51 protein-coding genes and 1 CRISPR repeat array are annotated in these 56,709 nt (G+C 72.8%); of the genes, 14 read left to right on the top strand and 37 right to left on the bottom strand.

Features of this window, described 5'->3' with window-relative positions; all coding sequences use genetic code 11:
- Positions 1-415: 415 nt before the first annotated feature.
- The 13 genes from SCA03_RS21585 to SCA03_RS21525 all read right to left on the bottom strand — a co-directional run bounded on the left by SCA03_RS21585 (position 416) and on the right by SCA03_RS21525 (position 11,973).
- Entirely contained in the window at positions 416-1,537 is a 1,122-nt protein-coding gene (locus SCA03_RS21585; protein ID WP_086818492.1) for an SDR family NAD(P)-dependent oxidoreductase, read from the bottom strand.
- Between the two features lie 216 nt (positions 1,538-1,753).
- Positions 1,754-2,998, bottom strand: a complete 1,245-nt coding sequence (locus SCA03_RS21580) for a dipeptidase (RefSeq protein WP_051846682.1) — start codon at positions 2,996-2,998, stop codon at positions 1,754-1,756.
- A 3-nt stretch (positions 2,999-3,001) separates the two neighbouring features.
- Positions 3,002-3,544, bottom strand: coding sequence for a 5-(carboxyamino)imidazole ribonucleotide mutase (gene purE / locus SCA03_RS21575; RefSeq protein ID WP_030889052.1), 543 nt, complete (start codon positions 3,542-3,544; stop codon positions 3,002-3,004).
- Between the two features lie 174 nt (positions 3,545-3,718).
- A complete protein-coding gene (locus SCA03_RS21570; protein WP_141275581.1) occupies positions 3,719-4,270 on the bottom strand; it encodes a hypothetical protein in 552 nt (183 codons plus the stop codon).
- A 35-nt stretch (positions 4,271-4,305) separates the two neighbouring features.
- A complete protein-coding gene (locus SCA03_RS21565; RefSeq protein WP_086815278.1) occupies positions 4,306-5,217 on the bottom strand; it encodes an RNase A-like domain-containing protein in 912 nt (303 codons plus the stop codon).
- A gap of 12 nt (positions 5,218-5,229) precedes the next feature.
- Entirely contained in the window at positions 5,230-5,982 is a 753-nt protein-coding gene (locus tag SCA03_RS35195; protein ID WP_086815277.1) for a hypothetical protein, read from the bottom strand.
- Positions 5,982-6,287, bottom strand: coding sequence for a WXG100 family type VII secretion target (locus tag SCA03_RS21555; RefSeq protein WP_268932848.1), 306 nt, complete (start codon positions 6,285-6,287; stop codon positions 5,982-5,984). The genes SCA03_RS35195 and SCA03_RS21555 overlap by 1 nt, the downstream gene beginning before the upstream one ends.
- 10 nt (positions 6,288-6,297) lie before the next feature.
- Complete coding sequence (locus SCA03_RS21550) at positions 6,298-6,702, bottom strand: WXG100 family type VII secretion target (RefSeq protein WP_030889064.1); 405 nt, start codon at positions 6,700-6,702, stop codon at positions 6,298-6,300.
- A gap of 193 nt (positions 6,703-6,895) precedes the next feature.
- Positions 6,896-8,101, bottom strand: a complete 1,206-nt coding sequence (locus SCA03_RS21545) for an agmatine deiminase family protein (protein WP_086815276.1) — start codon at positions 8,099-8,101, stop codon at positions 6,896-6,898.
- Between the two features lie 193 nt (positions 8,102-8,294).
- Positions 8,295-8,954 (bottom strand): VC0807 family protein, encoded by a 660-nt coding sequence (locus SCA03_RS21540; protein ID WP_212767244.1) that lies wholly within the window; start codon positions 8,952-8,954, stop codon positions 8,295-8,297.
- Between the two features lie 287 nt (positions 8,955-9,241).
- Entirely contained in the window at positions 9,242-9,880 is a 639-nt protein-coding gene (locus SCA03_RS21535) for a TetR/AcrR family transcriptional regulator (RefSeq protein WP_030889071.1), read from the bottom strand.
- 135 nt (positions 9,881-10,015) lie between these two features.
- Positions 10,016-10,525: a hypothetical protein gene (locus SCA03_RS21530; RefSeq protein WP_141275579.1), complete on the bottom strand. Its 510-nt coding sequence runs from the start codon at positions 10,523-10,525 to the stop codon at positions 10,016-10,018.
- A 236-nt stretch (positions 10,526-10,761) separates the two neighbouring features.
- Positions 10,762-11,973, bottom strand: a complete 1,212-nt coding sequence (locus tag SCA03_RS21525; RefSeq protein ID WP_107428983.1) for a 5-(carboxyamino)imidazole ribonucleotide synthase — start codon at positions 11,971-11,973, stop codon at positions 10,762-10,764.
- 341 nt (positions 11,974-12,314) lie between these two features.
- Here SCA03_RS21525 and SCA03_RS21520 point away from each other — a divergent pair, with 341 nt between their 5' ends.
- Positions 12,315-12,884 (top strand): GtrA family protein, encoded by a 570-nt coding sequence (locus tag SCA03_RS21520; protein WP_030889077.1) that lies wholly within the window; start codon positions 12,315-12,317, stop codon positions 12,882-12,884.
- Here the strand turns inward: SCA03_RS21520 and SCA03_RS21515 are convergent.
- Together SCA03_RS21515 and SCA03_RS21510 are read right to left on the bottom strand one after the other, a co-directional pair.
- A complete protein-coding gene (locus tag SCA03_RS21515) occupies positions 12,804-14,084 on the bottom strand; it encodes a sensor histidine kinase (protein ID WP_030889080.1) in 1,281 nt (426 codons plus the stop codon). The genes SCA03_RS21520 and SCA03_RS21515 overlap by 81 nt on opposite strands.
- A gap of 9 nt (positions 14,085-14,093) precedes the next feature.
- A complete protein-coding gene (locus tag SCA03_RS21510; protein ID WP_030889083.1) occupies positions 14,094-14,774 on the bottom strand; it encodes a response regulator transcription factor in 681 nt (226 codons plus the stop codon).
- A gap of 332 nt (positions 14,775-15,106) precedes the next feature.
- On the opposite strand from SCA03_RS21510, the gene SCA03_RS21505 reads away from it, so the two are divergent.
- Together SCA03_RS21505 and SCA03_RS21500 are read left to right on the top strand one after the other, a co-directional pair.
- Positions 15,107-16,633, top strand: a complete 1,527-nt coding sequence (locus SCA03_RS21505; protein ID WP_030889086.1) for a peptide MFS transporter — start codon at positions 15,107-15,109, stop codon at positions 16,631-16,633.
- Positions 16,634-16,899: 266 nt separating this feature from the next.
- Positions 16,900-17,865 carry an alpha/beta hydrolase gene (locus SCA03_RS21500; protein ID WP_141275578.1) on the top strand — a complete coding sequence of 322 codons (966 nt, stop codon included), beginning with the start codon at positions 16,900-16,902 and terminating at the stop codon, positions 17,863-17,865.
- 176 nt (positions 17,866-18,041) lie between these two features.
- On the opposite strand, the gene SCA03_RS37310 is transcribed toward SCA03_RS21500, so the two are convergent.
- The 5 genes from SCA03_RS37310 to SCA03_RS21475 form a co-directional block, all read right to left on the bottom strand.
- Positions 18,042-19,931 (bottom strand): hypothetical protein, encoded by a 1,890-nt coding sequence (locus tag SCA03_RS37310; RefSeq protein WP_371863967.1) that lies wholly within the window; start codon positions 19,929-19,931, stop codon positions 18,042-18,044.
- An 850-nt stretch (positions 19,932-20,781) separates the two neighbouring features.
- Positions 20,782-22,041, bottom strand: a complete 1,260-nt coding sequence (locus SCA03_RS21490) for a COG1470 family protein (protein WP_141275577.1) — start codon at positions 22,039-22,041, stop codon at positions 20,782-20,784.
- 655 nt (positions 22,042-22,696) lie between these two features.
- The gene (locus tag SCA03_RS21485; RefSeq protein ID WP_371863966.1) at positions 22,697-23,512 is read right to left on the bottom strand and encodes an LPXTG cell wall anchor domain-containing protein; all 816 of its coding nucleotides are present in this window, start codon (positions 23,510-23,512) and stop codon (positions 22,697-22,699) included.
- A 420-nt stretch (positions 23,513-23,932) separates the two neighbouring features.
- Positions 23,933-24,397 carry an ATP-binding protein gene (locus tag SCA03_RS21480; protein WP_030889101.1) on the bottom strand — a complete coding sequence of 155 codons (465 nt, stop codon included), beginning with the start codon at positions 24,395-24,397 and terminating at the stop codon, positions 23,933-23,935.
- A 467-nt stretch (positions 24,398-24,864) separates the two neighbouring features.
- Positions 24,865-25,245, bottom strand: coding sequence for an STAS domain-containing protein (locus SCA03_RS21475; protein ID WP_030889103.1), 381 nt, complete (start codon positions 25,243-25,245; stop codon positions 24,865-24,867).
- A 259-nt stretch (positions 25,246-25,504) separates the two neighbouring features.
- Here SCA03_RS21475 and SCA03_RS21470 point away from each other — a divergent pair, with 259 nt between their 5' ends.
- Positions 25,505-26,554: an RNA polymerase sigma factor SigF gene (locus SCA03_RS21470; protein WP_107429149.1), complete on the top strand. Its 1,050-nt coding sequence runs from the start codon at positions 25,505-25,507 to the stop codon at positions 26,552-26,554.
- A gap of 568 nt (positions 26,555-27,122) precedes the next feature.
- Here SCA03_RS21470 and SCA03_RS21465 read toward each other — a convergent pair.
- Complete coding sequence (locus tag SCA03_RS21465; protein ID WP_086817994.1) at positions 27,123-28,679, bottom strand: MFS transporter; 1,557 nt, start codon at positions 28,677-28,679, stop codon at positions 27,123-27,125.
- 285 nt (positions 28,680-28,964) lie between these two features.
- On the opposite strand from SCA03_RS21465, the gene SCA03_RS21460 reads away from it, so the two are divergent.
- Positions 28,965-29,771: a class I SAM-dependent methyltransferase gene (locus tag SCA03_RS21460; protein ID WP_086817989.1), complete on the top strand. Its 807-nt coding sequence runs from the start codon at positions 28,965-28,967 to the stop codon at positions 29,769-29,771.
- Between the two features lie 223 nt (positions 29,772-29,994).
- Here SCA03_RS21460 and SCA03_RS21455 read toward each other — a convergent pair whose 3' ends face one another.
- The 7 genes from SCA03_RS21455 to hutU all read right to left on the bottom strand — a co-directional run bounded on the left by SCA03_RS21455 (position 29,995) and on the right by hutU (position 37,844).
- Positions 29,995-30,378, bottom strand: a complete 384-nt coding sequence (locus tag SCA03_RS21455) for a hypothetical protein (RefSeq protein WP_141275576.1) — start codon at positions 30,376-30,378, stop codon at positions 29,995-29,997.
- Between the two features lie 124 nt (positions 30,379-30,502).
- A complete protein-coding gene (locus tag SCA03_RS21450; RefSeq protein ID WP_268932867.1) occupies positions 30,503-30,922 on the bottom strand; it encodes a hypothetical protein in 420 nt (139 codons plus the stop codon).
- Positions 30,923-30,994: 72 nt separating this feature from the next.
- Entirely contained in the window at positions 30,995-31,537 is a 543-nt protein-coding gene (locus SCA03_RS21445; protein ID WP_199812935.1) for a GNAT family N-acetyltransferase, read from the bottom strand.
- Between the two features lie 164 nt (positions 31,538-31,701).
- Positions 31,702-32,871: an imidazolonepropionase gene (hutI, locus tag SCA03_RS21440; protein WP_086817991.1), complete on the bottom strand. Its 1,170-nt coding sequence runs from the start codon at positions 32,869-32,871 to the stop codon at positions 31,702-31,704.
- Between the two features lie 668 nt (positions 32,872-33,539).
- On the bottom strand, positions 33,540-34,925 hold the full coding sequence (locus SCA03_RS21435; RefSeq protein ID WP_141275575.1) for a formimidoylglutamate deiminase: 1,386 nt from the start codon (positions 34,923-34,925) through the stop codon (positions 33,540-33,542).
- Positions 34,907-36,184, bottom strand: a complete 1,278-nt coding sequence (locus tag SCA03_RS21430) for an allantoate amidohydrolase (protein WP_030889128.1) — start codon at positions 36,182-36,184, stop codon at positions 34,907-34,909. Before SCA03_RS21430 ends, SCA03_RS21435 begins: the two co-directional genes overlap by 19 nt.
- Positions 36,177-37,844 (bottom strand): urocanate hydratase, encoded by a 1,668-nt coding sequence (hutU, locus tag SCA03_RS21425; RefSeq protein WP_030889131.1) that lies wholly within the window; start codon positions 37,842-37,844, stop codon positions 36,177-36,179. Before hutU ends, SCA03_RS21430 begins: the two co-directional genes overlap by 8 nt.
- A gap of 243 nt (positions 37,845-38,087) precedes the next feature.
- Here hutU and SCA03_RS21420 point away from each other — a divergent pair, with 243 nt between their 5' ends.
- Positions 38,088-39,431: a type III PLP-dependent enzyme domain-containing protein gene (locus tag SCA03_RS21420; RefSeq protein ID WP_141275574.1), complete on the top strand. Its 1,344-nt coding sequence runs from the start codon at positions 38,088-38,090 to the stop codon at positions 39,429-39,431.
- 110 nt (positions 39,432-39,541) lie between these two features.
- Here the strand turns inward: SCA03_RS21420 and SCA03_RS21415 are convergent, their stop codons facing one another.
- From SCA03_RS21415 to SCA03_RS21395, 5 genes are all read right to left on the bottom strand, one after another.
- On the bottom strand, positions 39,542-39,733 hold the full coding sequence (locus SCA03_RS21415) for a hypothetical protein (protein WP_086815172.1): 192 nt from the start codon (positions 39,731-39,733) through the stop codon (positions 39,542-39,544).
- A gap of 88 nt (positions 39,734-39,821) precedes the next feature.
- A complete protein-coding gene (locus SCA03_RS21410) occupies positions 39,822-40,979 on the bottom strand; it encodes a methyltransferase domain-containing protein (protein WP_086815173.1) in 1,158 nt (385 codons plus the stop codon).
- 236 nt (positions 40,980-41,215) lie between these two features.
- The gene (locus SCA03_RS36845) at positions 41,216-41,338 is read right to left on the bottom strand and encodes a hypothetical protein (RefSeq protein ID WP_268932842.1); all 123 of its coding nucleotides are present in this window, start codon (positions 41,336-41,338) and stop codon (positions 41,216-41,218) included.
- Positions 41,335-41,553: a hypothetical protein gene (locus SCA03_RS21405; protein ID WP_086815174.1), complete on the bottom strand. Its 219-nt coding sequence runs from the start codon at positions 41,551-41,553 to the stop codon at positions 41,335-41,337. Before SCA03_RS21405 ends, SCA03_RS36845 begins: the two co-directional genes overlap by 4 nt.
- Before the next feature lie 733 nt (positions 41,554-42,286).
- A complete protein-coding gene (locus SCA03_RS21395) occupies positions 42,287-43,516 on the bottom strand; it encodes a helix-turn-helix domain-containing protein (RefSeq protein WP_086815175.1) in 1,230 nt (409 codons plus the stop codon).
- 411 nt (positions 43,517-43,927) lie between these two features.
- Between SCA03_RS21395 and SCA03_RS21390 the strand changes: the two genes are divergently transcribed.
- Complete coding sequence (locus SCA03_RS21390) at positions 43,928-44,503, top strand: HD domain-containing protein (RefSeq protein WP_086815176.1); 576 nt, start codon at positions 43,928-43,930, stop codon at positions 44,501-44,503.
- Positions 44,504-45,272: 769 nt separating this feature from the next.
- Positions 45,273-45,680 carry a hypothetical protein gene (locus SCA03_RS37305; protein WP_158102274.1) on the top strand — a complete coding sequence of 136 codons (408 nt, stop codon included), beginning with the start codon at positions 45,273-45,275 and terminating at the stop codon, positions 45,678-45,680.
- A gap of 601 nt (positions 45,681-46,281) precedes the next feature.
- Here the strand turns inward: SCA03_RS37305 and SCA03_RS21370 are convergent.
- A complete protein-coding gene (locus SCA03_RS21370) occupies positions 46,282-46,560 on the bottom strand; it encodes a hypothetical protein (RefSeq protein ID WP_086815178.1) in 279 nt (92 codons plus the stop codon).
- A gap of 458 nt (positions 46,561-47,018) precedes the next feature.
- On the opposite strand from SCA03_RS21370, the gene SCA03_RS21360 reads away from it, so the two are divergent.
- The 4 genes from SCA03_RS21360 to SCA03_RS21345 all read left to right on the top strand — a co-directional run bounded on the left by SCA03_RS21360 (position 47,019) and on the right by SCA03_RS21345 (position 51,421).
- Positions 47,019-47,768, top strand: coding sequence for a DUF6879 family protein (locus tag SCA03_RS21360; RefSeq protein ID WP_086815180.1), 750 nt, complete (start codon positions 47,019-47,021; stop codon positions 47,766-47,768).
- 12 nt (positions 47,769-47,780) lie between these two features.
- Positions 47,781-48,632, top strand: coding sequence for a helix-turn-helix domain-containing protein (locus SCA03_RS21355; RefSeq protein ID WP_086815181.1), 852 nt, complete (start codon positions 47,781-47,783; stop codon positions 48,630-48,632).
- A gap of 281 nt (positions 48,633-48,913) precedes the next feature.
- A CRISPR array of direct repeats spans positions 48,914-49,246; the repeat unit is 28 nt; unit sequence GTGCTCCCCGCACGCGCGGGGATGGTCC.
- An 855-nt stretch (positions 49,247-50,101) separates the two neighbouring features.
- Positions 50,102-50,806, top strand: a complete 705-nt coding sequence (locus SCA03_RS21350; protein ID WP_030889171.1) for a type 1 glutamine amidotransferase domain-containing protein — start codon at positions 50,102-50,104, stop codon at positions 50,804-50,806.
- Between the two features lie 141 nt (positions 50,807-50,947).
- Positions 50,948-51,421: a carboxymuconolactone decarboxylase family protein gene (locus SCA03_RS21345; RefSeq protein ID WP_030889174.1), complete on the top strand. Its 474-nt coding sequence runs from the start codon at positions 50,948-50,950 to the stop codon at positions 51,419-51,421.
- Between the two features lie 91 nt (positions 51,422-51,512).
- On the opposite strand, the gene SCA03_RS21340 is transcribed toward SCA03_RS21345, so the two are convergent.
- Positions 51,513-52,106: a TetR/AcrR family transcriptional regulator gene (locus SCA03_RS21340; RefSeq protein ID WP_030892532.1), complete on the bottom strand. Its 594-nt coding sequence runs from the start codon at positions 52,104-52,106 to the stop codon at positions 51,513-51,515.
- A 104-nt stretch (positions 52,107-52,210) separates the two neighbouring features.
- On the opposite strand from SCA03_RS21340, the gene SCA03_RS21335 reads away from it, so the two are divergent.
- Positions 52,211-52,918 carry a nitroreductase gene (locus SCA03_RS21335; protein WP_086815182.1) on the top strand — a complete coding sequence of 236 codons (708 nt, stop codon included), beginning with the start codon at positions 52,211-52,213 and terminating at the stop codon, positions 52,916-52,918.
- A gap of 46 nt (positions 52,919-52,964) precedes the next feature.
- Here SCA03_RS21335 and SCA03_RS21330 read toward each other — a convergent pair whose 3' ends face one another.
- Positions 52,965-53,363 (bottom strand): VOC family protein, encoded by a 399-nt coding sequence (locus SCA03_RS21330; protein WP_030889181.1) that lies wholly within the window; start codon positions 53,361-53,363, stop codon positions 52,965-52,967.
- Between the two features lie 92 nt (positions 53,364-53,455).
- Between SCA03_RS21330 and SCA03_RS21325 the strand changes: the two genes are divergently transcribed.
- Positions 53,456-54,490: a helix-turn-helix transcriptional regulator gene (locus SCA03_RS21325; protein ID WP_030892526.1), complete on the top strand. Its 1,035-nt coding sequence runs from the start codon at positions 53,456-53,458 to the stop codon at positions 54,488-54,490.
- Positions 54,491-54,521: 31 nt separating this feature from the next.
- On the opposite strand, the gene SCA03_RS21320 is transcribed toward SCA03_RS21325, so the two are convergent.
- Positions 54,522-55,967 (bottom strand): sugar porter family MFS transporter, encoded by a 1,446-nt coding sequence (locus SCA03_RS21320; protein ID WP_030889184.1) that lies wholly within the window; start codon positions 55,965-55,967, stop codon positions 54,522-54,524.
- Positions 55,968-56,709 lie beyond the last annotated feature (742 nt).

Genomic DNA, 56,709 nt, shown 5'->3' with positions numbered 1-56,709 from the left:
CAAAAGGTCCTCCCTGGGCAGAAGCGGCACACGAGATGCTCGTGCGGCACGGGAGCCGGGTCAAGAACGCGCACGAGGGTCGTTCACGCCGTCCCACCGCCGCCGCATTCCCACCGACCGCACCCACGCGTGCCCGGCTGCCCCGGACCGTCCCCGGCCCTTCCTGGGCGGGCTTTGATCAGCTTCGACGCGGGGCCGTGCCGCTCCCGGGCCGGACCCGGCCCTGCCCGGGCGGGCCTTGACCAGCTCCTGCGCACTGGGGGACCGGCCCCCGGACACGGCTGGACGCTTCCGGGCGGGCTGCGGCCGACTCACCGGGAGGGGCACGCCCGTTGCCGCGTTCCGCTGCGACGCGGCGTGGCGCGGCGCGTCCGGGGCGTGCGTCCGGGGCGTGCGCCCGGGCCGACCTCACCCGTCAGCCGAACTCCGGCTCCACACCCGTCAGTTCGACGCTCATCTCCCACAGCCGGTCCGCCGTCCCGCGGTCCACCATGTGCGGACGGGGCCGTTCCAGCCGGGGTTCGCCGCGCAGCCCGAACGCCGCGGGGCCCCACAGCTGTCCCCCGCGTACCTCCTCGTCCAGCACCGCGCGGACCGCGGGCCACGCCCCGGCGTGCTTGCCGTGCAGCAGCAGACCGGCCGGGAGCGTCGCGAGGCGGCTGCCCCGGCCCGGTGTGTGCAGCGGCGGGCGCGCGGGCGTCAGCCCGTCGAGGGCGCCCCCGGGGTGGACGACGACGCTCAGGGTGCCGCTGCCCGCCGCACGCAGCCGGCGGTCGAGGGCGAAGCCGAACAGCATCTGCGCCAGCTTCGAACGGCCGTAGGTGCGCTTGGGCCGGTAGTCGTGCAGCGACTGCGGATCGTCGAGGTCCATCCGCTCGGAGCGGGCCGCGAAGCTGCCCGTCGTCACGATCCGGCTGCCCTCGGTCGCCGCGAGCAGCGGCGCGAGGTGCGCGGTGAGCGCGAAGTGCCCCAGATGGTTCGTGCCGAACATCAGCTCGTGGCCGTCGTGTGTCAGCCGGCGCGGCGGATGATCCAGCGCCACGCCCGCGTTGAGGACGACCGCGTCGAGCCGTCCCCCGCCGGGCCCCGCGTCCCCGGCGAACGTCTCCGCCGCGGTGCGCACGGACGCGAGGTCCGCGAGGTCCAGGGCGAGATGGCGGACGCGGGCCCCCGGGACCCGGGCCCGGATCGATCCCAGCGCGTCCGCCGCCCGGGCCGCGTCCCGGCTTCCGAGGACGACCGTCGCTCCGGTGCCGGCCAGCTGTTCCGCGACGAAGTAGCCGATGCCCGCGTTGCCGCCCGTGACGAGGAACGTCCTGCCCTCGGCCGCGGGCAGCCGCCGGACGTCCCAGGTCGGACGCCGCCGCGCCCCCTCCCTTCGGCCACCCGGAACGGAACCGGGCTCGGCTGCCGGACCGGATCCGGCTGCGGACGCGGAACCGGAGCCGGAACCGGAAGCGGAGACGGAACCGGAGGCGGACTCTGAAGTGTCGGCGTCGGCAGGGGTGGCCGTCGGGCGGGGTTCGGGCACGGGCATACGGATCTCCTCACGCGAGCGACAGGGCGGGCGGTTCGGGCCGTGCCTTCGCCGGAGGACACCGCGCCCGGACCGCCCCGCGGGGCCACCACCCGGGACCCCGCCACGCCACCCTCCCGGTCCCGCCCGACAGCACACCGACAACACCGACACCCCGCCGACCGCACACCGACAGGGGCCGGTCGGCGGGCTGTCGTCATCAGGCGTCGGCAGACCTCACGAGGCGGGCGCCGCGGTGGGGCCGTCCAGTGCGTCGATCGTGGCGACGGACGGGCCGCGCCGCTGCCGCAGATCGCGCGCCACGGCCTCGGCGTCCCGCAGCACCCGCACGGCGTTGCGCCACGTCAGCTTGGCCAGGTCGTCCTCCGTCCAGCCGCGGCCGAGGAGTTCGGCGATCAGATGCGGATAGCCGGCCACGTCGTCGAGCTGGGCGGGGGTGAAGGCAGTGCCGTCGTAGTCACCGCCGATGCCGACGTGGTCGATACCGGCGACCTCGCGCATGTGGTCGAGATGGTCGGCCACGGTCGTCGCGTCCGCCCGGGGGCGCGGATTCCGCTCCTCGAACTCGCGCTGGACCCGCTTGCCCTCCTCGGTGAGGTCCAGCGGATGCAGGCCGTGCGCCCGCATGTTCGCATCGGCCTCCTGCGTCCAGGCCACGGCCGCCGGCAGGATGAACTTCGGGACGAACGTCGCCATCGCCACACCGCCGTTGGCCGGGAGCTGCGCGAGGACGTCGTCGGGAATGTTGCGCGGATGGTCGCACACGGCGCGCGCCGAGGAGTGCGAGAAGAGAACGGGCGCCTCCGTCACCCGCAGCGCGGCGCGCATCGTCTCGGCCGCCACGTGCGAGAGGTCCACGAGCATGCCGAGCCGGTTCATCTCCCGGACGACCTCCTCGCCGAACCGGGACAGCCCGCCCGCACGCGGCTCGTCCGTGGCCGAATCCGCCCAGGCCAGCGAGCTGTTGTGAGTGAGCGTCAGATAGCGCACGCCCAGCTCGTAGAGCGAACGCAGCGTGCCGAGCGAGTTGTTGATCGAGTGGCCGCCCTCGGCGCCCATCAGCGACGCGATGCCGCCGTGCGCCCGGGCCTCCTCCATGCCGTCCGCCGTGTCCACGAACCGCAGGTCGTCGCCGTAGCGCGCACACAGCAGACGGACCACGTCGATCTGCTCCAGGGTGGCGCTGACCGCGTCGTCCCCCGTCAGCTCCGCCGGGACGAAGACGGACCAGAACTGGCCGCCGACGCCGCCGGCCCGCAGCCGCGGGATGTCCGTGTGCAGACGGTCGCCGCAGTCCTGGGAGACATCCAGCGCGTCGAGGTCGTAGCCGCACTGCTCGCGCAGCGCCCACGGCAGGTCGTTGTGCCCGTCCACGACCGGGTGTTCGGCCAGCAGGGCGCGCGCCCGGTCCAGCCGCGGCACCGGGTCCTCGTGCGTGGGGCTCGTCTCGGAAGTGCTCATCGCTCAGTTCCCTCCTGCCTGGCCGAAGCCGAAACCGGTCTCCCCCGCCGCCTTGCTGCGCAGCCGCTTCCCCTTCTCGGTGGCCTGCGCGTTCAGCTCCTGCTGGAAGTCCACGACCTTCTCGCGCAGCTCCTCGTCGTGACCGGCGAGCATCCGCACGGCCAGCAGACCCGCATTGCGCGCGCCGCCCACCGAGACCGTCGCCACGGGCACGCCCGCGGGCATCTGCACGATCGACAGCAACGAGTCCATACCGTCCAGATACTTCAGCGGGACGGGCACACCGATCACCGGCAGCGGGGTGACGGACGCGAGCATGCCGGGCAGGTGCGCGGCGCCGCCCGCACCCGCGATGATCGCCTTCAGCCCGCGGCCCGCGGCGTCCTCGCCGTAGGCCAGCATCTCCTTCGGCATCCGGTGCGCCGAGACGACATCCACCTCGTACGGCACCTCGAACTCGGCCAGCGCCTTCGCTGCGGCCTCCATCACCGGCCAGTCCGAATCGGACCCCATGACGATCCCGACGACGGGCTTTGCGCTGCTCATGTATCTCCCTGTGGGGTGCGGTGGCCGGACGGCTGACGGCCATGATGCCCACGGCCTCCCACCCGGGCAGAAGGCCGACACAACGGCCCCCACGGTATGCGGGCTCCCGCCCGAAGACCGCTGTCGGGTCCCGGGGCCCGCACCCCTGTCGGCCCCACCCCCCAGGAGGGTCGGTCAGTCACCGATGAAGAAGCCCCAGAAAACGCCCACCTCGTCGGGGGAGACGGCGATGACTCCGCAGTCGAGCGGGTAGTCGGTGAAGCATTCGTGGATCTGCTCGCGGTGGAACATGTCCGCTTCCGGATCGTCTCTCGCCGCCGTCGCGTTCGTATAGAACACCGCGTTCTCCCCGAATCGGCCGAGTACCACCTCGGCCCGCTCCATGAGGTCTTCCTTGCGCTCGTCGAAATCCGGCTCGGCCCAGGCGGCGAACCAGTCGGCGTGCAGCAGGGACATGAGCTGGATCGCCGCATTCTTCGGCACCGGGAAGACGGATGTGTCGAACTCGGAAAGAAACGGCGGAATGAACGGGTGCGTCCGGTCGCACCAGGCGTCGGTCTCCGGTGCGTCGTTGACTTCCAGCCAGCCACGCGGATCGCTGGTCCGCAGGTTCATGACGGCCTGGGCGTCGGCTCTCCAGTCCTCGCCGGTCCTGGGGGCGACCATGGCGAAGTCACACAGAAAGCGTGCGGCCTTCTCCCAGTCGTCTCGATATTGTTTGGACATACGGAACACACTTCCATGACGCGGCACGGCTTCCGTCAAGACGGATTCTTGCCTGTCGGCATCGAGGTGAGGACCACGTACGGAGGGTGCCCACCCGGGACCGGGCGCAGGGTCACGATGACGTTCTTGACCGGGTGCGCGCCCGAGTCTCCGCGCTCCCAGCTCCGCCCCACAGGCTCCTGGAAAGTCAGACCGACACTCCTGGTTGATTTCCGCGGGTCAGGGTCGCCCGCGAGCCACTTCGCCACCTTCTTCTGGTTACCGGGATCGTCCAATACGGCCTGCGTGTAGCGTTGGCCGTCTTCCAGCGACGCGAAGGTCGAAGCGGCCAGGGGGCGCACACGCCCGGCCGTCACTTTCTGTTCGTCCCGAAGCCGCTGTTCCAACTGTTCGTCCGTCTTCGCCACATGCTTGTCGATGACGTGCGCCCCGGAGACGCCCTCCTGGTTCGCCAGGTCCACAGGATACTTGTGGTCCGCTTCCTTCTCGCCCGGGACGGTGTAGAGAGGATTTCCCTTGAAGTCCGTCAAGGCGCGGGCGCCGAAGCTGTTGGCGCGGGCCGACTCGGCCTTGAACGTCGGCGCGCTGGTGTATGCCTCGTCGAGCGCCGGCATGAGCTTCTTGAGTTCCGGGACCTGGCGTTCGACACGGTTTTTGTACGCCTCGACGGTGGCGTTCATCGCGTCCTCGTCGATCTCCAGAACGATGCCCTCGCCGAAACTCTTCCCCATGTTGAGGAGACCTTTTCCGAAGCTCTTCAGGTCCTTCATGCCGATGCCGTCGCTCGTGTCGATGTGGGGCAGCGCGTCCCGGACGGCCTGGTAGAAGATGCGCCGCAGATCGTCCCTGGCCGCCTTGGACGCGTGCGACCAGGCCTCCAGCGCAGCGCTGATCTCCTTGCTCGTGTCGTTCAGCACCGCCATGACCGGCTGGCTGACGCTCCGCATCCCCTCCTTTCCCTAGTAGTGGTGCCACTGGTATCCGTCCCGGCGCTTTCCCCAGGCGGTCGTGCCCCAGAGCGAACCGCAGAATTTCCGCATGGCGGTCTGCCATTCGCTGTTGGACTGGTCGGTGATGCGGGCCAGAGAGTTCGTCAGGCCGCCGTCCACCGTGCCGATGGTGGCCATCGGTGAGAGCTGCCAGACCTTCGAGAGGGAGTCGAGCCCCTGGTAGTCGGGCAGTGGAAGGATCTCCGCCGCCTTTCCCCAGCGGCACGCCTCCTCCAGCAGCGGGCGCAGAACGGCCAGCGCCACACCTTCGAGTCCTTCGAGGGCCGCCTGCCACACGCTCTGCCCGTCGTCCCAGTCGCCCCAGGAAAGGTCGGTGACCGCTCGGTAGTCGGGGGCTTTCTCGATGACGGTCGGCGGTGGGCGCTCGCTGGGCGGCGGGCCGGAAGGGTTCGTCGCGGCGTCGGCCTTGGCGAAGTTGTTCGCGGTCACGGTGAAGCCGACAGCGGCTCCGCCGACACCGACGACGCATTTCGCCCACACATCCATGAACCGCTCGCCGACTTCCTTGTAGGCGGCGGCGAACGCCGTGGCACTGCTTCCGTAACCTCCGCAGTCCGGGTACCGGGCCAGCTCGGCGAGAAAACTGTTGCCACCCTTGTGGAATATGCCCTGATAAGCGGCCACCTCGCCGGACACCCCGTACAGGGTGGAAGGGGTGACGTCCAGCTTCCCGTCCGGCGAGGGCGATTGCGGGCCGGACATCAGTCGGCACCCCAGCCGTCCAGGACGGCTCTGTGCGCCGCCGCATAGTTGATGTGCCCGTTGACGACGATGTCGTGCAGCCAGGCCTGGAAGGCGGAAAGGTCCTGGGCGGACCTGTCCCAGGTGTCCAGCGCGTCGATGAAGGCTTCCCTGGCCTCGCCGTCCCACGAGAGAACGACCTTTTCCACGCGGTCGTAAAGGGTGTCCAGCCGTGCGTTGAGTTGTCCGAGGATGTCTTCGAGTTCGCCGGACATCGCCCGCAGCGCGGCGAAGTCCACGGCTACCCGATCGTCGTCCTGTGACACCGCTCCCCCTTCACAGATCGGAGATCCGGCTGTGCGAGGCGGCGGGGTCGGCCTGCCGGTGGTCGCCCCGGGACAGAGCCTCCGCCTCCCCCTCGACGTCGGTGGACTGCTGAATGCGCCGGAACCGCTCCAGTTCGGCCAGTTCGGTCCCGGTGAACCCGCCCTTGCTCGCACGGACTCCCGCTTCCAGCAGACGCAGCACCTCACGGATGCGCACGGCGTCCTCGGCGGCCTCCTGGTGGAGGCGTCGGTAAGTGCGTGCCGCGGGGCCGTCCCACCGTGCCTCGAAGCCGTCGACGATCCCGTCCATGCGCCGCACCTGATTGTTCAAGTGCCGCTGCATGTCCGCCAAGTCGTCGGCCAGATCCGTCAGCTGCTTGCCCGTGAGCCGGACACCTTCGCCCGCCTCCCCCACGCTCCACACCCCTCCCCGTGTCAACTCCCCCTCGTAGGCAGGACGTTACCAAGCGCACGGTGACCGCACCGGGCCCGGACGGCTCGGCTCGGGTTCGGCTCGATGCGACTCCGCCGGGTCGGATGAGCGTTCGCCCGTGGCCGGGGTTCGATCGGAGTGAGCAGGGGGCACCGGTGCGGGCCCGAGGGGAACATCAGTCGCGCCGAGGAGTGGTCGGCCCGGTGGGGTCGGTGCGGCGGATGCGGGACGGGATCTGCTGGGTCGCGCAGTGGATGTTGCCGCCGCCGAGGAGCAGTTCGCGGGTCGGGAGTCCGACCACGGTGTGCCGGGGGAACACCCGGGAGAGCACGGACATGGCCTGGTCGTCGTGGTCCGGGTCGAGCAGCGGGGCGAACAGGTGGTCGGCGGTGACGTAGAAGTTGCAGTACGAGGCGGGCAGCCGGGCGGGGCCGCTGCCCGTACCCCTCGTGCCGTCGGGTCCGCTCCCGGGTCCGCCCCCGACGGCACGGCCGCGAGGGGGGCCGCCGGGGCGGCTGCGGCCGGGCGGGCGGACGGCGTCGATGCCGCTCGCCTCCTCGTCGCTGACCAGCAGCGGCCCCGGCACATGCAGCTTCTCCACCCGCAGCGGGCGGCCCTCGGCGTCGGTCTCGCCCGCCAGTTGCTCCAGTGCGGCGGCGCTGCGCTCGTACTGCGGGTCCCGCTCGTCGTCGGTCCAGGCGAGGCAGACCACGCCCGGGGCGGCGAAGCACGCCATGTTGTCGACGTGGCCCCTGGTCGCGTCGTACGCCAGGCCCCGTTCGAGCCAGATGACCTTGGTGACTCCGAGGTGGTCCCGCAGCAGCGCCGTCATCTCGTCCCGGCACGGGGAGGGGTTGCGCGCGGGATCGAGCAGGGTTTCGGCCGTCACCAGGCAGGTCCCGCGGCCGTCCACATGGAACGCGCCGCCCTCCAGGACGAGCGGCGCCCGGTAGCGCTCGGTGCGGGTCGCGTCCAGCACCTTGCTCGCGTACCGGTCGTCGGTGACCCAGCTCGGGTACTGGCCGCCGTAGCCGTTGAAGGGGAAGTCGACACCGCGGCGCCGTCCCTCGGCGTCCACCACGAAGGTCGGCGCGGCATCGCGTGCCCAGGCCAGCCAGGAGGACATCTCCAGCACCCGGACCCGGCCGTCGAGCAGCGCCCGGGCGTGCGGGTACTGGTCGCCGGCGACGGTGACCGTGACCTGCTCGCCGGTGTCCGCGAGCGCGTTGGCGAGCCGGGCGATGTCACGCTGGGCCGGCCGGGCGCCGTTCCGCCAGACGTAGCCGTTCTGCGGCCAGGCCAGCCAACAGCCGTCGTGCGGCTCCCACTCGGCGGGCATCGCGAAGCCGTCCGCCGCCGGCGTGCTCTCCAGCGTCCTCATACCGTCCGGCCTCCTCGCACCGTCCGACTCCACGTACCGCCCCGCCTCGTCATACCGCCCGGCCGCGTCCCACCGTCCGGCTCCTTCGCGCCGCCCGGCTCCTTCGCGCCGCCCGGCTCTTCCACGGCCCCCGGCGTACTCGGGCCGTCCGGCTCCCTCACGGTCCCCGGGGTCCTCGCGCCGTCCGGCCCCCTCACGCCGTCGGCTCCGTCCGCCGCGGGTTCGGCGGTGCGGCAGCACGACGCCGATGCCAGAACATCCACGCGACCAGGACCGGCAGCACCACGAACTCGATGGCCGGCCCGAGCCCGGCGGCCACGTCCACCGGCAGCACGAACGCCAGCACCATCCGCACCGCCGCCTCGGCGAGGAGCCCGACGCCCAGCACCAGGGACTCGACCACGTGCGCCCGGCGCACGCGGGGGTCGGCCGGCTGCCCGCCGTGCAGCTTGGTGGCGAGATAGGCGGTGGCGGGCTTCGAGGTGGCGCAGCTGCCGAGGAACACCAGTCCGGCGAGGCCGCTGGTGAGCGGGTCGCGGGTGAGCAGCAGCCGCTCGTCGTGGGCCGCGGCGGCGAGCGCGAACATCACCCCGTACATCGCGAGGATGAAGAGCGCCAGGCCATCGACCTTTCCGTCCAGGAGCGCGGTGAGCAGGACCCAGCACGCCGCGACGATCGCCGCGGCCAGGAGCGCGTGCACGGAAGCGACTCCCAGGGCGCTGAGGCCGTAGTAGGCGAGCGGCGACACCCCGAGGTCCAGGGCGAGCCGGCCGACCCTCCGTAGCCGGCCCCGTGCCGCCCGGGCGGGCGGGGGCTTCTCCGTCACAGCGGAAGCTTTTTGTATCACAGCCATGATAAAAAAATAACGTAGCACGCCCGTGATACAAAACGGTGCTGCTGAGCGGCCCTCCGGGAGCGGGCAGGAAGGAGAGAGCGGGCCGCCACAGACGACTCGCCCGACGTACTCGCCCTACGTAGCCGGACTGAGGCAACCGGCCCTAAGCAACCCGCCATACGCAACCGGGCCAACCCGGCCGGACTCACGCGGCCGGACTCACGGGGCCGGGCTTACGCGGGCAGGCTTACGCGAGCTGGGCCTCCGCTGGCCCGGCCCATAGGACGCGGCTCACGTGACCCGCCCTACGCCGCCCGCCGACCGTCCGCGACCAGCAGCTCGGACAGATGCGCATCGAGCGCCGCGGTACACCGCGTCTCGTCGCACAGATCGGGATGGAGGACGGCCGCCAGGCTCAACCCGTCCAGCAGGGACGCCAGCCGCTCGGTCTCGACGTCCGGGTCGCGCCCCGGACGCAGCGCGCCCCCCGCGTCGAGACGGTCGAGGACCCGCCGCACGAGCGCACGCTCGTCGGCCGCCGCCCGGTGGGAGAGCTCGGTGAACGCCGGGTTGGTGCGGGCGGTGACGATGAAGTCGAGGAAGACGGTGACCTCGGCACGGCGCCGCTCGTCGAGCGGGAGCAACTCGCCGAGCAGATCGACCGCGAGACGGCGCTGCTCGTCGCGGCTGTGCCGGCTGAAATCCCCGGCGTCCGCCAGGCGCGCCAGGAGCCGTTCGCCGAGCCGGTCGAGCATCGACCGCATGGCGAAGGTCATCAACTCCTGCTGGCTGTCGAAATAGTGGCGCAGCGACCCGATGTTGAGCCCGGCCTCGTCGGCGACCGCGCGCAGCGAGGCACGTTGCAGCCCTTCCCGGACGGCGACCCGGAAAAGGGCGTCGACAACGGCGTTACGACGGGCAACGGGATCCACGCGTTTCGGCACCGCACGAACATAACCCGCACGTGACGGATGCTCTTCCGCCCCTCACCCGACCCGGCAGCAGCCACCGCCCCCGCCACAGGCGGCTGGACGCACCTCCGGGCTGTCAGGCGCGAACCCCACGCGGTCGGGGACGGCTCACTCGACGTGAAAGCGCCAGAAAACACCGACCTCGTCCGGAGATACCGCGATCACGCCGCAGTCGAACAAGAAGTCAGAGAAGCACTGGTAATAGGTGTCCGCCGTGAAGAAGTCGACATCGGGGTCGTCGAGCGCCGCACCGGAGTTCGTGTAGAAGGCGGCATCGGGACCGAACCGGCTGAGAACCGTTTCCGCCTGCGCGCAGAGCGCTTCCTTCCGCTCGGCGAAATCGGGGATTGTGGCGACGGTGAACCATTCCCCTTGCAGCACAACGATCTGCTGGACTGCGGACGCCCTCGACACCTCGAACACGTCCGTGTCGAAGGACGAGAGGTGCGGCGGAAGAAACGGCCGCGTCACATCGCACCACGTCGAGGGATCGGGCGAGGGCGCCCCGTTGTACTGGAGCCAGCCGCGGGGATCCACGCCTTCGAGAATCATGACCGCCCTGGCATCCCGCCGCCAGTCCTCCCCCGAACGCCCGGTCACCACGGCGAAGTCGAACAACCCGCGCGCCGCATCCTCCCAATCCGACCGAGCGACGTCCTTCGCACTCCCACGTCTCATCGCCGGCAGCCCTTCAGTCGGTCGGCATCGAGGTCGGTACGGGATGCGAAGGTGTTCCGCCGGCAACGGGCGCAGGCCGTCGCCAAGCGCACGGCAACCGCACCGGGCTCACATCTGCTCGGGACGTCCAGGTGTCGGAGGCCCCCGGTGGCACCGGTGTCAGACCTGGTCGGGGGTCACTCCGTGATGGTGCCGCGGAGGTAGCCCGCTGCGTGGGCTGCGCGTTCGCGGAGGTCGGGGAGGTCGTCGCCGGCGATGTTCACATGGCCCACCTTGCGGCCGGGCTTCACGGTCTTGCCGTACATGTGGATCTTCAACTGGGGGTCGCGGGCCATGCAGTGGAGATAGGCGCTGTACATGTCCGGGTAGTCGCCGCCGAGGACGTTGGCCATGACGGTCCAGGGGGCGCGGCTGCGCGGGTCGCCGAGGGGGAGGTCGAGGACGGCGCGGAGGTGGTTGGCGAACTGGGAGGTGACGGCGCCGTCCTGGGTCCAGTGGCCGGAGTTGTGGGGGCGCATGGCGAGTTCGTTGACGAGGACGCGGCCGTCGCGGGTCTCGAACAGCTCGACGGCGAGGTGGCCGACGACGCCGAGTTCGTGTGCGATGCGCAGGGCCAGTTCCTGGGCGTGGACGGCGGCGTCCGGGTCGAGTCCGGGCGCGGGCGCGATCACGGTGTCGCAGACGCCGTCGACCTGGATGGATTCGACGACGGGGTAGGCGACGGCCTGGCCGTGCGGGGAGCGCACGACGTTGGCGGCGAGTTCCCTGGCGAAGTCGACCTTCTCCTCGGCGAGGACGTCCACGCCGGCCTTGAACGGCTCGGCGGCGGTCGGGTCGTCGGCCGAGCGCACGATCCATACGCCCTTGCCGTCGTAGCCGCCGCGCACGGTCTTGAGGACGACGGGGAAGCCGGCACCGCTCCCGGAGCCGGCCGGGGTGTTCCCGTCGGCTGCCGTCCCGTCGGTCTCCTCGCCGGCCGCCCCTTCGGCGGCGAAGGCGGCGACGTCCGCCGGGTCGCGCACGATGCGGTTGCGCGGGGCGGGGATGCCCAGTTCGGCGAGGCGGGCGCGCATCCGGCCCTTGTCCTGTGCGTGCACGAGCGCGTCGGGGCCGGGCCGGACGGGGATGCCGTCGGCCTCCAGGGCGCGCAGGTGCGCGGTGGGCACGTGCTCGTGGTCGAAGGTGATCACGTCGCAGCCCTGGGCGAAGGCGCGGAGGGTGTCGAGGTCGCGGTGATCGCCGATCACGACGTCGCTCACGACCTGTGCAGCGGAGTCCTGCGGGGTGTCCGCGAGGAGCTTGAACCTGATGCCGAGCGGGATGCCTGCCTCGTGGGTCATACGGGCGAGCTGGCCGCCGCCGACCATGCCGACTACGGGGAATGTCACAGCTCCAGGGTACGGCGGGCCCCCGGAGCCCCTGCCGGGCGGTCCGGGCAGTCCGTGGCAGGGGCCCGTCCCGAGGGCGGTGTGCGGAGGGCGGTGTGCGGTCCGCCGGGGACGGTGAGACGATGCCGGGCGGCAGGAGAGCGGCAGCGGCCCGCGGGGGCGCCGGCCGGGGAGGAGCGGGTGGGCGAACCCGCTGCGGAAGGATTCTTCGCCTGGTTAGCATGGGCAGCTCAGCTCCCCGGGACCGACCGACCGGGACGAGCCCAGGAACGAACGGCCGGGACCGGACGGGTCCGGGGGACGAACGACGCCGAAGGAAACGGAGCGCTGCGATCGCCGGGATGAAGGGGCGCACGGTACGCCCGCGGCTGCGACGGCTCGTGCGCGAGCTGGCGAAGTTCGGCGCGGTGGGAGCCCTGGGGTTCCTGGTCAACGTGGCCATCTTCAACCTGTGCATCCACACGTTCCAGCTGGCGCCGATCCGCTCGGGCGTGATCTCCCAGGTGGTGGCGATCGTCACCAACTATCTGGGCAACCGGTACTGGACGTACCGGGAGACGGACAAGAACCGCATCCACCGCGAGACGATGCTGTTCTTCCTCTTCAGCGGTATCGCGATGGTGCTGGAGAACGGCGTACTGGCCCTGTCGCACTACGGCCTGGGCTACACCTCGCCGCTCGCGGACAACATCGCGAAGAACGTCATCGGGCTCGGCCTGGGCACCCTCTTCCGCTTCTGGTCCTACCGGACCTGGGTGTTCCGCGCGAAGGGTGCGAAGGGCGCCGACCGCTCGAAGGAGCAGGGGGAGCCCGCCGTGCACGCCCCGGCGTCAGGCGGTGGCGGACGCGTCCGTGTCGGGAACCTCGCGGCTGAGGAAGAGCGCGAAGACCGGCGGCAGTTGCTGAAGTAGCTCCAGCCGGCCGCCGTCGGCCTCGGCGAGGTCGCGTGCCACGGCCAGCCCGAGCCCCGTGGAGTTGTGGCCGCTGACCGTCCGCTCGAAGACGCGGGAGCCGAGGCTCTCGTCGACGCCGGGGCCCTCGTCGGTGACCTCCAGCACGACCTGGTTGCCGGTGACCCGGGTACGCAGCGCGACCGTCCCGTCCCCGTGCATCAGCGAGTTCTCGATCAGCGTCGCCAGCACCTGGGCCACGGCCCCGGGGGTGCCGACGGCGCGCAGCCCCGTCTTCCCGGACCGGACGAGGGCACGGCCGGCGCTGCGGTAGGCCGGTTTCCACTCCTCGATCTGCTGTTTGACGACCTCGTCGAGGTCGAAGCCGACGGCCGAACCGGTCCGTGGGTCGCGGGAGTTGGTGAGCAGCCGCTGCACGACGTCGGTGAGGCGCTCGGCCTGGGCGAGCGCGATGGTGGCCTCCTCCTTGATGAGGGCGCGCTCCTCCGGGTCGTCGGTCTCGGCCGTGGCGATGATCTCCTCCAGCCGCATGGACAGCGCGGTGAGCGGGGTGCGCAGCTGGTGGGAGGCGTCGGCGGCGAGCCGGCGTTCGGCGGTGAGCATCCGGCCGATGCGGTCGGCGCTGGCGTCGAGGACGTCGGCGACCCGGTCCAGCTCGGGCACCTGGTAGCGGCGGTGCCGGGGCCTGGGGTCACCCGAGCCGAGGCGTTCGGCGGTCTCGGCGAGGTCGGTGAGCGGTGCGGCGAGCCGGTGGGCCTGGCGCACGGCGAGCGCGGCGGCGGCGCCGACGGCCAGCAGCGCCACCAGCAGGATGATCAGCAGGGTGCGGCCGAGTTCGGCGCGGACGGCGGCGCGGGACTCCTGGACGGTGACGCGCTCGCCGTGCGCGCCCGTCGCGTGGGACTCGACGACGTCGCCGTCCGGCCGGTCGCCGACCTCGATGGGCGGCCGGTCGCCGGGCAGGTCGATACGGACGTACCTGCCCTGCGAGGCGGCGACACCGATCGTCTGGGCCGTGACCCGTTCCTTGGCGACGACCCGGCTCTCCACGGTGGCGACGAGCCGGACGGCCTCGGAGCGGACGTTCTCCTTGGTGCTGTTCTCGATGGTGCGGGACTCCACGAGCACCAGCGAGACCCCGAAGACGGCGACGACGACGAGGACGACGGCGAGCGTGGAGAGGATGAGGCGACGGCGCACGCCCCTGGCTCAGCTCTTCTCGAAGCGGAAGCCGACGCCGCGCACGGTGGCGATGTAGCGCGGGTTCGCCGCGTCGTCGCCGAGCTTCTTGCGCAGCCAGGAGATGTGCATGTCGAGCGTCTTGGTGGAGGACCACCAGGTGGTGTCCCACACCTCGCGCATCAGCTGGTCCCGGGTGACGACCCGGCCGGCGTCCCGGACGAGCACCCGCAGCAGATCGAACTCCTTCGCCGTGAGCTGGAGCTCCTCGTCGCCCATCCAGGCGCGGTGGGACTCGACGTCGATGCGCACGCCGTGCGTGGCGGGCGGCTGGGCGGGCTCGGCGGGGATGCCGCGGCGCAGCAGGGCGCGGACCCGGGCGAGCAGCTCGGCGAGGCGGAAGGGCTTGGTGACGTAGTCGTCGGCGCCGGCGTCCAGGCCGACCACGGTGTCGACCTCGTCGGCGCGTGCGGTCAGCACCAGGACGGGAAAGCTGAGGCCCTCGTTGCGCAGCCGGCGGCAGACCTCCAGGCCGTCCATGCCGGGCAGGCCCAGATCGAGCACGACCAGATCGATGCCCTCCCGCAGCCCGGCGTCCAGTGCGGTGGGGCCGTCCTCGCGCACCTCGACCTCGTAGCCCTCCCTGCGCAGGGCTCGGGCGAGCGGTTCCGAGATCGATGCGTCATCCTCGGCGAGCAGTACTCGGGTCATGCACCGATGGTAGTCCGCGTGGCCCAGCGTGAGCGGGGGCCGGTGCGCTCCGCGACCGGCCCTGTCGATCTGTTGAACGCTCCACGGAATGAGGCGGACACGTCATCGACAACAGCCGGAAAAGGTTCCTTCCACGGCCTGTGATCTGCGTCGCAAGCCCTTCCATAGTCCGGGCGCCGGTGACTTATGGTGAATTCATTCAAGCAGTGAACGTCAAGGACTCTTGGCCCGCACAGCACCACCCGGCCGGGAGTCCTTTCTCGTGTACGGGCCCGCTCGCGAGCGGCGCGGTCCCGTAGCGCACCCCACAGCGCAAGGCAAGGAACTCGCATATGGCGCCCAGCCAGACGAAGGACGCTCCCGGCACCACCGGTGACAAGACCTTCCTCGGCCACCCACGAGGTCTGGCCACCCTCTTCCTGACGGAGATGTGGGAGCGTTTCAGCTTCTACGGCCTTCGCGCACTGCTCGTCGTCTACCTGGTCTCGGGCGGGCCCGACGCCGGTGAGGGCGGTGCCGGCGGCCAGGGCGGCGGCCTCGCCATGAACCTGGCGACGGCAACGGCCATCTACTCCGTGTACAACGCCATGGTCTACCTGCTCACGATGCCCGGTGGCTGGTTCGGCGACCGGGTCTGGGGCCCGCGCAGGACCGTGACCATCGGCTCCGTGATCATCGTGTGCGGCCATCTGACGCTGGCGCTGCCGAGCACGGCGCTCTTCTTCGTCGGCCTCGCCCTCGTCGCCACCGGCTCCGGCCTGCTCAAGGCCAACATCTCCAAGATGGTCGGCGACCTGTACAGCGGTCCGGACGACCCGCGCCGCGACGGTGGCTTCACCGTCTTCTACATGGGCATCAACACCGGCTCGTTCGTGGCGCCGTTCATCATCGGCACCGTCGGCCAGACGATCAACTGGCACCTGGGCTTCGGTCTCGCCGCCGTCGGCATGGCACTCGGCCTGATCCAGTTCCTGTACGGCTCGCGCCATCTGGACCCGCAGAGCAGCCGGGTGCCCTCGCCGCTGGACGCCCAGGAGAAGCGCTCGGCGCTGCGCAAGACGCTGATCTGGGTCGTCGTCGCCGTGATCTTCTACGGCATCGTCGTCGGCACCGGCACGTTCACGCTCAACTGGGCCATGGTTCCGCTGACCGTCGCCGGGCTGGTCATCCCCGTCGTGATGCTGGTGCGCATCAAGCGGGACAAGGAGCTGAGCGAGGCCGACCAGGGCCGGATGACCGGCTACATCTGGTTCTTCGCCGCCGCCGCGATCTTCTGGATGATCTACGACCAGGGCGCCTCGACCGTCCAGGCGTTCGGTGACGCCAAGACCACCACGCAGATCCTGGGCTGGCACTTCCCCTCGACCTGGTTCCAGTCGATCAACCCGCTGTTCATCATCGTGCTCGCGCCGGTGTTCGCCTCCCTGTGGCTGGCGCTCGCCCGCCGCCGCAAGGAGCCCAGCACCACGGCGAAGTTCTCCTTCGCGCTGGTCATGACCGGTCTGTCGTTCTTCGTCTTCATCATCCCGATGGCGGCGGCGTCCGACGGCACCAAGGTCACGCCGATGTGGATCGTGCTGATCTTCCTGATGCACACCATCGCGGAGCTGTGCCTCTCGCCGGTCGGCCTCTCGGCGACGACGAAGCTCGCGCCGGCGAAGTACGCCAGCCAGCTGATGGGCGTGTGGTTCCTCGCCGTCACCGCCGGCGACAGCATCACCGGGCTGCTGTCCATCGGCGGGGCGAACCTCAGCACCACCGGCATGGTCGCCGTCGAGGCAGCCCTGGCGGTCCTGGCCGGCTTCGCGGTCTTCATGTACCGGAAGAAGATCACTTCGACGATGAGCGAGGTGCAGTAGCCCTCGGCGGGCGGCCGGCCGGCCCCTGGCCCTTGACCCCTGATCCCTGGCCTCCGGCCTCCGGGCAGCTCGGTCCCTGGGCAAGCGGACCGGCTCCGCGTCCGCACTCGGCACGACACGGCACGGCGCCGTCGTGACAGCTTCGTCACGGCGGCGCCGTGCCGCGTGTGAGCCCGCGTGCGCGCGTCACGTGCGCGCCCCGGCGAGCGGACCCGTCCGGACCGTGCGGTATCGCGGGACCGGCGCCGTGCGGTGACGATGTGGCCGTGCGCCCCCTACCCCACCCGGCCCGTATCTCCCGCCCGCGTCGGATATCCCGCCTCCTCGCCCTCACGGTGCTCGCCCTGCTCAGCTCCGTACTCGCCGTGCCCTCGCCCGGCACCGGCACAGCGGACTCCCCCGGGCACCCGCGCGAGGACGCACGCCCGCAGGCCGCCGCCACCGGTCCCGACGGCACGGCCGCGCCCCGCGGCTACTCCTACGGCCCGCACCCCCGGCAGCGGCTGCTGGCCTTCGCGCCGGGCGGGCGGCCGGACCCGGGACACCGCACCGCCGTGCTCGTCCTGCACGGCGGCTACTGGTCGATGGAGCGCTCCCGGCACTGGACGGTGTGGTCGTCCCGGTTCGCCCGGGCCGGTTTCGTCGTCTTCGACATCGACTACCGCCGCAACGTCGACGCCCCCTGGCCGGGCCCGCGCGACGATGTACGGCGCGCCGTCGCCTGGGTACGGGCGCGCGCCGACCGGTTCGGGGTGGACCCGCGGCGGGTGTTCCTCGTCGGCTCGTCGGCGGGCGGGCATCTCGCCCTCAGCGCGGGGCTGTTGGGGCACGGACGGCAGCGGGTGGCCGGGATCGTCGGCCTCTCCGCGATCAGCGATCCGCTGCGCTCCTGGCGGGACGCCGCCGACGGGGGCACCCCCGGCCGACGGCGGCTGCACGCCGGGGCGCGGGCGCTCGCCGACTGCGGGCCCGCCGCCTGCCCGTGGGTCTGGGCCGATATGACACCCGCCCGGCACGCGTCCGGCCGGGACGATCCGCCCGTGCTCCTCGTGCACTCCCGGCACGACTTCGTCCCCGCCGCGCACGCCCGCGCCCTCACCCGGGCCCTGCGCGCGGCAGGCGCTCCGCCGCGCGACACCACCGTCGTCACGGTCCCCGGCCACGCACACGGCGGGCCCCTCCTGGACCGCCCCGACGCCTTCACCCACATCGTCACCTGGCTACGCCGCTGACCCGCCCCGCTGGGACCCGGCCATGGCCTCCCATGGCCCCCGGATTCCGCGAGCCGTCCCGAGCCGTTCCGAGCCGTTCCGAGCCCGCCCCAGCGCTTCTGAACCGCGCCGAGCCGTTCCGAGCTGCCCCGAGCCGCCCCGAGCTCCTCCGAGCCGTCCCGGTCGAACGCTCCCGGTTATTCGGAGAGTCCGGTCCCCCGGCGGTCCCGTGCACGGTGTCCTTCGCCGTACGGGCCGTTCTCCCGGGAGCCGTCCTCGTCCTCGTCCTCGTCCGCCCCTGCCGAGGGCGCGTGCTCGTCCCGTCCGCGCTCCCCTGGGTCGTCGGTGGGGCGTGCCCGGGGGACGCGGGGCCAGGGCTCGCCCACGCCGGTGGAGCGGGTGCGGGGCGGCGCCGGGTCGGGCGCGTCCGGGATGAACCAGGGCAGGGGGCGCCGCGCCTCCGCGTCCCCGCTCTCCCCGTCCCCGGGAGCCGGGCCCCGCGGCGGCGCTTCGTCCGTGGCCCGCGGCCGGGCAGGAGGTGCCGGGGGTGTGGCCGGCAGGGGTGCGGTGTCGCCCTCGTCGGGTACGGGCGGCAGTACCGCGGTCTCGTCCTCGGACGACGACGGCGCGGCGTGCCGGGCCGCGTGCCCGGCCGCGTGCGCGGAGGCGTCACCGCCCCCGAAAGCCTTGTCCTGCCCGGAGGCGTCACCGCCCCCGGAAGCCTTCTCCTGCCCGGAGGCGTCACCGCCCCCGGAAGCCTTCTCCTGCCCGGAGAGGTCACCGTTCCCGGAAGCCTTCTCCTGCCCGGAGAGGTCACCGTCCCCGGCAGAGGCTCCGGTTCCGGAAAGGTCGCCGTGCGCGGAGGCGTCCTCGCGGCGGCCCTCGGGTGCGGGCGATCCCCGGCGCACGCGGGCGCGGAGGCCGTGCAGGGTGCGCGGCAGGGCGGCGGTGCGTCGGCCGTGCGCCGGGCGGCCCGGTGCGGGGGACGCGGACGACGGGCCCGTCACCCGGGGCCGGGCCCGGTCGACGACCGCCATGCCCAGCCGGAAGACGACCGCGGGCACCACCAGGCACAACAGCACCCAGAACAGCGTCACGCCCCACGGCCTGCCCACGTCCCACGGCTGCTCGGTGAGCACCTTGTCGCCGTACTTGGCCGCGACCGTGTACTCCCCGTGCGCCCCGGTCGCCAGCTCGACGGGCAGTTCGACGCGCTGCTTCTCGCCCGGGTCGACATCGCCCCGCCACTGCTGGCGCTCCCAGTCGGGCGCGAGCACGCCGTGCGCGGTGCCGACCTCGAACACGGGGTCGCTGGCCCGGTCGACGCCGAGGTTGCCGACGGTCAGCACGAGCTTGCGCTGCTGCGGCGCCCCGAACCAGTTGAGCAGCCCGCTCTCCCCCTCCAGCCGGGCCGCCAGCACGGTCAGCCGTCCGGGAGTGCGCTGCTTCGGCAGCGGCGCCACGGGATGCCCCGCGACCCGGAAGGCCGCCTCGTCGGCCGCGTAGGCGCCGGTGACCGTCGTGGCACGGACGACGCACGGGCACGGCTTCGGCGGCTCGGCCACCGGGAGCCGGTACCGGAACGTGCCGTCCTTACCGGTGGTGACGGCCCGCCCGTCGGCGTTGGCGCACGTGTTGGTGCCGCCGATGGCGTTCTGCCCGCAGATCAGCAGGGTCAGCAGGGTGCGGGGCCGCCAGCCCGTACCGCGCACGGTGACGCTGCCGCCCGTACCGGCCTCCTTGCGGGAGACGGTGATCCGTGCCCTGTCCTCGGCCGCCACCCGGCCGGTGCCCCGGGCCTGCACCGCCCTCCCGGCCGTCCCCTCCGCCGACGCCGGTGACGAGGAACCGGCAGCGGTGACCGAAGCCTTCGTGCCGTCGGGCGAGGAATCGACGGCGGCGCCGGGGGAGTTCGTCCCGCCGCCCGAGGAACCCGCCGCCGTGCCCACGGGCTTCGCGCCGCCGTCCCGGGAGCCCGTCGCCGCGCTTGCGGGGTTCGCGCCGCCGTCCCGGGAACCGGCCGCTGGTGGCGCGGAGTTCGCCCCGTCCACCGAGGAAGCAGCCGCGGTGGCCGAGGGGGCGGTCACGGCGGCCGAGGGAGCGGCCGTCACGAGGACGGTCGCCGCACACACCAACCCGGCCAGCCCGACCAGCCCGGTGAGGCCGCTCAGCCCGGTGCGACCGGTAGGCCCGGTAAGCCCGGTGAGGCCGGTGCGACCGGTAAGCCCGGTGCGACCGGTGAGGCCGGTGAGGCCGGTGCGACCGGTGAGGCCGGTGGCGCCGTTCGGACCGTTCAGACCCTTCGGGCCGTTCGGGCCGTTCGGGCCGTTCCAGCTCCTCATCCCGGCCGGGGCCGTCGAACCAGCCCACGGGACCGCCCCGGCCCGACCGGGCCGCGCAGACCGGCCGGACCGACCGGCTCGACCGGCCGGGCCGTCCTGTGTCGTCGGCCCGCGCACCGGGCCGGAGGCGACGACCGCCCGGAGCCGTCGCCCGGCCCGCGCACCGGCACCGACGAGACCCCCACTGCCCCATCGCGCCCGCGCGCGGCCCGCCCCTCCGCCCGGCGCGCGGGCACGGGTACCTGCGATACGGGGATTGCTGCTGCTCACGTCGCCGCTCCCGTCGTCTCCGCCGGCCGATGACCCCGCTTGTCCCTGGCCCCCCGCCTCCCACTACTCCCGCTTCCTCGCACCGCCGCCCCCGGCTGCCCGGCCCTCTCGCCCCTCGCCCCTCACCCCTCGCCTCTCGCCCTTCCTCCGTTCCTCCACTCCTCCGCGCCCGCGAACCACCGGCCCCCACAGCACAGTTGGGCCGGACGGTGCCGAAGCCGCGCTGCCCGTCGCACCGTCGCCGGACCGCGTGGGCCGGGCGACGGCCCGGGGCACGCCCCTCGCGCGGGACGGCCGGGCCGGGGCCCGTGTCACCGCGTGTGTCTCATCTGCCACTCACCACCGACCGCGCACCCGAGGCACCGCCCGCATCTGCCTCCTCCGGCGCCTTCTCCGACATCTCCTCCGGAGGAGCGCCCGCACCGCCTGCGGCACGTCCCTCGGCCTTCACGGTCTTCTCGGCCTTCTCATTCGCCTCGGCCATCCCGGCCGCCCCGACCACCCCGGCCGTTTGCACCGCCTCGGCCGTCCCCACCGCCGCTCGCCCGCCATCCGCTCCGCTCGACCCGGCGGACCCGTCCGGCCCGCCCCGCCCCGGCGGCGCACCGCGGGACCGTGGCCCGTTCGGTGCGTCCCGCCGACGGCTGCTGCCGCGTCGGCGCAGGGCGTACCAGCCGAAGACGAGGGCGGCCAGGGCCAGGGCGGCGAGGCCGGTGAGGAGCCAGGTCAGGGAGGGGGCGGTGTAGGTCGCCGAGGCGGTGGCGTGGGCTCCGCCCCGGGCGGTCGCGGTGAGGTGGACGTCCGCGCGGTCGAGGGCGGGGGCGTCCGGCCAGGATTCCTGCCGGGTCACCCGCTGTCCCGGCAGCAGTTCCACCGGCAGGTCGCGGGCCTCGCGCCGCAGCACGGGGCCGAACAGCCCGTCGGCACGCACGGCCAGCCTCGGCCGCAGCACGGTGTTGCCCCGGTTGACCAGTGTGTAGCCCACCTCGACACCCTCGCCCTTGTTGCCCGGGCGTACTTCGGCGTGCTCGACGCCGAGCGCGGCGAGGGTCGGACCGCTGACCCGCAGATGGAGGCGGACCCCGGCCTGGCGTTCACCGTCGTCCACCACCAGCGCCGCCGGGTGGTCGCCCGGCACGGCACCGCCCGGCAGGGTCACCGTGAACGGCACCTCGGCCCGGGTGCGGGCCGGCACCCGCACCCGGTCCTCGGCGAGCGCGATCCAGGTGCCGGGGCCCGTGCTGCGTCCGGGCTCCCGGACGGAGACGGCACCGCCGGAGGCGTTGTACGCGTCGGCGCCGCGCAACCGCAGCGTGCGCGCGCGGTCGCTGTCGTTGGTGACGGCGAGGGTGTCCCGGAGGACGGTGCCGGGGCCGCCCTCCAGGTAGAAGAAGTCCCGCGCGTCGGGGTCCGGTTTCCCTTCCGGCGGCCGGGGCGCGGCGGACCAGCCGCTCCCGCGTGCCGTTCCGTCCGGTACGGCTTCCGTCCGCGCACCCGATCCGGCGGACGCCGCCGTTCCCGACACCGACTCCGCGACCGACCCCGGCACCGACACCGACACCGGGGCCCACGATGCCTTCGCCACCTTCGACGCCGTCGACGCCGTCGACGAAATCGGCACCTCCGACCCCCCGGGCACCTCCGACGCCCCCGGCACCTTCGGCTCCCGCGACGCCGCCGCCGTGACCGCCGTGTCCGGCACCCCTGTGCCCCGGGGCGCCGCCACCTCGGCCGACGCGCCCGCCGTCCCCGGCGCGGACGCCACTGCCGTGGAGCCTCCGGCAGCCGCTGCCGCTCCGGTCCCCGTCGGCCCCGTGAGGAGCGTGAGCGCCACGGCGACCGCCCGGACGGCGCTCCGTGCCCGCCCCGGCGCACGTCTGCCCGGCACCGTCCTCCCGGACACGGTCCCTTCCCCGGCACGGGACGGCATGCCTCCCGCCCCGGGAAGCACCCGTCCCGAACGCCCGGATACCGCACGCCTGTTGGAGACGCGCCGAAACCCGGCACGACCGAACCAGGCACCCCGGAACCCGGCGCGACGGAACCCGGAACCACGGATCCCGGCGCGACGGAATCCGGCACGACCGGCACGACCGGCGCTCCCGGCCTCGGCACGGGCCGAACGGCCCCCGGCCACAGAGCACCCGGGAAGACGCAGCGCGACGGGACGGGACAGGAGGGAACGGCGGACGGCGCCACGGAGGACGGCGCGGCGGGGCACGGTGCGGCGGCGCACGGCATCAGTGCCGTACGGCCGCGGCCCTGCGACGGGTCACCCACAGCGTTCCGGCCACTCCGGCGAGGAGCACCGTGCCGCCGAGGGTGCCGAGCGCGACCGCCGAGTCGGCAGGACCGGTCTTGGGCAGTTCGCCTCCGCCGGGTGCCGCCTGGTTGCCGCCGGTCGCGGCCGAGCCGCCGCCGGTACCGCCGGTGGCACCGCCCGTGCTGCCCGATCCGCCGGTCCCGCCGTCGCCGCCGGTGCCGCCGTCGTCACCGCCGCCCGAGCCCTCGACGTCGAGGGTGAGGGAGGGGCCGGGGTCGCTCTTCGGGTTGCAGGTCGTGGTCGTGCCGAGCGCCTTGATGGTGAGCGTGGACGGCGTGAACGTGACCTTGCCGCTCTTCTTCGGGGTGTAGTCGCCCGACAGGGTCGGGATCTTGATGGGTGTGTTGGCCGGGATGGCCTCCTCGTTGGGCGGGCCGGTCATCTTGACGTCGCCGGTCTCCGCGCCGCCCAGCTTGACGAGGGCGCTGGGCTTCATGGCGCCCTTGCCCAGTTCGACGGGGCTGGAGGAGACTCCCTTCTCGAAGGTCATCGTCAGCTTGTAGCCGCTGCCGCTCTTCTCGCCCTTGATGTCGATCGGCGAGACGGCGCCCTTGTTGCCGATGGGAGTCTTGCACTGGTAGTCGACGTCGACCGTCTTCGCGTGCGCCGCGGGCGCCGCCCACAGCAGCGCGGATCCGGCGACGGCGGTGACGGTGAGCGCGGCGGCCGAGCGTGCGCGACGGCGCTGCCCGGCCAGGCCCGGCCTCGTGTGACGTTTCTTGCTGTGGGACACGGGGGTTCCCCCTTCATCCGGACTCGCAAGTTACTGACGGCACATCAGATGGGCCGTTGACGGTACGCCCGACCCCTTGAGGAAGGAAGAGCCGCAACGCGACCGGAAAGCAAGGGAGTTGTGCGGGGGTCGGCACCCCCTGGTCCGGCGCCGGCGGGGGCCCCGCGCGACGTGCGTCCGGACAGCCGAACGGCCCGGCGGAACCGGTGTTCCGCCGGGCCGTTGCGCGCGTACGGGCCGTCCCACGGGCTGTCCCGGAAGGTGCTCCCGGAGGCCGGTCGGCCCCCGGGAGCGATCACGGCCGAAGGCCGGTCGGGACCGGGAGCACAGCCGGAGCCGGGCCGATCGAGGCCGCGGGAGCCAGGCGGTGCGACAGCGCGGTAGCGGTCGGACAGGGCCCCGGTAGCGGTCGGGCAGGGCTCAGTTGGGGGCGGCCAGTTCGGCCCACACCGTCTTGCCGGGCCCCTCGGCGTTCCGCACGACACCCCAGTCCAGGCACAGCCGCTGGACGATGAACATCCCGTGCCCGCCGGGGCGTCCGGCGCGGTGCGGGGTGCGCGGGGAGGGCGAGCCGCTGCCCAGGTCGACGATCTCCAGGCGCAGGACCTTCGGACCGGCGCCGATCCGCAGCTCCTCCGGGCCGTTGGCGTGCAGACACGCGTTGGTCACCAGTTCGGAGACGACCAGCAGGACGTCCTCGGCCGCGGCCCGCTGGTCCGCGGTGGCGGCCGGCAGCCAGCCCCAGTCGTGGAGGGCCTGCCGGGTGAAGTCGCGTGCGCGGGGAACGGCACCGCTCGCACCGACCAGCCGCAGCCTGCGTACCTGCCGCATCGGCTGCCCCTTCCGTGCTGTCACGGATTCAGCACTCTCCGCAGCGGTTCCCATGGCGCCACTCCCCCCTTCGGAATCGGATGCGGATACGGGGTCGGCGTCCTGCTCGTCCCCAGTATCGGCCTCGCCTTGTCCCCGGGTGTCGGCGCCCCCCGGCTCGCCCGACCGGGAGACGGGCGCCTCCCCGGCCGTGCGGCCGATCCCCCTCGCGCCGGCCCCGGCCGCCGCGTCGGCGGACGTGGCTGCGGCCGTCGCGGGGCCCTCGGGCTCCGGACCGCAGTCGCCCGCCTGGTGCGGCCGGGTGGTGCTCATCAGTGGTTCACCTCACCGATCACCGAGTTACGGTGTGCCGATTCGCCTTCCGGCCGCGGCCCGCCCGCGGGGCGGACGGCCGGTCACGCCGGACACGAATGCCTGACAGATTCGAAAGGTCTCCTGCCCGGCCGCACCGTGAGAACACCCACGGATTCGACCGGAGCGGTGTGACGCGGGTAACGCGGAGGTCACGCACGAGGCGGACGTTACGTCCCGGACGGATGGGCGAGCGCCGCCTCAAGATCATCATGCACCGTGAAGACGGCACCGGCTCCGGTGATCTCGAAGACACGGGCGACCACGGGCAGCATCCCGGCGAGATGCACCCCGCCACCGGCGGACTCCGCTTTGAGCCGGGCTCCGAGCAGCACGTTCAGCCCCGTCGAGTCACAGAACTGGAGGCGCGAGCAGTCGACGACGAGGCGGCTGTATCCCTCCTCGACGCATCGCTCCAGCGGCTCGCTCAACAGATCCGCGGTGTGGTGATCCAGTTCACCTTCCGGAGTCACCACGGCACTGATCCCCACGTGCCGTACGTCGACCGTCAGCCGGCCCTGGCTCGTACTGCCAGGCATCCCGCGGTCCATGCACACCCCTTCTGTTCGTGTAAGGGCCCTTGATGCTTCCCCCGTCGAGTGGTCCGAACACTACGCCCTTGACGCTCCGACCGGTAGCTGAACAGCCAACAGAACAGGGCGAATACGGACAAAAGGCACTTGCCCTGGCTGTGGAGAAGCAGGTAGGTCTAGTAGGGATACCGCAACCTCGTCGGCCTTGGAGGCGCCGCACCCCGTAGTGCACGTCACGGCTTCGGCAGCCATATGCCGAGAATGATGGAGGAGACTCATGTCACCCCGGCTCGACAACGGGATAACGGGCCTCGCGGACGTCACCGACACCGCGACCTCCCCCGTCCCGGCCGTTCCCCGACAGCCCACGGAACGACTGCCGGATCGAACCGACCATGACCCTGCCAGCGACATCCTTCCGGATGACTTCATTCCGGAGAACCCCGGGCTCCCCCTGGGAACCCACCCGGAGCAGGACGCCGGCACCGCGGCCGACGAGGCCGCCGAAGCAGAGCTTCTGCAACAGCTCCAGCTCCCCGAGATCCCACCGTACGACGAGGTGGGACCGCTCGATGCGCGGGCCCTGTCCAAGACGCTGTTCGAGCGCCTGGAGACCCTCGAAGAGGGCACCCACGAGTACGCCTACGTACGCAATACGCTCGTCGAACTCAACCTCGCGCTGGTCAAGTTCGCGGCCTCCCGCTTCCGCTCCCGCAGCGAGCCCATGGAGGACATCGTCCAGGTCGGCACCATCGGCCTGATCAAGGCGATCGACCGCTTCGAACTCAGCCGCGGCGTCGAGTTCCCCACCTTCGCGATGCCGACCATCGTCGGCGAGATCAAGCGCTTCTTCCGGGACACCTCCTGGTCCGTGCGGGTGCCCCGCCGGCTCCAGGAACTCCGCCTCGACCTGGCCAAGGCGGGCGACGAACTCTCCCAGAAGCTCGACCGCGCCCCCACCGTCGAGGAGTTGGCCACCCGGCTGAACCTCTCCACGGAGGAGGTCGTCGAGGGCATGGCGGCGAGCAACGCCTACACCGCCAGCTCGCTCGACGCGCAGCCGGAGGAGGACGACAGCGAGGGCGCGCTCGCCGACCGCATCGGCTACGAGGACCACGGACTCGAAGGCATCGAGTACGTCGAGTCGTTGAAGCCGCTCATCGCCGAACTGCCCACGCGTGACCGCCGCATCCTCTCTCTGCGGTTCGTCGCCAACATGACCCAGTCGGAGATCGGCGAGGAGCTGGGCATCTCGCAGATGCACGTCTCGCGCCTGCTCTCCCGCACCCTGGGCAAGCTCCGCAAGGGGCTGATGGTCGAGGAGTGAGCACGGCCGCCGTCGTGCACGGGCCCACCGCGCCCGGCACCGGCAGCGGACGGGCCCGGGAACACCGGGAGCGTCCGGCGCCTCGGAGGCACCGAACACACCGAGGACACCGAACGCGCCGAGCACACCGGGCACTTCGAAACCTTCGGAAACTTCGAACACTTCGACAACGGGGACGGGGACGAACGACACGGACCACCAACGCGGGCGGCTGTCGCCGGCACCGTCGCGGCACCACGCGACGGGAACGCCGAGGGCACGGCACCGCGTGCTGAGGGCCCGGCCGGACCACGGCGTCCGGCCGGGCCCTCGGTCTTGCCCGGGCGGACGCCTCCGTGCGGCTGCTCGCGGTGGCTCACGGGGTGCGGGTACCACCGGGCCGCCGTCTCACACCTGCCGGATGTGCCGGGCCGGTTGGGCGTCCGCGTGCGGTGGGAGCGTCACCCGGCGGACACGGCACGCCGGTCGGGCGCCTGACACCGACGCCTGACCCCTGACGCCAGACGCCAGACGCCTGGTGGGTGCGTCACCCGTGGGAAACGCGGCGCCCGTTGGACGCCCCGCACCGTCACGCCCGCCGTGCGCCGGACGATTCGCCGTGGGGGGCACCCTGCCCGGAGGCGGTGCCGGGGTCGGTGCCGGGATCGGTGCCGGGGTCGGCCGACACGGCGGCGGTGGGGGCGGCCGCGGCGACGGGGCCGTCCTCACCGTCCAGTTCGCGTGCGACCCGCTGTGCCGTGCGCTGTGCCCAGCGGCCCGAGGTGACGGCCCCGAGCAGCAGTACGGCGACGCCGCAGCCCGCCAGGATCGACCACGCGGTGCGCTCGGCGGCGACGAACGACGCGCCGTGCAGCCCGCCGCCCGCCGCCGCGCCGGTCGCCGCGCCCGTCGCCGCCGCCGTCACCGCGCCGATCACGGCCACCCCCAGCGACGAGCCCACCTGCCGGCTCGTCGACGCCACGGCCGCCGCCACCCCGGCCTGCGCGCGCGGCATACCGGAGACGGCGGTGTTCGTGATCGGCGCGTTGACGAGTCCGAAGCCGGTACCGAAGACGACGAACCCGGCGAACAGCACCCACAGCGGCAGATCGACCGAGGCCGTCACGGCGAGCAGTACGCCGGCGGCCGTCAGGCACGCGCCCGCGGCCAGCAGCGGCAGCCGCGGCCCGCGCGTGCCCACCAGCCGGCCGGACAGCGGGGCGCACACCAGCGTCATCACGGCCATCGGCACCAGGCAGGCACCGGCGTGCAGGGCGCTCATGCCGCGCACGTCCTGGAGGTAGAGCGACGTCAGGAACAGGAAACCGCCCAGCGCGGCGAAGGCGCACACCGCCGTCACGGTGGCGCCCGCGAACGGCACACTGCGGAAGAACCGCAGCTCGATCAGGGGCTCGTGGCGCCGGGCCTCGTACCACAGCAGCGCGACCAGTGCGCACAGGGCGAGGCAGCCGCACCCCAGCGTCACCGGAGAGGCCGGCCCGCCGGAGTGCGGGCTCTCGATGATCCCGTAGGTGAGCGAGCCCAGCATCACGATCATCAGGACCTGGCCGACCGGGTCCGGGCGGCGGCCCCGTGGCGCCCGGGACTCGGGCACGAGGACGGTCGTGAGCACCAACGCCGCCAGCCCGATGGGGACGTTGACCCAGAAGATCGCCCGCCAGCCGCTGACCTCCACCAACAGGCCGCCCAGCAGGGGCCCCGCGGCCATGCTGATCCCGACGACCCCGCCCCACACGCCGATCGCCCTGGCCCGCTCCCGGGGCTCGGTGAAGGTGTTCGTGATGATCGACATCGCGACGGGGTTGAGCATCGAACCGCCGACCGCCTGCAACGCCCGCGCCGCCACCAGCCAGCCCGCTCCCGGCGCCAGGCTGCACGCCAGCGACCCCAGGACGAACAGCGCGAGGCCCCAGCGGAACACCCGGCGGCGCCCGATCCGGTCCGCCGTCGAACCGGCGAGCATCAACAGCGCGGCCAGCACCAGCGTGTAGGCGTCGATCACCCACTGGAGCCCGGACACCGAGGTGTGCAGGTCCCGCCGGATGTCCGGCAGGGCCACGTTCAGCGCCGTCACGTCGAGGCTCACGATGAGCAGGGACATGCAGCACACGGCGAGGACGAGCATCCGGCGCCGCGCGGACAGCGGTGCCGGGCCCTCGGCCGGGACGGATGGCGGGGGAACGGAAGCGCCCTCGGGCACGGGGTACCGGGCCTCCTTCTGACGTCGGGACTCGGGGATCATCGGGGACGTCGCAACGCGGTGTTCCCCGGGGCCCGGCTGCTGCGGGCGGCAGTGCGCGGCCCCGGAACCGCCGTCCGGGAACCGGCTTCTCCGACGGCCGGAACGGCCGGACACAACCACTGGGAGCGTACAACTACCCACCGACCACCCGCCCGCCCGGAGGACGGCATGACGCGTTTCGACCGCAGCGAACGGCGCATCTGGGCAGGTACGGCGCACGCCTACGCCGCCACCTTCGCCCGGCTGTGCGCCCATCCCGTCCCCGCGCTGCTGGACGCCGCCGCCGTCGGGCCGAGGACGCGGACGCTGGACGCGGGGACGGGCCCGGGAACCGTCGCGGCCGCCGCGCACGCGCGCGGTGCCGTGGTGACGGCCGTCGACGCCGAACCGAGCATGGCCGCGCTCGCCCGCCGGTCGGTGCCCGCGGCCGCCGTGCACATCGCCGCGCTTCCCCGACTGCCGTACGCCGACGCGGCGTTCGACGCCGTCGTCGCCAACTTCGTGCTCAACCACGTGGGCCGGCCCGCGGCTGCCCTCGCCGAACTGCGCCGTGTGCTCCGGCCCGGCGGCGCCCTCGCGCTCACCCTGTGGCCGTCGCCGCCGGCGTCCGGGCAGGCCCTGCTCGGCCGGGCGCTGCACACCGCGGGCGTCGTCCGGCCGCCCGAGCTGCCCTCCCTCACACCCGAGGACGATTTCCCCCGCACCCCCGCGGGGATCACCGCGCTGCTCGACACCGCCGGGTTCCGCCGGAGCGGCTGCGAGCGGCTCGACTGGGAGCACCGGGCCGGCCGCGAGGAGTGGTGGAGCGGGCCGGCGTCCGGGGTGGCCTCCGTCGGACGCCTCGTCCGGACCAGGACGCCGGAGGTGCGCGCCGCGATCAAGCAACATTTCGATGCGCTCAGCGACGAATTCGCCGACGCGGACGGCGTGTTGACGCTCCCGCACAGCGCGCTCCTGGCCACCGCGCATCGCTGACGGCGCCACACCCCGACGCCTCCGCGCCACCGCCCCCGCGCCAGCGCCTGCGTGCCAGCACCTGGTGCGACACCGGCTGCGTGCCGCCGTCCTGCGCGACTCCGCTCCGTGCCACCGCCTGTGTGCCGAGCCGGGGTCGCGTCCGGCCGTGCCCCCTTGCCGTCGGCCGCCGGTGTGCAGGAGCGGCGCGAGGCCGGCGCTCGCCTCGCCGGTGGTCTCCCCGTCAGCCGCCCGCGTGCAGGAGCAGCGCCCCGCACACCGTCAGCGGGACGGCCGCCAGGGCGAAGCAGACGCGGGCGCGCCTGTTGCGTAAGCGCCGGGGCAGCGCCCAACTGCCGCACAGCAGCGCCGTACCGGCGGTCAGACAGCAGGCGAGGAGCGCGGTGACGGCGCGGTGGCCGGGGTCCACGGTGTGCGGGACGGCCGGTCCGCACACCGTGTCGCAGGTCAGCCGTGCGACGCCGAGGGCGAGGAACGTGTGCGCGAGCACCGGTGCGACCAGGACGGACGCGAGCGACGGTGCGACCCAGGCCCAGGCGTCCCGGGTGTTCCCCCGGCTGCCCCGGACGGCCGCGCGCTCCCCCTCCGTCGACGCCTCTTCAGCCATGCCCCCACGGAACCCGCCCCGGGCCGCGCCCCGCATGCGCGTTCGTACTCAACGCGACCGAGTGCCGGCCCGGGGCGCCCTCCGCCCTTGCGCGCAAGGCCCTTCGCGCGCGGAGGCGCCGTGCTCAGCCGGCCACGGTGAGCGCGGCGGTGAGCCCCACCACCCCGGCACACCCGGCGCCGAGCGCGTAACCGACCCGGGCCGCGCTGTACCGCCGGACCCAGGGCAGGCTCCAGGAGACGGTCAGCAGGATCGCGGCCAGTCCCAGGGAGATCCACGTCACCACGCTCGCCACCTGGTACCGGGACTCGAACGCGGCCAGCTCCGCACCGGCGCAGGAGTCGCAGGCCATCGGCGAGAGCCCCCACACGAGCAGCGTGAACGGGCAACCGGCCAGCCCCGCCAGCGTCGCCAGCAGCGGAGCGACCCACCCCGCGCCGTCCCGTGCGTCCGGGTCCGGCGTCTCCACCGCGCCCGCGCCCCCGGCAGCCGACTCCCGCTCCCGGGCCGGTGATTCCTCGTCCGTCACCACGCGTTCAGCCATGCCCCCACTGGACCGCTCCGCCCGGGCCCGGCACATGAGCGGTCGTACTCAGGTGCGCCCGGGGGCCGGGCACTACCTGCGGGCCCGCTGCTCCTGCCACTCCCCCCGCGTCAGTACGTACTCGACGTCACCGTGCTCGCCGCCCTCGATCGGCTCCGGCCACTCCCCGAACCAGGTGCGGCGGTAGGAGAGCCCGCACTTCTCCATGACGTGCCGGGAGCGGGCGTTGACGTGCATGGTGTGCGCGGTGATCCGCTGGAGACCCGGCTCGGCGAAGCCCCGGTCGATCAGCGCGCGGGCGCCTTCCGTCGCGTAGCCGTGGCCCCAGGCGGCCCTGCGCAGCCGGTAGCCCAGTTCGGCCGTCGGCGGTGTCGCATCCGGTACCGGGTGCAGGCAGTGCCAGCCGAGGAACTCGCCCGTCGTCCGCAGATGGGTGGCCCAGAACCCGCCGTGCAGCATCCGCTCGAAGGACGCGGTGCGGATCTCCTCGCGGGTCCTCGGGCGGCCGCCGGTGAGGTAGCGCATCACCTCGGGGTCGCTGTCGAGCGCGACGACGAGGTCGAGATCGGACTCCGTGTCGGTGAAGGGGCGCAGGGCGAGGCGCGCTGTCGTCAAGGGCGTCGAGAACGTGTCCACGCCCGTACATTGACGGCCGCCCGGCGGTCCCGCCACCGGATTCCGACCGGAACGGACCGCCGGACGGAGCCGACGGCGGGGGATGGCAGGGAGACGGCGGGCGGCGGCGGGCGGCGGCTGCCGGTCCCGGCCGTCCCGTCCGCTCAGACGCGTGCGCCCGCGTGCCAGACGTCCGTCACCAGCGGCACGCCGGGCCGGTAGGCGAGATGGACGTGCGAGGGCGCGTCCAGCAGCGCCAGGTCGGCGCGGGCGCCCGGGGCGAGGCGGCCGACGTCGGTGCGGCGCAGCGCGAGGGCGCCCCCGGCGGTGGCGGACCACAGGGCCTCGTCCGGCGTCATGTTCATCTCGCGTACGGCGATCGCGATGCAGAACGGCATGGACGAGGTGAACGAGGAGCCCGGGTTGCAGTCCGTGGACAGCGCGACCCGGGCCCCGGCGTCGAGGAGGCGGCGGGCGTCGGGGTAGACGGCGCGGGTGGAGAACTCGCAGCCGGGCAGCAGCGTGGCGACGGTCCCGCCGTGCGCGAGGGCGTCCACGTCGGCGTCGGTCAGATGGGTGCAGTGGTCGGCGGAGGCGGCGCCGAGCTCGACGGCGAGCTGGACGCCGGGGCCGTGCGAGAGCTGGTTGGCGTGCACCCGGGGCGTGAGACCCCTGGCCTGGCCGGCGGTGAGGATGGCGCGGGCCTGGTCCTCGCCGAAGGCGCCCTGCTCGCAGAACACGTCGACCCAGCGGGCGTAGGGGGCGCAGGCGTCGAGCATCTCGCCGGTGACGAGCGCGGTGTAGCCGTCCGGGTCGTCGGCGTACTCGGGGGCGACGATGTGGGCGCCGAGGTAGGTGACCTCGTCGGCCTGCTCGGCGGCGACGCGCAGCGCGCGGGCCTCGTCGTGCGTGGTCAGCCCGTAGCCGGACTTGGTCTCGACGGTTGTGGTGCCCTGGCGGCGCATCTCGCGCAGATGCGCGGCGAGGTTGGCGGCCAGCGCCTCGTCGCTCGCCTCACGGGTGGCGGCGACGGTGGTGCGGATGCCCCCGGCCCGGTAGGGCCGCCCGGACATCCGGGCGTGGAACTCCTCGGTGCGGTCCCCGGCGAAGACGAGGTGCGAGTGGGAGTCGACGAAGCCGGGGATCGCGGCGCGGCCACCCGCGTCGTGCGCCGTGTCGGCCGCCGGGGCCGAGTCGCTGGGGCCGGTCCAGGCGACGGTGCCGTCCTCGATGACGACGGCGCCGTTCCGGATGACGCCGAGGGGCGAACCGTCGCCCTGCGCGGGGTCGTTGGTGACGAGGCTGCCGATGTTGAGGAGCGCTGTGGTGGGCATGTGGTGTCCGTCCGTGGCGGGTCGGTGGGGCGCTGGGTCGTTGCGGGTCGGTACGTCTGCTGTCGTCGGGGGCTGTACCCCCCGGTCTCGGGCTCGGGCCCCGGTCTGCTGGACCCCGGGTCCCGGGCCCGCCGGGCCAGGGCCCCCGCTGGGCCGGGGCCATCGGTCTGCCGGGCCGGGCCCGGATCTCGGGCTCCCGGCCCGGCTGAGCACCGGCCGCCGGTCCGCCGGGCCGGGCCCCGCTGAGCCGAAGCCTCCGGTTCGCCGGTCCGCCGGGCCTCCGGTCCGGGGCCCCGGCTCCCGATCCGGCTGGGTGCCGGAGTCTCTCCGGTCTGCCGGGCCGGGCCCCGGCCCGTCCGGACCGGAGAGGTGCTCGGCCCGGCGAGCCAGGTGTCCCGGTCCGGCCCGGGGGAGGCGGCCCGGCCCCGGCGAGCCAAGGGATCCGGGCCGTCCGGTGAGAGGCGGCCCGGCTCGGCCAGCCAGGGGATCCGGGTCGTCCAGTGGGAGGCGGCCCGGCCCCGGCGAGCCAAGGCATCCGGGCCGTCCGGTGAGAGGCGGCCCGGCTCGGCGAGCCAGGGGATCCGGGTCGTCCGGTGGGAGGTGGCCCGGTCCCGGCGGGGCGGGGCCCGTTCGGGAAGGGGAGGCGCTCGGTCGGGCACGGCGGGGTGTCAGGGGCGTAGGGCGGCGATGGTGTCGGTCAGGGCGCGGGGGACGTCGGGCACCGTCGTGTGCCGGCCGTCCTGGACGAGGTGCCGGCCGCCGACGACGGTGTGCCGCACATCGCAGGCCGTCGCCGCGAACACCGCCGTCTCCCCGGCCAGCCGCGGCACGGGGCCGGCCGTGCGCACCGAGTCGAGCGCGACGGTGGTGAAGTCGGCCAGCTGGCCCGCCTCCAGTCGGCCGGCCTCGGGCCAGCCGAGCGCCGCGTGCCCGTGCTCGGTGGCGGCACGCAGCAGCTGACCGGCCGTCCAGTGGCCGCGGGTGCGGCTGCGCAGCCGCTCGTCGAGTTCGAGGGCGCGTGCCTCCTCGAACAGGTCGACGACGGCGTGGCTGTCGCTGCCCAGCGAGAGCGAGGACCCGGCCCGCTGGAGCGCGGGCGCCGGGCCGATGCCGTCGGCCAGGTCGCGTTCGGTCGTCGGGCACATGCACACGCCGGTGCCGGAGCTGCCGAGGCGGCGGATGTCGTCGCCGTCCAGGTGGGTGGCGTGCACGGCGACGGTGCGCGGTCCCAGCACCCCGTGGTCGGCGAGGAGTTCGGTCGGGGTGACGCCGTGCACGCTGCGGCAGGACTCGTTCTCGGCGGTCTGCTCGGACAGATGGACGTGCAGCGGCGCGTCCCGTTCGCGTGCCCACTCGGCGACGGTGCCCAGCTCCCGGGCCGGTACGGCGCGCACCGAGTGCACGGCGGCGCCGAGCCGGGCGTGCGGCCGGTCCGGGTCGTTCTCCGGCACGAAGCCGGCGGCCCGCTCGGCCCACGCCTCGGCCGTGCCGTCGGAGAACCGCCGCTGCTGCCGGGTGGGCGGCTCGCCCCGGCCGCGGCGGCCGATGCCGGAGGCGAGGTACGCGGTGTCCAGCAGGGTGATGCGGATCCCGGCGTCGCGGGCCGCGGCGACCAGCGCATGGCTCATCGCGTTGGGGTCGTCGTAGCGCTCGCCGCCGGGCGCGTGGTGCAGATAGTGGAACTCGCCGACGCAGGTGATGCCGGCGAGCGCCATCTCGGCGTAGACGGCGCGGGCCAGCGCGTAGTAGCTGTCCGGGGTGAGCAGCGACGCCGTCTGGTACATCGTGTCGCGCCAGGTCCAGAAGGTGCCCGAGCCCACCTGGACGGTGCCGCGCAGCGCACGGTGGAAGGCGTGCGAGTGCGCGTTGGCCAGCCCCGGCAGGGTGAGCCCGCGCAGCACGGTGGCGCCGGGCGGCGGCGCCTCGACGCCGGTGCGGACGGCCGTCAGGCGCCCGCCCGCACCGGTGTCCAGGGCGACGCCGGGCTCGACGGTGCCGTTCAGCCAGGCGTACTCGCACCAGTAGGTCAGCTCGGTCAGCTCTGTGGACGGCATGCGAGACCTTCCAGTACATCGGCGAGCGCCAGCACGCCCGCCACACAGTCGTCCTCCTCGGCGGACTCGGCGGGCGAGTGCGAGACGCCGGTCGGATTGCGGACGTACAGCATTGCCGTAGGGATCGAAGCGGACAAAATACCCGCGTCGTGTCCCGCACCGGTGGGCAGCACGGGCACACCGCCGGGCGGGGTGCCCGGCCGCGCCGCGAGCCGCTCGGCCAGCCGGTCGCGCAGGGCGTGGTCGAACTCGACGAGCGCCGTCGCCGACTCGCGGACGACGGCCACCTCCACGCCGTCGCGACCGCCGCGCTCGGCCGCCGCCCGCTCGATCTCCGCGACGACCCCGGCGAGCGTCTCCTCATCCGGCGCCCGCGAGTCCAGCCAGCCGCTGACCAGCGACGGCACGGCGTTCACCCCGTTCGGCTCGACGGCGACCTTCCCGAAGGTGGCCAGCGCGCCCGCCAGCCGCGCCTTCTTCCGGGCCGCCAGCACCGTGTTGGCGTAGGTCAGCATCGGGTCGCGGCGGTCCTCCAGCCGGGTCGTGCCCGCGTGGTTGGCCTCGCCGCGGAAGTCGAACCGCCAGCGGCCGTGCGGCCAGATCGCGGAGGCGACCGCCACCGGGTGCGGGGTCTCGGCCAGGGCCCGGCCCTGCTCGATGTGCAGCTCGACGAACGCGCCGATCCGGGCGAGGCGTTCGGGGTCGGGGCCCAGCGTCGACGGATCGTACCCGGCCGCCTCCATGGCCTGCGGCAGCGTGGTGCCGTCCGCGTCGCGCAGCGCGTACGCGGCCTCCGGGGTGAGGGTGCCGGCCGTCAGCCGGGAGCCGACGCAGGCCAGGCCGAAGCGGGCGCCCTCCTCGTCGGCGAAGTTGACCACACCGAAGGGGCGGGTGAACGCGGCGCCGCGCGCCCGGAGTTCGTCGAAGGCGGCGAAGGCCGACAGCACGCCGAGCGGGCCGTCGAAGGCGCCGCCGTCCGGCACGGAGTCCAGGTGCGAGCCGGTGACCACGGCGTCGCCCGCCGCCGGGTCGCCGTGCCAGGCCCACTGGTTCCCGTTCCGGTCCAGCTCGTAGGCGAGGCCGCGGGCCTTCGCCTGCGCCCGGAACCACTCGCGGCACTCGGCGTCGGCGCCGCCCCAGGCGAACCGCCGATACCCCCCGCTGCCGGGGTGCCGCCCGACACCGAGCAGTTCCCGCCACATGCTGTGGAAGGACGGCACGCCGGGAGCGCCCCCGGCGGCCTCGCGGTCGTCACGCATCGGCCGCGCCCTCCCGCATGGGGACGCGGACGCCGCGCTCCCCGGCGACGGCCTCGGCCTCGGGGTATCCGGCGTCGACATGCCGGATGACGCCCATGCCCGGGTCGTTCGTCAGCACCCGGCGCAGCTTCTCACCCGCGAGGGCCGTCCCGTCGGCGACCGTGACCTGCCCGGCGTGCAGCGAGCGGCCCATGCCGACGCCGCCGCCGTGGTGCAGGGACACCCAGGAGGCGCCGGAGGCCACGTTCACCATGGCGTTGAGCATGGGCCAGTCAGCGATCGCGTCGGACCCGTCGCGCATGCCCTCCGTCTCGCGGTAGGGCGAGGCGACGGAGCCGCAGTCGAGGTGGTCCCGGCCCAGCACCAGGGGCGCGCTGATCTCGCCGGACGCGACCATCTCGTTGAACCGCTCCCCCGCGCGGTCCCGCTCGCCGTATCCGAGCCAGCAGATCCGGGCGGGCAGCCCCTGGTAGTGGACGCGTTCCCCAGCGAGCTTCAGCCAGCGGGCGAGGGACTCGTTCTCCGGGAAGAGGTCGAGCAGGGCCCGGTCGGTGGCGGCGATGTCGGCGGGGTCGCCGGAGAGCGCGGCCCAGCGGAAGGGGCCCTTGCCCTCGCAGAACAGCGGCCGGATGTAGGCGGGGACGAAGCCCGGGAAGGCGAACGCGCGCTCGAACCCGCCGAGTTGGGCCTCGCCGCGCAGCGAGTTGCCGTAGTCGAAGACCTCGGCACCGGCGTCCTGGAAGCCGACCATGGCCTCCACGTGCCGGGCCATGGACTCCCGGGCGCGGGCGGTGAAGTCGGCGGGCTTCTCGGCCGCGTAGTCCGCCATGTCGTCGAAGTCGACGCCGAGGGGGAGGTAGGCCAGCGGGTCGTGGGCGGAGGTCTGGTCGGTGACGATGTCGATCGGTGCGCCGTCGGCGAGCATCCGCGGCAGCACCTCGGCGGCGTTGCCGAGCAGCCCGATGGACAGCGGGCGCCGCGCGTCGCGTGCCTCGACGGCGAGCCGGAGCGCGTCGGCGACGCTGTCGGCGCGCACGTCCAGATAGCCGTGCGCGATACGGCGTTCGATCCGCGAGGGGTCGCACTCGACGACGATCGCCACACCGTCGTTCATGGTGACGGCGAGCGGCTGGGCGCCGCCCATGCCGCCGAGTCCGGCGGTCAGCGTGACGGTGCCGGCGAGGGTGCCGCCGAACTTCTTCGCCGCGACGGCGGCGAACGTCTCGTAGGTGCCCTGGAGGATGCCCTGGGTGCCGATGTAGATCCACGAACCGGCCGTCATCTGGCCGTACATGGTCAGCCCGAGCTGTTCGAGGCGGCGGAACTCCTCCCAGTTGGCCCAGTCGCCGACGAGGTTCGAGTTGGCGATGAGCACCCTGGGCGCCCACTCGTGCGTCGTCATGACGCCGACGGGCCGGCCGGACTGGACGAGCATCGTCTCGTCGTCCCGCAGCGTGGTCAGCGTGCGGACCATCGCGTCGAAGGAGTTCCAATCCCGTGCGGCCTTGCCGGTGCCGCCGTAGACGACGAGCTTGTCGGGATGCTCGGCCACCTCCGGGTCGAGGTTGTTCTGAAGCATCCGCAGCGCGGCCTCCTGCTGCCACCCCCGGGCGCTCAGCGCGCTGCCGCGCGGTGCCCGGACGGGGCGCGGCCCAGCCATTCCACTCCCACCACTCATGGTGTTGCCTCCCTCACCGACCGACGTGGAGACGGTGCACGGCGCCGGCGGCGTACGCGGACACCCCCGGGGCCCGGAGAATCCGGACGGCCCTGAGCTGTCGGGCCACCGGGGTCCGGTCCCGGAACACCGGAACCGCCGTGCAACGACTTATTCACCTACCTTATTCACTGAATATTCCTAGTCAACGGTGCCCGCCTCCGCCGCCCGTGCTTGGCTGAAGACATGAACGCCGCACACCGCCGCGATCTGGCCGTCCGCGCCGCCGTCGGCCGCGGCCTCCTCGACGGCGCGACGGCCCCCGTGGCCGGGCTGCTCGACGTCACCGCCGTCCGCGAGGCCGCCCGCGCCCTGCACGCCGCCTTCGCCGCCGTCGCCGCACCCGGGACACCCGTCCTGCACACCTTCGCCGTCAAGGCGTGCTCACTCGTCCCCGTCCTGCGGCTCCTCGCCGACGAAGGGCTCGGCTGCGAGGCCGCCAGCCCCGGCGAACTCGCCCTCGCCCGCGCCGCCGGCGTCCCCGCCGACCGCACCGTGCTCGACTCCCCCGCCAAGACCCGCGCCGAACTGGCCGAAGCCCTCACCTCCGGCATCGCCCTCAACGCCGACAACCCGGCCGAACTCGCCCGCCTCGACGCCCTCGTGGCCCGCGCCGGAGCGCCCCCGCCGCCGCTCGGGCTGCGCGTCAACCCCCAGCTCGGCGCGGGCAGCATCGGCGCCATGAGCACGGCGACCGCCACCTCCAAGTTCGGCTTCCCACTGCGCGACGCGGGTGCCCGGGACGCCGTCGTCCAGGCGTACCGGGACCGCCCCTGGCTCACCCGGCTGCACGCACACGTCGGCTCCCAGGGCATCCCGCCCGAGCTGATGGCCCGCGGCGCCGCCGCCGTCCTCGACCTCGCCGAAGAGATCAACGCCGCCGTCGGCCACACCCGGATCGACACCCTCGACCTCGGCGGCGGACTCCCCGTCAACTTCGCCTCCGACGAGACCGAGCCCACCTACGCCGACTACGCCCGGCTCCTCGCCGACACCGCCCCCGGCCTCTTCTCCGGCGCCTACGGGCTCGTCACCGAATTCGGCCGCTCCCTGCTGGCCAAGGCGGGCACCGTGCTGGCCCGCGTCGAATACACCAAGACCGCCGGCGGCCGGCGCATCGCCGTCACCCACGCCGGCGCCCAGCTCGCCGTCCGCACCGTCCTCACCCCCGACGCCTGGCCGCTGCGCGTCGCCGCCTACGACGCCGAGGGCCGGCCCAAGCGGGACGACTCCCCCGTCGCCCAGGACGTCGCCGGCCCCTGCTGCTTCGCCGGTGACCTCGTCGCCCGCGAGCGCCCCCTCCCGCCCCTGGAGGAAGGCGACCACACCGCCCTCCTGGACACCGGCGCCTACTACTTCTCCACCCCCTACGCCTACAACTCCCTCCCCCGCCCCGCGGTCCACGCCTACACGACCACGGGCCCCACCCCGACCGACGTCCGCTTCACCACCATCCGCGAACCCCAGACCCTGGCCTCCCTCGTCCACGAATCCGCCGGCGAACTACGGGACGCACTCAGGGGGTTGTGATTCTTTTCCTCCCTCCCCCCGGCCCTGGCGTGGTCGGGCGTCACCACTCGCGATGGACCGCGCACAGACGACGCCCCCAGCGGCCGCACTGCTCGGGCGTCCTGGGTACGTCACCGGTTCGCCTCGCGGACGCAGTCGAGGCAGACCCATCCGGCGCGTGCGATGAGCTTCGTGCGCTCGGGCGGGTGCTGGTCGCATCCGTGGGAGGGCCCGGAGCGGTCCGGCAGGTCCCGCTTGATGAGCATGCCGATCCGCTGAAGGTTGCTCAGCGGCTCGCCCGAGAAGGGCCCCGGTTCACTCATCACCGTCCTGCTCCTCTTCGATCTCCCCGACGGTCTCTTCCTCCTCCCCGAAAAACGCCGTACCCGTCGACCTCGTCGCTCATGGGGATCACCTCGTCTCGACCTTGTGGTGCCACCGGCCGCGGGCGAGGACGGTCGTCCCGTCGGGCCGGACGATGACACGGGCGCCCCGGACGGGCAGTTCGCCGTGTGTGAGCCAGTAGGCGCGGCACTCGTCGAGGAGGTCCCACAGGCGGCGCGGGCCGCTCTGGTGGACGGTGGGCCGCTGGTCGCCGGCCGCGGTGGCGCGCGCCCAGGAGCCGTCCGGATGCGCCATGAGGGCGGTGCGCCGGCCGTCGTCGTCCTCGCGGTAGGCGTGCTCGACCCCGGGGGCCTTGAGGGCGACCATGCAGGCGAGATCCCATGCGTTCTCGACATCGACGACGGGGTACGGGCCGAGCGACACGTCCTCGCCGTCACCGACGGCCGCTTCGGCCAGGACCGTGCCGGCGCCGGGCGGGTGGTTCGGGCCGTGCCGGGCCGGCATGAACCCGGCGCGGTCCCACGCGACGCGGCCGAGGGCTCCGCCGTCGTCGGTGCGTTCGGCAGTGACGAGCAGCGAGGTTCCTGCGAGGACGGTGACGAGGCGTCCGCCGACGCACAGGGCGTCGAGCCAGGAAGGGGGAATCGGCGGGCCCACGGCGACGGTGGCGACGAGGCGGTCGACGGATCCCGGGTCGACCGGCAGGGGGCCGGTCGCGTCGGCGTGCGCGACCCGTGGTGTGAGCCCGACCGTCTCCAGGCGTGTCCGGGCGGCGTCGACCAGGTACGGGTCGACATCGAGGCTCACGACCTGTCGGGAGGTGAGGCGTCGGGCGAGGAGTGCGGTGCCGTATCCGCTGCCGGTGCCCACGTCGCACACGGTGTCGGCGTCGTCGATGAGGGCGTGCTGGTACATGCGCACCAGCAGGCTCGGCAGGGTGGCCGAGGAGGTCGGCCGGCCTTCCGGTGGGCGGGCGTCGTCGGCTGCGTCGTCCGCGTGCAGGCGGCCGACACGGGTCACCAGGGACGTGTCGGAGTACGCCTCCCGGAACCAGGAGTCGGGGTCCTCAGCGCCGTCCCGTAGCAGCCATTCGCCGTCGGGACCTCGGCCCCACCAGCGGGGAACGAACACGTGCCGGGGCGTGGTGGCGAGGGGCTCCGCCCACCGGGAATGGCGGTGGGCCGCTCGGTCGGCGAGGGCGGCGGCGTGCGGCTCCCAGGTCATGCCGGGAATCCCGTGGCGAAGCCCGAGCGGAGCGCGTCCGCGATGTCCTCGTACGCAGAGGGGTTGATGGTGGGCATACCTGTCCCTTCAGGAGATGGGGTGCGACCCTGACCCGTCGGTCGCCATGGGGAGGGTCGGTGCCCCGGCCCGGGGCGGCGCGATACGACGGGGCGCCATCGGGCCGGGGCGTCCCGTGTGCGTCGGGGTTCGGGCGGTCTTGCCGACGCAGACGGGAGTCAGAAGGAGATGCTGTGCAGGGCGTGCCGGAGCACGACGCCGAGCCCGAGGCCGATGAGGCAGAGCCAGGCCGGGCCGGCGATCCCGCATGTGGACATGGTCCGCTGCCGCGTCCGGCTCATGGCGTCGTCTTCCCCGGCCGCTCGGTTCCGCGCGAGGTGATCCCGGCCGCGCGGAGTTCCGCCTGGGTGGCGAGGCGCGCCCACTCGGGCGGGCAGTCCCACTCGATGCCGCCGCGCGGGGGCCGCAGCAGCAGGAAGTGGCCGTTGTGGCCCATCACGCGGGCGACTTGGTCGCGGCGCCGATCGACGACGTAGGCGCCGGTTCTGTAGCTCATGGAGATGCCTTTCCGCTGTGCCGTGCGGCGTCGACCGTGACGGGAACACGGGGGCGAGCCGGCCGACGCTCGTCCGCCCCCGTCGGTCACGCAGCGCCGAACGGCTGCAAGCGACTGGTCAACGGTGCCGACGGCACCTGGTGCAACGGCACGGCGGCCACGCTGCGCTCACCGTGGGGACCCGGCCGGGCCGGACGGTGCGGCGCCTCGTCCACGTCCGTCCGCCATCACGGGAAACCCGTACCGTCATGGCGCTCACCGCGAACGCTCTTGCGCTAGAAGGGAAGCGAACTGCTCGCCCCACCGGGCCACTTCGTCACAGGTGAGTACGAGAGACGAGTCGGAGACGCCGCCGTCTGCGTGGTGGACGGTGATCGGGAAGGCAGCCGTACCGGTGGGAGCGTCGTACCGTGCCCCGCCGTTGCCGGGAGTGGCGTGTGTGACCGGCACGGAGACGGGGCGCAGGGTGGTCCCGTCACCTTTCGCGCGCCAGTCGATCCCCCCGCCAGGTGTCCGCAGGTGGTACGACTGCGCGAACTCGCCCGGCAGCCCGACCACGACACCGATGCGGCTGTCGGCAACCAGGTCGAGGGCGAGATCACCGAGACGGGGGCGATAGGCGTCAGCCGCTAACCGGCCGCCGCACAGGGCACGTTGAGGCGCAGTCCGTTCAGCCATGCCCCGAAGCTAGGGGCGTGAAAGACGCCCAATATGAACCGAAGGAATACAGTTGTCAGGCGTCGAGGTGGAACCGGTCCGACATGCGCCGGAGCTTCTCACGGGTTCCTGCTCGTTCGGCGTAGACGAGGCTCCGGAGGGTTGACCGGGCGATGGGGTGGTTCCGGATGAGCTGCGGCGCGGTGCGTTCCGCGGTCTCCAACTCCTTCAGTGCCCTGTCTCGGTTGCCGTCCCACAGCCATGCCCGGCCCAGGTCCATGTGGTAGTGCCCTTGGCGGGAGTTGGGAAGGGAAGCGATGACCTCCGTCGGCGTACGGCGGCTTATGGCCAGAGCCTTGCCGTGCTCGCCCATCTCAATGGCCACGCTCAGGGCATGGATCGAGACGTTTCCGGGGGAGAAGGTCAGCGAATGCCGGTCGTAGACGGGCGGACCCTCGTACCGGCTCACGCGATCGGCCGCGGTCTTCGCGTGTGCGATACGGTCCTCGGCTTCCGCTGAGCGGCCTCCCCGTGCGGCAGAAACGGCGGCTCGGAGCTGGAGCGATCCCCAGGCGCGCACGGAAAGGGGGTCACCGCGGTCGTAGCCCTGCTGCACGCTGCTGATGGCGCGGTCGGCGAGAGCGATGGAGTCGTTCCAGTCCGCGGTGGCCCACATGTCCCATACCCGCATCCAGTCGGCGACTGCGGGCATGACGGAGTCGCCGGACAGGCGGGCAGCCCAGGCGGCCCGCTCGCACGCCATGGCGATCAGCTCCGGATGCCCGAGGGCATGTGCCGCTGTATGGGCGAACTTGCAGCACACGGCGTAGATCGCGAACGCTTCCTCGCGCTCCCGGCCGGTGAAGTTCTCAGCGAGAGCACGGGCCTCGCGGAACAGGTCCGGAAGCACCTGAATGATCGACGTGTTGGCTGCGGCGTCACGGAGACGATGAAGACGCGTTGTCTCCTGCCAGAGCTGCGCGGCGGACCGCGGCGGACCGTCGAATACGGGCGTGAGGTCATAGCGCCGAAGCTCGCGCAGGATCGAGGCTGCGGCTACCTGCCACTGGTTCTCGTCAGGGGAGCTGTTGTACGGGCGACCGATCAAGTCGTTGGGATGGACGTGCAGTTCGGCGGCTACCTGGTTGAGTAGCCCGACTCGGTCCAGCTCGATATGGCCGTGCTCCATCTTCGAGACCCACCCCTGGGAGCGGCCCAGTGCTGCTGCGAGGTCAGCTTGCGGCATCCCAAGACGTAGCCGCGCGCGTCGCACACGCCGGCCGATCTCCTCGGCTTCCTCCAGCATCAGTGAGCCCCCTTGGTGGTGCACCGTCGTACGAGCGGGCAGCAGGACATCCGTGCTCCATCCGTCGGGCAGTTCCTACCCACGACGGTACTCAGGGCCCGGGCCGGTGTGGAGCCGTATTGGGTGGACACCGGCCGTGAATGGTGGCAGCGGGGAGCGCGAGGGCGCAGCGGTACTTACGGCTCCTCTGCTGGTGTGTTGTGTGGCATGTTGGCGGTGGGCGGTGGGGAGGTCACACCGGTCAGCGCGGCCAGGCACGGCAGGGCCATCGGGCTCGCTCCAGCGTGCGGAACCGGGACGTCGGTGCGTTGCACCAGCAGCGCGAGCGATCGGGCCTGCTCGGCGAAGCCCACTTCGACGCAGTGCATTCGGCCTGAAGCCGAACAACTCCCGATCCAGGAAGGTCAGCGCATGTCTGACGCTCAGCACGCCAGGGGGACCGTTGGCTACCTGATGGAGATGGGCGCGCTGAAGCGCGGCAAGCGCTTCAGCTGGTGGATCGCGGGAGTCAAGGACCCGGAGACGATCGCTGAGCACAGCTTCCGCACGGCAGTGATCGGTTCCGTGTTCGCGATGATGGAGGGCGCCGACCCGGGCAGGGTCGCGCTGCTGTGCACCTTCCACGACACGCAGGAGACCCGGGTCGGCGACATTCCGTGGATCGGGCGGCGGTACCTCACGGCGGCGAAGAACGAGGATGTCACCCGCGACCAGGTCGCCGACGCACACCCGAAGGTTGCCGCCGGCATTCAGGCCGTAGTCGACGAGTACGAGACCGGCGACTCGATCGAGGTACTCGTCGCTCACGATGCCGACAAGCTCGAATGCATGATCCAAGGTCTTGAGTACCTGGAGCAGGGCTACCGGAACGCTCGCGAGTGGGTCGACAGCACGCGAGCGAAGCTCAAGACCCCGTCGGCGATTGCCCTTGCTGATGCCGCACAGAACATGTCCTCGGTGGAATGGCAGCGCACCTATCTGCGGTAGGTGACGCGAAGGCGCGGAAAGCTGCTGGTCAAGAAGTATGCTCCCCGCACGCGCGGGGATGGTCCGCTCACCGCGTCGTTCGTGATCTCCAGATCACCATGCTCCCCGCACGCGCGGGGATGGTCCCCAGGCGTCCGGGTCGGTGCGGCACGGCTCGCGATGCTCCCCGCACGCGCGGGGATGGTCCACGGAACGTCTTCCCCGACCCCATCGGGCCGATGTGCTCCCCGCACGCGCGGGGGTGGTCCAGTCGCGATCAGGTTGGCTACCGCCGACCTGATGTGCTCCCCGCACGCGCGGGGGTGGTCCGAGCGAGTTCTACCCGCTGGGCACCGGCGGCCAGTGCTCCCCGCATGCGCGGGGGTGGTCCGGAGAACATGTCGATCCGGGTCTCCCTCACGGTGTGCTCCCCCGCACGCGCGGGGATGGTCCTCCCCCGTTCTGAACACGCCCGGGGCGGCCCCCGTGCTCCCCGCACCCGCGGGGATGGTCCGCTCGCCGCCTCATCCGAGCCGCCGCCGGTCGCGTGCTCCCCGCACGCGCGGGGATGGTCCGTCGAGGCCGAGCGGAAGGCCCGCGAGGGCAAGGTGCCCCGCACGCGCGGGGCTGGACATGACGAAAGTGCCCCCGCCCGGCCATGTGTGGCCGTGCGGGGGCATTGTCAGCGTGTGAAGTCGAGTAGTGCCAGGGCGAGGGCGCCGACACCGGTCAGCGCAGCCAGGGATGGCAGGGGCCAGCGGGCCCGCTCCAGTGTGCGGAGTCGGGACTCGTGGTCGGCGAGACCGTCGCCCCGCTCGACCGCATCGAGCCGTGCGTCCTGCTGGTCGAGGTGCTGCTCGTGCTCGGTGAGCCGCTGCTCGGTCTGGTCGGTGCGCTGTACCAGCAGCGCCAGGGCGCCGTCGGTGCGGGTGAACCCGACTTCGATCGTGCGGCGGATGCGTTCCAGTTCGACGGCGACGGCGGACGGGTCGGACGGGGGTGGGGCGGTGCTCAGGGGGCGGCCTTGGTCTCCTCGTCGACGATGCCGAGGCCGAACCGGTCGAGCAGCCGCTCGACGGGCGGGAGGGCCATGACGCGGGCGAGTCCGCCCGCCACGGACACGACACACGGAAGCACCATTCGCACGGTGCGCCTGGTCGCGTGGGACGCGAGCGGGCTCCGTACCGGGGGATGGTGAGGAACTGGCCGGCGGAGATCCGGTCAGGGTTCGTGATGCCGCCCCGGTCAAGAAGGTGGAGCAGTAGGTCAGTTGGGCACACAGGCCCATCGAAGGCGCCCCGCGTCGCCGTGTGAAGAGCCTGGAGAGCGCCATGACCACCACCGGGGGCGGCCGAACTGCTCCTGGCCCTCAATTCGCTGTTGGCGGGGGCGGGTTGCCGTGCTTGAGGCAGGCGTCCAGCACGTCCCGCAGCACGCGCTCGTGGTCGACCTGGGGTGTCTCATCACTCATGGAGGTCCTGGAGTCGGAGGGGGGAAGGGCACTCGCAGGTGCCCCGGACGACCAGCCACGGAAGACCGTCGCCGGCCGGGGGCTCGGGGGCGATATCGACGGTGACGTGGGGGCGGGTGCGGCAGCGCTCGCACGCGTCTGCCTCAGCTGTGACGATGCGGTGCAGAGCCGCGACCGCCGACTCAACGGGCATCGCTGCGGTGGCACTTCGGGCAGCGGCACGGCGGCCAGGCGGTGCTCGCCGCGGGGCCCGGGACGGGCTGGATGGTGCGGCGGGGCGTCCAGGTGCGCCCGCCGTCGCGGGAGACGCGGAGCGTCATCCGGGGCTTCACCGGGCAGTCCTGAGCGCCGTCCGGCGCACCGCGTCGGCGACCTCGCGGCGCAGTGCTTCGGCATCGTGCGCGAACGCCTCGCGCTCGGCGCCGTTCGCGGGCCGCGACCGGACCGGGTCGGCCGACCATGCATAGCCGGTCGCGCTGACCAGCACGTACCGGCCGTCGCTCGCCACACGCTGCATGCGTCCGACCCACGGCAGTGCGGGCGGTGATGCCACCGCGGTGGCCTCGTCCACCAGCAGGTTTCCCACGGCCGGGGGCCGCGCACTCACGAGACCGCTCCGCCCGGGAGCGGTACCCGTCCACCGGCGACGGCGCCAAGTACGGCCTGGCACGTCAGCTCGCCAGTGCTGTCGCTCCCCTGCTGGATCACGCGGGCCGGTACGGCATCGACTTCCGGCCGTACGCGCCCCGGATCTACGAGAGCGAGTCCCGGTGAGGCATCGGCCCCTGGGTACGGAAGCACTGTGCCCGCTTGATCGAGCGCTTCCCTTTGCGCCTCGACAGCCGAGAAGGGATCGACGTCACGTGACTGCACGGCTGGGTTCATGGACGTGACGGTAGGAACGGTGGGTCGACACCCACCACGCGATGTTCTCCTCTGTTCTCAGAGGCTTGCCGAATGTTCTCGCGTGGTCTCACGTCGGATGCCTTCCGCTGTGGCCCGCAACGCCGAACGTGGCGATGCTGAACGCGGTACGACGGGACCCGAGGCAGCCAGGAGTTGACGATGCGGCGACTGCGATTCAATGGCACCGACAGCAAGAACGGTGGGTGCCCTGCGATCCATGAGGACCTCGACAGCGGTGAGATCATTGTGCAGGGCAAGCCGCTCTCCGCGCCGGACGATCTCGCCCAGCTTGAGCACTTCGGCCTGGGGGATGCTGCGGTAGTCGTCCCCCGCGAACTGCTTGTCCGCCACGGGCCCAAGGAGATCGAGCGCGTGCCGAAAATCATCGGGCTGGAGGAGTTCGGAAGGCTCTTCCAGTCCTTCGAGCACTCGGCCTGGCACCTGGAGACACGACGTGGCTACGCCACGGATCGGGAAGATCCCTCCTACGCCGAGTTCCTGGCGACGGGCACGGTCGCCTGTGACCTCGACAGCGACTGGTGCACCAACATTCGGCGGCAGACGGGCGCAGGCAAGTACGTGGGGCGTGTGCGTGTGGTTGACGACCCGCCCACGGAAGGTCAGTTGTTCCTGCTCAAGTACGCGGAGTGCAACGCGGCGACGGGCGAGGACGCGCGGAATCTGTGGCGTAGGGACGCGACACAGCTTCGGCTGCCCGCAGAGGACTTCTGGCTGTTCGACAGCCGTCTCGTGGCGGTACTCCGGTTCGATGACGAAGACGCCTTCCACGACGTGGAGATCATCACGGAACCGGGCGAGGTACTGCGGTACTGCCAGGTGCGCGACGCCGCAGTGCACGGGTCCATGCTTCACGACGAGTTCGCCGCGCAGATGGGCGGGAAGGGCTAGCGAGCGGCACCGGTGAGCACGGACTTTCAGCAGGCGCGGGAGGCCCTCGGGGCGCGGTTGCGAGAGCTGCGCCTCTCCACTCCTGGGGGCCGTGTCACCGGCCCCGAGCTTGCCCGACGGATCGGCTGGCCGCACTCCAAGATCTACAAGTTGGAGAACGGTCAGCAGACCGCCACCTCGGGCGACCTGCGGGCCTGGGCGGAGGGCGTGGGGCAGCCTGACACCTTCGAGCAACTGGAGTCGCGCCTCAAGGGTTTCGAGTCCCACATCCGGTCGTGGCGGCGACAACTGGCCGCGGGCCACCGGCCTGTGCAGGACAGTTGGAATGCGGAAGTCTCGCGTTCCCAGACCATCCGGGTATGGGAGGAGTCCGTGGTTCCGGGCATGCTCCAGACTGCCGACTACGCGCGGCACATGTTCTTGCGGTACGCCGACCTCCAAGGCACCGTCCGCGATACCGATGACGCCGTCCGTGCGCGGATGAAGCGCCAGGAGTGGCTGTATCAGGGAGGCAGGAGGCTTCACGCCTTGATGTGGGAGGCGGCCCTCCGTGCTCTGATCTGCCCGCCGTCCGTTCTCGTCGCTCAGCTGGATCGTCTTACCGGTCTGATCGGGATGGATACCGTCGAGCTGGGAGTCATCCCGTTCGGCGCCTCGCTGAAGATCCCTGCCGCCAACGGGTTCTGGATATTCGACGAACGGCTTGTGATCGCGGAGGACTGGCATGCCGAGTTGCGGCTCGACGACGCCGACAGCATCGCCACCTACTCGCGCGTCTGGCGCACTCTGCGGGAATCCGCCGTGTACGGCGCCGACGCACACAACGTGATCAATACGGCACGGCGGGAACTGAACGCCCGCTGAAGGGTCTTCGGCTGGCGGGACGGCGGCGCGCTGACCGAAGGGCCGAGCCCTCAACAGGCCGACCACGCCCACCGCTACCTGTACGAACGCCACCAGCACGGCCCACCGCGCCCACCGCTCCGCCTGCTCCACTACTGCCTCCTCGGTCGTTGGCAGGACCGTACGCAGGACTGGCTGTCGGGCGTCGTGAGTTGTCCACAGGCGGGCAGGTAAGTCGTACCGGCAGCGGCGAGGTGATGCTGAATACGCCATTCCGCGAGTAACGTCGCTGGTCAGGAAGTGTGCTCCCCGCACGCGCGGGGATGGTCCGATCGCTGCACGGCTGAAGATTTCGCTCGGGGCGTGCTCCCCGCACGCGCGGGGATGGTCCTCCCTCCGCACCGAGGAGACGTGATGTCCGTCAGTGCTCCCCGCACGCGCGGGGATGGTCCTGTGCACAGGTGTCTCCCACGGATAGAGCGGTCGTGCTCCCCGCACGCGCGGGGATGGTCCGGTCGACGGGTACCGCCTCGTCTGCTTCGCCCGGTGCTCCCCGCACGCGCGGGGATGGTCCGCCCAGCAGGAGAAAGGAAGCAGATGCCCCGATGTGCTCCCCGCACGCGCGGGGGTGGTCCAGCGCGCAACCCCCCCTGCGGGGGTTCGGCATTGTGCTCCCAGCACGCGCGGGGTGGTCCGAAGAAGAGGATGAGAGAGGCGCCGAGTCCGGTGTGCTCCCCGCACGCGCGGGGGTGGTCCGGCGGCGATCGAGCCGTATGGCATCGCGGACTCGTGCTCCCCGCACCCGCGGGGCTGGACATGCCGAAATCGCCCCCGCCCGGCCAGGTGCGCCCGGCCACGTGCGCCCGGGCAGGGGCATTCAGCCAGCGAAGCCGAGTAGTCCCAAGGCGAAGGCGCTCCCAGCGAGGGCACGAGGCAGGGCGCGGTATGCGGATGCTCGCCGCGCCGGGGGCGGAGGGGAGACGGCGCCGACCCGCACCCACAAGGCCGTCTCCCGCCGCGTCCCCCCTCGGCTGAGCGGAGCGCCGGGCAGGGGCGCGTCCAGCCGAGGCGGCACACCCGGCAGGAGCCTCATCCCCGCCGGGGCGGCATACCCGGCAAGAACCCGTCCCAGGCGCGCGACACACCCGGCAGGAGCCCCATCCCAGGCGCGCGGCATACCCAGCAGGAGCCCCATCCCAGGCGGGCGAGCAAAACCCGGCAAGAGCCTCATCCCAGGCGCGCGGCACACCCAGCAGGAGCCCCATCCCAGGCGAGCGGCAGAACCCGGCAGGAGCCTCACCCCAGGTGGGCGGCATGCCTCGCAGGGGGTGCGTTGGTGGTGGTTCGCGGCGCCTTTTACGGTCGGAGTGAGGCGTGTCGGCGGCCCGTGCGCGGAGCGTCGGCGCGTGGTTCCGGACCGCGCCCGGCGGGGCCGTGCGGTGGCCCGGAGCCGGTCCGTACCCCCGAGGAACGCCCGGAGATGAGCCCCCATGGCAAAGATCCTGTACGTGGTGACCGGCGCCGATCACTGGACGCTGGCCGACGGCACCCTGCACCCCACGGGGGTGTGGGCCGAGGAGGCGGCCGCACCGTACGAGGCGTTCAAGGCCGCGGGGCACGAGATCGCCGTGGCCACGCCGGGCGGTGTGGTGCCGACCGTGGACGCGGGCAGTCTGGAGCCGGCGGCCAACGGCGGGCAGGAGGGCGCCGACCGGGTGGCCAAGCTGCTGGCGGCCTTCACCGAACTCCAGCACCCGATGCGGCTGTCCGACGTCCCGCTGGACTCGCTCACCGAGTACGGCGCGATCTTCTACCCGGGCGGGCACGGGCCCATGGAGGACCTCGCCGGCGACCGGGACTCCGCCGCCCTGCTGCTGCGCGCCCTGGACGAGGGCATCCCGCTCGGCGTCGTCTGCCACGCGCCGGCGGCCCTGCTCGCCGCCGTCCGCGACGACGGCCGGCACGCCTTCTCCGGCTACCGGCTGACGGCGTTCACCAACGCCGAGGAGGCCCAGGCGGGCTTCGCGAACAAGGCGAAGTGGCTGCTCCAGGACCGGCTGACGGCGATGGGGGCGCGCTTCCAGGAGAAGGAGCCGTGGGCCCCGCACGTGGTGACGGACCGGACGCTGGTCACCGGGCAGAACCCGGCCTCGTCCGCGCCGCTGGCGGTGGAGCTGCTGAAGAAGATGGGCTGACGCGTCCGGCCGGGGCCTTCCCTGGGGCGTCCCGGGGGCATGTCACATCCGGGCGGTGCCGATCCGTCGTAGCTGTGCAAGGACGGACAGGTGTGCGCGTCCCGGCCGGGGCGCGGCACCGACACAGCCAAGGAGCCCACCATGGAAGCCCGACTGAACCTCTTCGGCCAGCCGCTCACCGGGACGTTTCTCAAGCATCTCAACGCCGCCGGCAAGGCGCTCGCGGACTCGGGGCTGCCGGCCGCCACCCAGGAGCTGGTGAAGCTCCGCGCCAGCCAGATCAACGGCTGCGGCTTCTGCACGGACATGCACGCCAAGGACGCCGCCGAGGCCGGTGAGACGGCGCTCCGGCTCAACCTGGTGGCGGCCTGGCGGGAGGCGACGGTCTTCACCGAGGCCGAGCGCGCCGCGCTGGAGCTGACCGAGCAGGGCACGCGGATCGCGGACGCGGCGGGCGGTGTCCCGGACGAGGTCTGGGCGCGGGCCGCCGAGCACTACGACGAGGAGCAGCTCACCGCGCTGGTGCTGCTCATCGGCTTCATCAACTTCTACAACCGGGTGAACGTCGCCGTCCGGCAGCCCGCGGGAAGCTACCGGCCCGGCCAGTTCGCCTGAGCCGGGGCGCGACCGGCGCCCCGGCTGCCCCGCGTTCCGCGGCGGGCGGGGCGCCGTCGGGTGTGCAGCGGGCGGGAGCCGTACCGGCCGATCAGTCCGTGTCCGGCAGGGCGTTGTCCAGGAGGATCTCCGCCGCCGCCCGCGCGTGCCGCCCGTAGTCCGCCTCACCCAGCACCATGGCGCGGCTGGCGGCCCCGTCGGCGAGGGTGACGAGCTGTTCGGCGAGTGCGGCGGGCTCGCGGCAGCCGAGTTCCGTGACGAGCGCGGTGACCAGCCGCACCATCAGCAGCTTCTGCTCGCGGGCGTAGGAGTGGACCGCGCTCTCGGGGTCGGGGAACTCCGCCGCTGCGTCGATGAACGGGCATCCGCGCACCGGGGCCGCGTCCGCCGGGAGCGGCGCGAACAGCGCGAGGACGCGTTCCCTGGCGGGGATGTCCTCGCGGGTCAGCACGCTGCCCAGGGTGTGGCCGGCCGAGGCGAGGTCGTGCAGATGGGCGACGACCAGCTCGCTCTTGGTGCGGAAGTGCGCGTAGAGGGTGCGCTTGGACACGGGTGCCTGTTCGGCGACCTGTTCCATGCCGGTCGCGTTGATCCCCTGGGCCGCGAACAGCTGGGCGGCGGCGGCCAGGATGCGTTCGCGCCCGCCGCGCCCCTGCCGCCGGGGCGCCGTCGTCACCGTACTCATACCGGGAAGTATACGCCTCCGTTTACTTCGGAAGCCATGGCTTGCTACGGTCGTCCCGCAGGTAAACGATTCCGTTTACATCGGTGCTTCCCGAGGAGACTTCCATGAGCACACCGGTACTCACCGGGCCGAACGGCCGCGCGGAGCTGAGCCGCTACGCGGAGCAGCTGATACGCGGGCGGCACGCCACCCGGGCCTTCCGCCCCGAGGCCGTGCCCGAGGAGACGATCCGCGCGATCTTCTCCCTGGCCGGCGCGGCGCCGTCCAACTCCAACGCGCAGCCCTGGCGGGTCGAGGTGGCCGGCGGCGCACGGCGCGCACGCCTGGCGGACGCCCTCCAGGAGGCGCACGCCGCACAGCGCCTCTCGGCCGACTTCCCGTACTCCGAGGACATGTACGCGCCCGTCCACCAGGAGCGGCGTGCGGCGTTCGGCGCCGGTCTGTACGGCGCGCTCGGCATCGGCCCCGGCGACCACGCGGCCCGCGCCGCCTACGACGCGGAGAGTCTGCGCTTCTACGGGGCGCCGCACGCCGCGTTCCTGTTCGTCACCGGCGACGGCGGCCCGCGGCTGGCCGCCGACGTCGGCGCCTATATGCAGACGCTGCTCCTGGCCATGGCGGCGTACGGCGTGGCCAGCTGCCCGCAGGGCCTGCTCAGCTTCTACGCCGACACCGTCCGGGACGAACTCGGCGTCACCGAGGGCAAGTTGCTCGTCGGCATCTCCTTCGGCTACGCCGACGAGAGCGCGCCGGTCAACCACGTCACGGCCGAGCGGGCCCCTCTCGAAGCGACCACGGCCTTCCACGGCTAGCCGCCCGGAAGCCGTGCGGCCGTGCGGCCGTACGAGCCGCGGGGCGTCAGCGGGCGAACTTCTCCTTGGCCGCCGGGGTGACGGGGGTGAAGAAGTTGACGAGGTTGCCGTCGGGGTCGCGGAAGAGCAGCGACCGGTTGCCCCAGGGCATCGTGGTGGGCTCGTTGACGAAGTCGGTGACGAACCCGGTCAGGTTCCGGTGGACACGGTCCACGTCGTCGACGAGGAACTCGATGATCACGCTGTGGTTGTCCGCCGGGCGGGCGGCGCCGGGGCCGAACACCGAGACGGTGCCGGCGCCGGCGATCGCCAGAGTGGCGCCCGCGGTCCTGAGTTCGGCGAACTCCTCGGTGGCCCACGTCGCTTCCACCCCCGTGGCCCGCTCGTAGAACTCGACGAGGCGGGCCACGTCGCCGGTGATGATGCGGATCGAGACGAACTCCATGGGGATCTCCTTGGTCGTGCTGAGGTGTGCGCCTCGCAGCCTAGGAGAGATAGTGGACAGAACCGGTCCGGTATCCGCGTTAGGCTGCGGACATGTCCCGGCCGACCTCCCGCGTACTGACGCTCCTGGAGCTGTTGCAGTCGGGCGGCACCCGGACCACGGCCGAACTGGCCGACCGGCTCGGCGTCGAGGGGCGCACCGTGCGCCGCTACGTGGACCAGCTCATCGATCTGGACGTCCCCGTGGAATCGGTGCGCGGCCGCTACGGCGGGTACCGGCTCGCCCCCGGGTACCGCCTGCCTCCGCTGATGTTCAGCGACGACGAGGCGCTGGCCGTGCTGCTCGGCCTGGTCGCCGGCCGGCGGGCCGGACCGGCGACGGCACAGCAGACGGCGAACGAGACGGCCTCGGCGAAGATCCGGCGGGTGCTGCCCCGGCACCTCGCCCGCCGGCTCGACACGCTCCGGGAATCCCTCGACTTCACGGAAGCGCCCCGGGAGTTCCCCGCCCCGGACACCGGGGTCCTGCTCACCGTCGCCGACGCGGTGCGCCACCGCCGCCCGGTCGCGATCCGCTACACCGACCGCGACGGGAGGCGCAGCGAACGCACGCTGCACGCGTACGGGATCGTCGCCCATGCGGGCCGCTGGTACGTCACGGGCCGGGACGCCGGGCTCGGCGAGGACCGCACCTTCCGGCTCGACCGCGTCGCGGACGCGCGGACCCTGCCCGGCTCGTTCGAGGCGCCCGAGGGGCCCGCCCCGGCACAGCGCCTGCTGTCGGCGTTCGCCACGGCCGAGTACCGGCACGCGGTGAGTCTGCGGGTCCACGGCACGGTCGAGCAGATCCGGGCCCGTCTGCCCGCCGGCGTCGCGACCCTGGAGGAGATCGACCCCGCGGCGGGCGGGGGCGGGGCGGGCGAGCGCTGGCTGCGGGTCGAACTGCGGGCGGAGCGGCTCGACTGGCTGCCCCCGGTCCTCGCCGCGCTCGACCGCCCGTTCGTCATCGACCGCCCCGACGAACTCCGCGGCCTCGTCACCGCACTCGCCGACCGCCTCGCGGCCTCCGCCGGACGGCCGGACCACCGGTCCGACCCTCCGTACGCCCCCGACGGGCCGACGTCCTGAGAGGGCGGGCACGAGGGGCCCGGCCGGGGCTCTAACCGGCCGGCCGCTCCGGGCGGCGGTAGGTCTCGCCGGTCATGGACTCCAGCTCGCGCTGCTTCGTCTCGGGGATCTTGGTGCGGACGAAGACGAAGGAGGCCAGGGCGAAGAAGGCGAACGCCCCGTACAGCCAGGAGAGGCCGACCCTGTCGGTCATGGGCTCGAAGGAGAAGGTCACGATGAAGTTGAAGATCCAGTTGGAGGCGGTGCCGATGGCCAGGGCCATGGCGCGCATCCGGTTGGGGAACATCTCCGCGAGCATGATCCACATGATCGGGCCCCAGGAGAGGGCGAAGAAGACGACGAACGCGTTGGCGCCGACCAGGGCCATCGGCCCGTAGGGGTCCGGCAGGCTGACATCGCTGCCGCTGCCACGCTGCTGGGAGAAGGCGATGGCGGTGAGCGTCAGCGCGAGGAACATACCGACCGAGCCGATGGTCAGCAGCCGGCGGCGCCCCACGCGGTCGACGAACAGCATCGACACCACGGTCATGACGACGTTGATGCCGGCGGTGATGACGGACGTCGTGAAGGAGTTGGACTCGCTGAAACCGACCGACTTCCACAGCGTCGTCGAGTAGTAGAAGATCGCGTTGATGCCGACGAGCTGCTGGAACGCGGCCATGATGATGCCGACCCAGACCAGCGGGTGCAGCCCGAAGCGGTGACCGCGGATGTCCCGGAAGCTGCTCTTGTGCTCCTTGCGGAGCGTCTCGCGGATCTCGCGGACCTTGGCCTCCGGCTCGGCGACGCCGCTGACCCTGCCCAGCACCTCGGCGGCCTTCTCGTCCTTGCCCTCCAGCACCAGATAGCGGGGCGATTCGGGGATGAGGAACGCGAGCACGCCGTAGACCGCGGCCGGGATGACGCCCACGAGGAACATCCAGCGCCAGGCCGGCATGCCCAGCCACAGATCGTGCGCGGCTCCGCCGGCGGCCCCGGCCAGGCCCTTGTTGGAGCTGAGGACGACGAGCTGGCCGATGGTGATCGCCAGTTGCTGGAGGGAGCCGAGCGCGCCACGGCCGGAGGCGGGTGCGACCTCGGAGATGTAGGCGGGGGCGATCACCGAGGCGATACCGATGCCGAGGCCGCCGATGACGCGCCACAGCAGCAGATCGGGCACCGAGAAGGCGAAGGCGGAACCGGCCGAGCTGACGACGAACATGGCCGAGCCGAGCAGCATCACCCGGCGCCGGCCCCAGCCGTCGGCGAGCCGCCCGGCGTACCAGGCGCCGACGGCGCAGCCGAGCAGGGCGATGGAGACGACGAAGCCGGAGAGGAAGTCGCCGAGGTGGAAGTGACCGCTCAGGGCGTCCACCGCGCCGTTGATGACGGAGGAGTCGAAGCCGAAGAGGAATCCGCCGACCGCGGCCGCGATGGAGATGCCGACGGCCTTGCCGTGGTGGCTGGATGGCTGCGTCGCCGAGCCCGTCTCAACCATGAGGAGCGTCACCTTGCCAAGTTCGGTGTGTGGTTCGTGTCCTCGTCCGTGGGTGCCCCGGAAGGGGTGCCGTACCCCTGGCAGTGTGCGCGGTCCCGGCTCCGGCCGCAGGTCGGCGCACGGGCCCCGGCCGGGCCCCGGCGGGTCGCCCCGCCACCGGACCGCCCCGTTCACCTCGGCGGCGCCCGGCGCGGGAGGGCGGCGGAGCCGGTGCCGGGCTGTTCCGCCGCCGGGGTCTCGCCGAACGGGGAGGGGCAGGCGGCCGCCCCCGACCGGTGCGGCCGACGCGAGGGATCGACCGGCTCGCCCCCGGGCACCGACAACGTTGTCAAGGACAGATCCAACCTAGGGAGGCCGCTCGGGCACCGTCAACCCCCGCCGGTTCCACCGCCGACGGGGCCGCGCGGGCGTGCGCACCCCTCCGGACGCCCGGGCCGCACCACACGGCGGAACCGCATAAAGATGGGACCTTTCTTCGACTCAGCAAGGCCCAACAAGGCGTTGTGCCCGGTCTCTTGACATGCCTTTGACTCGACCCGAAGCTTTCATCCGATGTCCGGGAGGGAGCGAGGGCTGTGAAGCGAGTGCGTGCGGTGTGTGCGGGGGTGGCGCTGATGCTGGCGTTCTGCCTCCTCGGGGCGGGCGGCGCGGCGGCGTCGGGCGCCGGTGCGGGGAGCGGCGCCCCGGCGTCCGGCGGGACGGCCGGTGCCGCGTCCGCCGCCGACGGGGTGCCGCGCGGCAC

The sequence above is a fragment of the Streptomyces cacaoi genome (assembly GCF_006539165.1).
In the GTDB taxonomy this organism is placed as follows: Bacteria; Actinomycetota; Actinomycetes; order Streptomycetales; family Streptomycetaceae; genus Streptomyces; species Streptomyces cacaoi.
Note: the sequence above shows the minus strand (reverse complement) of the source record. Positions and strands in the feature narration are given on the sequence as shown.

Excerpts from the sequence above, each read along its gene's own strand:
- SCA03_RS21585 (WP_086818492.1), bottom strand. The coding sequence starts at position 1,537 with ATGCCCGTGCCCGAACCCCGCCCGACGGCCACCCCTGCCGACGCCGAC.
- SCA03_RS21580 (WP_051846682.1), bottom strand. The coding sequence starts at position 2,998 with ATGAGCACTTCCGAGACGAGCCCCACGCACGAGGACCCGGTGCCGCGG.
- purE (WP_030889052.1), bottom strand. The coding sequence starts at position 3,544 with ATGAGCAGCGCAAAGCCCGTCGTCGGGATCGTCATGGGGTCCGATTCG.
- SCA03_RS21570 (WP_141275581.1), bottom strand. The coding sequence starts at position 4,270 with ATGTCCAAACAATATCGAGACGACTGGGAGAAGGCCGCACGCTTTCTG.
- SCA03_RS21565 (WP_086815278.1), bottom strand. The coding sequence starts at position 5,217 with ATGCGGAGCGTCAGCCAGCCGGTCATGGCGGTGCTGAACGACACGAGC.
- SCA03_RS35195 (WP_086815277.1), bottom strand. The coding sequence starts at position 5,982 with ATGTCCGGCCCGCAATCGCCCTCGCCGGACGGGAAGCTGGACGTCACC.
- SCA03_RS21545 (WP_086815276.1), bottom strand. The coding sequence starts at position 8,101 with ATGAGGACGCTGGAGAGCACGCCGGCGGCGGACGGCTTCGCGATGCCC.
- SCA03_RS21540 (WP_212767244.1), bottom strand. The coding sequence starts at position 8,954 with ATGGCTGTGATACAAAAAGCTTCCGCTGTGACGGAGAAGCCCCCGCCC.
- SCA03_RS21520 (WP_030889077.1), top strand. The coding sequence starts at position 12,315 with ATGAAGGGGCGCACGGTACGCCCGCGGCTGCGACGGCTCGTGCGCGAG.
- SCA03_RS21510 (WP_030889083.1), bottom strand. The coding sequence starts at position 14,774 with ATGACCCGAGTACTGCTCGCCGAGGATGACGCATCGATCTCGGAACCG.
- SCA03_RS21505 (WP_030889086.1), top strand. The coding sequence starts at position 15,107 with ATGGCGCCCAGCCAGACGAAGGACGCTCCCGGCACCACCGGTGACAAG.
- SCA03_RS21480 (WP_030889101.1), bottom strand. The coding sequence starts at position 24,397 with ATGGGAACCGCTGCGGAGAGTGCTGAATCCGTGACAGCACGGAAGGGG.
- SCA03_RS21475 (WP_030889103.1), bottom strand. The coding sequence starts at position 25,245 with ATGGACCGCGGGATGCCTGGCAGTACGAGCCAGGGCCGGCTGACGGTC.
- SCA03_RS21470 (WP_107429149.1), top strand. The coding sequence starts at position 25,505 with ATGTCACCCCGGCTCGACAACGGGATAACGGGCCTCGCGGACGTCACC.
- SCA03_RS21465 (WP_086817994.1), bottom strand. The coding sequence starts at position 28,679 with ATGCTCGTCCTCGCCGTGTGCTGCATGTCCCTGCTCATCGTGAGCCTC.
- SCA03_RS21460 (WP_086817989.1), top strand. The coding sequence starts at position 28,965 with ATGACGCGTTTCGACCGCAGCGAACGGCGCATCTGGGCAGGTACGGCG.
- SCA03_RS21455 (WP_141275576.1), bottom strand. The coding sequence starts at position 30,378 with ATGGCTGAAGAGGCGTCGACGGAGGGGGAGCGCGCGGCCGTCCGGGGC.
- SCA03_RS21450 (WP_268932867.1), bottom strand. The coding sequence starts at position 30,922 with ATGGCTGAACGCGTGGTGACGGACGAGGAATCACCGGCCCGGGAGCGG.
- hutI (WP_086817991.1), bottom strand. The coding sequence starts at position 32,871 with ATGCCCACCACAGCGCTCCTCAACATCGGCAGCCTCGTCACCAACGAC.
- SCA03_RS21435 (WP_141275575.1), bottom strand. The coding sequence starts at position 34,925 with ATGCCGTCCACAGAGCTGACCGAGCTGACCTACTGGTGCGAGTACGCC.
- SCA03_RS21430 (WP_030889128.1), bottom strand. The coding sequence starts at position 36,184 with ATGCGTGACGACCGCGAGGCCGCCGGGGGCGCTCCCGGCGTGCCGTCC.
- hutU (WP_030889131.1), bottom strand. The coding sequence starts at position 37,844 with ATGGCTGGGCCGCGCCCCGTCCGGGCACCGCGCGGCAGCGCGCTGAGC.
- SCA03_RS21420 (WP_141275574.1), top strand. The coding sequence starts at position 38,088 with ATGAACGCCGCACACCGCCGCGATCTGGCCGTCCGCGCCGCCGTCGGC.
- SCA03_RS21415 (WP_086815172.1), bottom strand. The coding sequence starts at position 39,733 with ATGAGTGAACCGGGGCCCTTCTCGGGCGAGCCGCTGAGCAACCTTCAG.
- SCA03_RS21410 (WP_086815173.1), bottom strand. The coding sequence starts at position 40,979 with ATGACCTGGGAGCCGCACGCCGCCGCCCTCGCCGACCGAGCGGCCCAC.
- SCA03_RS36845 (WP_268932842.1), bottom strand. The coding sequence starts at position 41,338 with ATGAGCCGGACGCGGCAGCGGACCATGTCCACATGCGGGATCGCCGGC.
- SCA03_RS21405 (WP_086815174.1), bottom strand. The coding sequence starts at position 41,553 with ATGAGCTACAGAACCGGCGCCTACGTCGTCGATCGGCGCCGCGACCAA.
- SCA03_RS21395 (WP_086815175.1), bottom strand. The coding sequence starts at position 43,516 with ATGCTGGAGGAAGCCGAGGAGATCGGCCGGCGTGTGCGACGCGCGCGG.
- SCA03_RS21390 (WP_086815176.1), top strand. The coding sequence starts at position 43,928 with ATGTCTGACGCTCAGCACGCCAGGGGGACCGTTGGCTACCTGATGGAG.
- SCA03_RS21360 (WP_086815180.1), top strand. The coding sequence starts at position 47,019 with ATGCGGCGACTGCGATTCAATGGCACCGACAGCAAGAACGGTGGGTGC.
- SCA03_RS21350 (WP_030889171.1), top strand. The coding sequence starts at position 50,102 with ATGGCAAAGATCCTGTACGTGGTGACCGGCGCCGATCACTGGACGCTG.
- SCA03_RS21345 (WP_030889174.1), top strand. The coding sequence starts at position 50,948 with ATGGAAGCCCGACTGAACCTCTTCGGCCAGCCGCTCACCGGGACGTTT.
- SCA03_RS21340 (WP_030892532.1), bottom strand. The coding sequence starts at position 52,106 with ATGAGTACGGTGACGACGGCGCCCCGGCGGCAGGGGCGCGGCGGGCGC.
- SCA03_RS21335 (WP_086815182.1), top strand. The coding sequence starts at position 52,211 with ATGAGCACACCGGTACTCACCGGGCCGAACGGCCGCGCGGAGCTGAGC.
- SCA03_RS21330 (WP_030889181.1), bottom strand. The coding sequence starts at position 53,363 with ATGGAGTTCGTCTCGATCCGCATCATCACCGGCGACGTGGCCCGCCTC.
- SCA03_RS21325 (WP_030892526.1), top strand. The coding sequence starts at position 53,456 with ATGTCCCGGCCGACCTCCCGCGTACTGACGCTCCTGGAGCTGTTGCAG.
- SCA03_RS21320 (WP_030889184.1), bottom strand. The coding sequence starts at position 55,967 with ATGGTTGAGACGGGCTCGGCGACGCAGCCATCCAGCCACCACGGCAAG.